Raw genomic sequence first — 57,025 nt, forward strand, 5'->3', positions numbered from 1 at the left:
CCCGGTCTTGGGAAAACCACGCTTGCAAAAATTGTGGCTCATGAGATGGCTGTTCCTTTTTATCAGACGAGTGGACCCTCGATTGATAAGCCTGGTGACCTGGCCGGTATCCTGGCTGGTGTGGAACCGGGTGGAGTTCTTTTCATTGATGAGATTCACAGGCTGCCGATCACGGTGGAGGAGATTCTCTATTCGGCGATGGAAGACTTCTGCATCGACATCCTTGTGGGGCAAGGACCGACGGCACGCACCGTGCGGATGCCGATCAATCCTTTCACCCTGATTGGTGCGACAACGCGTGTCGCCAGTCTTTCCGCGCCGTTCCTGAGCCGCTTTGGAATTCAGGAGCACCTTGAATTTTATGATGCCGCATCGCTTGCGAAGATTCTGCAGCGCAGCGCTGGCCTTTGGGGTGTGGAACTGGCAGAAGAGGGCGCGTTCGAACTGGCCCGACGTTCCCGTGGTACGCCGCGGATTGCCAACCGACTTTTGCGTCGGGTTCGGGATTTTGCTGACTTTCATGGTGTAGAACGTTTGGATAAGGACATTGTTGATTTAACGCTAACACGCCTTAACATTGACCTTGCTGGCCTTGATCGCATGGATCGCCGTATATTGCGTGTGCTTCAGGAGCGTTACAATGGGGGGCCGGCAGGCATTGAAGCCCTGGCGTCAACGATTGGTGAAGAACGGACAACCATCGAGGATGTGTATGAACCTTTTCTTACGCATCAGGGCTTTATTCGCCGTGGACCGCGTGGCCGCGAGTTGACGCCGCAAGCTTTGATACACCTCGAAGCTGTCAGTCAGTTGGTTTAACCGCGCAGCCAGACTTTGATTGAGCTTGAAGTTTCGCGCCGGCCGTGGCTATGATGGGCCACCTTTTTATCCTTACCAGGAGGTTCTCTGTGAAAGTCTCTCACGTTTCCTTGAGTTTGGCTGGCCTCGCTTTGGCTTCCAGTGTTCATGCAGCTCCTGAAATTGAAGTTGGTGCGGAATATCAAGTCAACGTTTTGAATACCAACGATGGCTTGAACGAAGAAGCCAAGCAGACCAAGACCACCAGCTTCAATTTGAAAGGTGCGAAAGTCATCTTCCGTGGAAAGCTTTCGGATCAGATTTCCTGGACTGTGCTTTACAAGGCCAAGGAAAGCGAACTTGAGCGCTACTATCTGACGAACCGCGTGACGGAGAACCTTGAAGTCACTATCGGCAAGCAAAAAATCAAGACCTACGGTCTGCACCGTAAATTGACCAGCGGCGTGACAACGCCTGTTACCGGCGCCTACCTCGACTGGAACCCACTGAAAGATAGAGTGGCCCTTGATATCACCTATAAGCTCGCCGGAGCGCTCTCGCTCCAGTTGGTCGATGACTACAGCAAGTGCTCGGATAAGACGACCTATACCAACAATCCTACGACCAACGCTGTGACCGCCAGCACATCCTCCAGCTGCACCAGCTGGAACAGTGGAAGTTCGGCCGGTATCGTGACCAATAGCAAAGAGACCCAGACGTCTCAGAAGCAGCCCGCTGTTGCACTGGAATGGTACGGTAACTTCGGTGAGTTTTCTCCGCTCCTGCAGTATGCGGTCTATGATCTGGGCAAGAGCAGCACAGCTTCCGCTGGTCTACGCTACAAAACTGAAAGCATGGACGCTTACTTCGACTACACCATGGATACGCGCAATAACAAAGGCCTGGATCCTGCGGACCCAAGCAACACCAAGTTTATTGAAGAGAAGAACACCTACACAGGGATGGTGGCCTATGCTGAATTCAAAGCTGGCAGCTACACACCCTTCGTTCATCTCTCCACACTGGCCACCGATCCTTACAGCGCTCCTGGCGCGACCGATGCGGCTGTTACAGCTCTGGAAGCCAATGCAGGCGGTAAGCTGGATAAAAATGAGATGACAGTTGCGGTTGGTACACACTTTGAGCAGTGGGGAGCATTCTACCGTCCGTTTGTGGATGTGACGCTTTCCCGCGGCGAATTTGTGGATCCCAGCGACGCCACCAAAAAAGAAGACCGTTCGAAAACCGACCTTGTCGCGGGTTTGATCGGCAAATTCTAAAAGAAATACAAAATTTCTGTTAAGCTGAAGCCCGTGACAACATCACGGGCTTTTTTACGTTAAGGAGACATCCAGGATGGAGCTGTGGCATTCCGTCGTTCTTGGGATCATTCAGGGTCTGGCAGAATTTCTTCCGATTTCGAGTTCGGGGCATTTGATTATCGTCTCGACCATGCTCCAAGGCCAGCCCTTGCCCATGAGCCTCGAAGTGGCCTTGCACGTCGGCACCATGGTGGCGCTCCTTATTTATTTCTGGCGCGACTGGCTGGATCTTCTACAGGGGTCACTGCAGACGGTGAAGGAAAAGAAACTGAACCCGCGGAGTCAGCTCCTGATCAATATCGTGGTCGGAACAATACCGGCTGCGGTGATCGGGCTCGCCTTCGAACATCAGATCGAACACTTCTTTACAGCCCATCCTTACCTCGTCTGCTTTCCGCTGGTGATCGTCGGAATTTTGCTCTGGTGGATTGATAGGAAGGCACCCGTTCACAGAAAGATGCTGGACTTCGGGCCGAAGCAGGGCTTTTTAGTCGGCGTCGCTCAGGCCTGCGCTCTGTTTCCGGGAACATCGCGCTCCGGTGCGACCATCATCGCCTCCCGGCTTTTGGGCCTGGATCGCAGCGATGCCGCCCGCTTTTCCTTTCTTCTGGGAACGCCCGCCATGGCTGGTGCGGCTGTTTTGAAGGCCGATGAAATCATCGCCAGTATTCACCTTCCCGAATTTTATGTGGGCATGATAGTGTCAGCGGTCACGGGCTGGCTGGTGATTGGCTTTTTGATGCGTTATCTGCGTACATATGGCTTTGGAGTCTTTGCCATTTATCGCATACTCCTGGCCCTCGTGAGCATCGGTATTCTGATGTCCCATTGAGGCATTGAAGGATGAAATCCTACTTACGACGTTCCCTCTTTACCAAGGCTGTGGCCCTTGGTTTTATCGTGATGATCCTGCTGGGCAATGCCTGGCTGGTTCTCTTCCTTACGGGCCAAAGCGGAGCTGCCTGGCTGACTTATTCCTTTGCGGCTTGCATGGGATGGACAATTTTGGCTGGTTTCGGTATGGGTTTAAGGATGATTCAGCACCAATTCCAGAAGGCACCTGATGACGACCCTGCAGTATGAGCTTGGAACCCTGCTCCTGGACGGCGCTCTCGGCGATATCGGTCAGGAATGGCCAGGCTTTCGCTTTGACAGTCGCACCAAACAGTGGCGGGCCCCGGGATTTTGTTATCGCGATGTGGTGCTGAAGGCGATCGAGGATAAAAAACCTCTCGTCGATCGCGCGCGTTCGTACCAGGCCCTGGAATTGAAACTGAAAGAGCCCATTATCCCACGGCCGCACCAGTCGGGTGCTCTGGCCGCATGGCAGCAGCAGGGTTCGCGCGGAGTCGTGGCCCTTCCCACGGGCGCGGGCAAAACCATACTCGCGGTGCTGGCGATGGTGGCCAAACAGCGGCCCACGCTGGTGGTTGTGCCCACGATTGATCTACTTCTGCAGTGGCAGAACGTTCTCAAGAAATTTTTTGGAACCGAGATAGGGGCACTGGGCGGCGGCTGGAAGGAAATCCGGCCGGTGACGGTCGCGACCTACGATTCAGCTTATTTGAGTATTGAAACCATCGGCAATCGCTTTGGTCTGATCATCTTTGACGAATGCCATCATCTGCCTTCCACTCAATATCAAATGATCGCAAGAGCTTCGATCGCTCCCTTCCGTCTTGGGCTTTCAGCTACCGTGGAGCGGGCTGATGGCAAAGAGGAGATGATCTATGAGCTGCTCGGGGATCTTTGCTATGAAGGGCAGATTCGCGAGATGGTGGAGACCGTGCTCGCGCCCTATGATGTCGTGAGCGTCGAAGTTCCACTGACGGCCGAGGAAAAAGACGCCTATCAGAAGGCGCGTGGCATCTACACAGCCTTTGTCAAAAATCATCGCATCAACTTCTCGGGGCCGGAAGGCTGGCAGGATTTTATTAAAAAGTCTGCGACTCTTCCCGGTGGCAAAGCCGCGATGGAAGCCTGGCGTGAACAAAAACGCCTGGCTCAGGCCGCAACGGGCAAGATGGATGAGCTGTGGAATATCCTCATGAAGCATCGCGGTGATCGCATCATCGTCTTCACGCAGGACAATGCCATGGCCTATCAGATCGGAAAGAATTTTGTTCTGCCCGTCCTTACGCATCAAACGCGGCCCAAGGAAAGAAAGCAGATGCTCGAATATTTCCGCCAGGGCCGCATTGATGTGCTGGTCACATCCAAGGTCCTGAATGAAGGCGTGGATGTTCCGGAAGCCAGCATCGGGGTTGTGATTTCAGGAAGCGGGGCCGTGCGTGAACACGTGCAGAGGCTGGGCCGTATCCTCCGGCATCAGGAAGGCAAGCGGGCCGTGCTCTATGAAGTGATTTCCAAGGATACCAATGAATTCTATGTGAACAAGCGGCGCAGGAACCATCATGCTTACCAAAGACCTTCTCAAGTATACAAGGCGTGAAAGCCGCGTCCATCCCAAGTATCTGAAGCCGACGGACAAGGATCTGATTCAGCTCGGAGATGAGCTGGCCGGACTTTATCGTGCGCATGTCGGGCAAAGCTGGAAGGAGCTGAACGATCAGCTGAAGGCGCATCCCGAGTCATCGGATGCCGTGTTCCAGGGCTTTGGCAAGCTGCTTGAGGACCGCTGCACTTTTGGTGAAGCCGATGAAGCCTTCGAAGGTCAGCGCTGGCAGTGGTTTGAATGGAGCCGTGCGCTGCGGGCGGAAGGCCTGCCCAGTCGTGCCGCTTTCGAAGAGGAAATGACCAAAAAAAGCGGGCGCAGCTTCGGGGTCATGCAGGATCAACTCTATGCCGACCTGCCGGAGTTTCGCAGTATCCAGACATTCGAAGAAATCTCGGGTGAGGCTCTGGTTCACCGTTACAACGCGGCCCAGATTCAGGGACTGCTTTTGCGGGCGCAGAAGATTCGTTTTTCCATATTTGAAAAAGACCTCGTTACCCGTCGACGATTGTTGCAGAAACTAAGATTCTGTCGACTCCTGGCCGAATTTGTTGAAAATCCAGAAGGTGCCTTGGTGCTGGAAATTTCCGGACCACTTTCGATGTTTGATCAGGTGCAAAGCTATGGCATGCGACTTTGCCAATTTTTTCCCTATGTTCTTCTGATGCCGAAATGGGAGTTGGAAGCCACGGTGAAGCTTGGTGAAAACTATTACGACCTCAAAATAGATAGTTCCAAGCCGATCCGCAGTCATTACCGTAGCTTTAGCGGGTATATTCCTGAGGAATTTCAGGCGTTTATGAAGGCTTTTAACGCTCTTCCTACGGCAGAACGAAAAGATTGGAAGGTGGAAGAAGGGCAGGAGCATCTGAATCTGGGTCAGCAGTGCTATAGTTTCCCTGACCTTACGCTGCGTCATGGAACGGGAGTTGTCAGACATCTCGAACTGTTCCATAAGTGGCATGAAGGGGAACTTCGCAAGCGCATTTCCGTTCTGAGTGAAGTCAAAGAAGCCCCACTGATGCTTGGCATCAGTCAGGATTTGGCGAAGGAATCAAGTGTGGAAGGACTGCTTGCGCGCGCCAAGGAAACTGGCATAAGTATTTTCACCTTTCGGCAGTTCCCGACGGTCAAGGCAATATTGACCTACCTGCCCAAGGTGAAAAGCGGGACCGCGGTGGTATAATGAAAGAGCCGCGATCCAATGCGGACGTGCAGACTTTAAAGAGGGCCGGACCCAGGCGAGCACGTGAAAGGAGTAAGCCCTTTGTCGACAATGGATACGCGATTCAAGGAAAAAGAGGCTGAGTTGATCAGTCTCAAAAAGAAAGTCAAAGCTCAGAAGGAACTCAGCGGTGGTGACACCGATCTGATGGAAGCTGAAGCGAATGGCTCCGACACCGTGCGCGTGGAAAAGAAGACGAAGACTCAGGAACTGATCGAAACCCTTGAGAAGGCGCGTGGCAAACGCCTTTTGATCTGTATCAAGGGCTACCCGGATCCTGATAACATCGCAACGTCTCTTGCCCTCGCTTACATGAGTTCCCAGTTCGACATCCAGTCCACCATCCTTCACTTCGAGCAAATCTCCCATCACGAGAATCGCGCGCTGGTGAAAAAGCTGGATCTGGATATTGAAGAGTACAACGATCAGTTCGATTACTCTTCTTACGATTACTATGCCGTGAACGACTCGCAGAATACCGAGCTGCCCATCAAGCTGCCGGAAACCTGTGAGCTGCTTGTGTTTGTGGATCACCACAGAAAGCTTGGAACCATCAAAGGCCACTTCCTCGATATTCGGGAAAATGTCGGTTCCACCTCGGCGATCTATGGTGAGTATCTCTGCGACCCGCGCTTCGGTTTCAAGGGCGACACGCTGGAAGAAGCGAAGATCGCCACGGCCCTGATGCACGGCGTGCGCACGGATACCGATAACTTTGTGAATGCAACGCCCGCGGATTACAAGGCCTCGGAATTTTTGTCCCGTTATGTGGACAAGGACCTCCTGGCTCTGATCTCGCGGCAGTCGATCCCTGCCAAGACCATGGACCTGACCCAGATCGCCCTGCAAAGGAAGGATATCCGCGGTACGTTCATGTTCTCGGGTGTGGGTTACGTGCGGGAAGAGGACCGTGATGGCATCGGCCAGTGCGCGGATTACCTTCTGAACCGCGAGGGTATTGATACGGTGGTTGTCTACGGCGTCGTCGGCGGTGAATTCGTCGATGGTTCCCTGCGCACCAAGTCGCATACCCTGGATCCCGACAAGTGGATCAAGGACGTCTTCGGCCAGGACCAGCATGGTGTTTACTATGGTGGCGGTCGCAAGGATAAGGGTGGTTTTCAGATTCCGCTCGGAGTCTTCGGCAAATGTTCTGACAAGGAACTTCTGTGGATTCTGATCAAGAAGACCATCGACGAACTGTTCTACAACAAGATCGGTGTCGATGACAGCGAGTCCAACAACGATTAAGAGCAGCGTTCAAAGATAACCAGACCCGAAGGCCCACAAGGCTTTCGGGTTTTGGTGTTTTTAGGGCTATGATTAAAGAGTTTCGGGTTTGGGTTCGGTTTTGAGCGAATCATGCACCCATTTCGAATAAGCGGGGTTCACCGCTTCAATTTTCCATTCGATAATGCAGGGGCAGCTGTAGCTATGAAGCTCCTCGATCCTTTGCATCACGCGGCCTCGATATTCCGGACTGGTTTTGACCAGGAGGATGCTTTCCTGGGTCTGCTCCAGCATGCCTTCCCACATGTAAAGGGAATCGGCGGCTGGGATGATGTTCGCGCAGGCGATAAGCTGCTCTTCAATCAGCTTATGACTGATGCTTTCGGCCTCGTCGCGATTGCCACAGGGGACGTAAAGTACGCTGATCATTGTCGGCTCCTTAGTTGGGAAGATCCATGATAATGGTCACCGGTCCGTCGTTCACTGCGCTGACTTCCATATGGGCCTGAAAAACTCCTGCTTCCACCCGAACGCCTTTACCTGCCGCGCATTCCAGGAACTGTTCATAAAGCGCACGCGCCTTGTCCGGTGGTGCCGCATCCTGAAAGTTCGGCCGTCGTCCTTTGCGACAATCACCGTAAAGAGTGAATTGACTGACAATCAAAAGGCTGCCGCCCACATCCAGCACCGACCGATCAAAGCGTCCCTCATCATTCGGAAAGATGCGAAGGTTCACGATCTTGTCGGCCATCAGCGGCACGAGCTCCGGCCCATCGCTGTGATGCAGGCCTAGATACACCAGAAGGCCAGCCTCGATACTGCCTACAACTTTGTCTTCAACTTTGACATCAGCGCGGCTGACTCTTTGAATCACGGCTCTCATGCGATATGGTTATTTTCCTCGGGAAAAAGCTTTTTTCTTGGGGCCCTATCGGCTACTGTCAGCACGTTGCCCACCTTAAACGCAGGGAGTTGGTCGTGTCAAAAGCAAAGCGTAAAGTTCTCGTCGTCGTGATGGATGGTGTGGGTGTACGGGCCAGCTCCTACGGCAATGCTGTGAAGCTCGCTCATACACCGCAGCTCCGTCAGTTGGAAAAAACCGGGCTTTATCGAACACTGAAGGCCCACGGCACCTATGTGGGATTGCCCAGTGATTCTGACATTGGCAACAGCGAAGTTGGTCACAATGCCTTGGGTGCCGGTCGGGTTTTCGATCAAGGCGCCAAGCTCGTGCAAAACGCCATTGATGATGGCAGCTTATTTCGCGGCGAAACCTGGCAGGACCTTGTGCGGTCGGTGAAGAGCCAGGAGTCCACGCTGCATCTGATCGGTCTTCTTTCGGATGGCAATGTGCATTCGCATGATGGTCATCTGCATGCGCTCCTGCGTCAGGCGAAGAAGGCCGGCCTGAAACGCGTGCGGGTTCATGCGTTGATTGATGGAAGAGATGTCGGGGAAAAGACCGCCGAGATTTATGTCGAGCGGCTGGAAAAGGTCATGAGCGAGCTGCAAAGCTCGGACTTTGATGTGAAAGTCGCGTCGGGCGGCGGCCGCATGACAACGACCATGGATCGCTATGAAGCCGACTGGTCGATGGTGGAGCGGGGATGGAAGGCCCATGTTTTGGGTGAAGCTCCCAATCGATTCCCCAGTCTGCGTTCTGCCATTATAGGTTTCCGTCAGGATCCCAAGCTGATTGATCAGTATTTGCCGCCTTTTGTGATCGTCGAAAATGAAAAACCCGTTGGAACCATTGAAGATGGTGATGGCGTCGTGCTCTTCAATTTCCGTGGGGATCGGGCAATCGAGATCTGCCGCGCATTCAATGAAGAGGATTTCAAGGTCTTCGATCGCGTGCGGTGGCCCAAGGTTTTCTTCGCCGGCATGATGGAATACGACGGTGACCTTCATATTCCGGCGCGTTACCTCGTCTCGCCTCCGGCCATTGATGATACTCTGACGGAACACCTTGTCAAACAAGGGCTTCGGCAGTTCGCCTGTTCCGAAACGCAGAAGTATGGGCACGTGACTTATTTCTGGAACGGCAATAAATCGGGTCTTTTCGATGAAAAATTGGAAGACTACGTGGAAATTCCAAGCGATGTGATTCAGTTCGATCTGAAGCCTTGGATGAAGTGCTATGAAATTACCGAGGCCACCATTGCCCGCATGCGGAGTGGCAGCTTTGATTTCGCCAGGATCAACTATCCGAACGGGGATATGGTGGGGCATACCGGCAATCTGGAGGCGACCATTACCTCGATGTCGGCGCTGGACCTCTGCATTGGACGCCTCGTGCAGGCGGCCAAGGAGACCGATACGGTTCTGATCATCACCGCCGATCATGGCAACGCCGATGAGATGTTTGATACCAACCAGGAAGGGCCAGCCGATTGGCTGGATCTGCCGTTCAGCTGGCGTCCAAAGCCCAAGACCTCGCATACCCTGAATCCGGTTCCCTTTTACCTCTATGATCCCCGCGGACCGAATGGCTATCGCCTTGTGCCCGGAATCGATAAGGCCAGTATTGCCAACATCGCAGCGACTGTGATTACAGTGTTGGGTGTGCCGAAGAAGGATAATTATCTGCCTTCGCTGGTGGAACTGATCTGAACTGGATTTTTATGACGCATGATGACAAGGCCTGGGAAAAAGAACTGGAAGAGCGCGCCGCGGCAGCGGGTCAGATTTTTTCTGACTTTGTGAAGACCGTGGCCATGCTGCGGCACCCTGTTCGCGGCTGTCCCTGGGATCTGGAGCAGGATCATAAGAGCCTCCGACGCTTTATGCTGGAGGAGGCTTATGAGGCGGCTGAAGCCATGTTCGGGACGGATGAGGCGCATCTGATCGAAGAGCTGGGTGATGTTCTTTTGCAGGTCGTTCTGAATGCGCAGCTGGCCCATGATCATGGCAAGGGTGACATCCGGGATGTTGCGGCAGCGATCAACAGCAAGATGATCCGCCGGCATCCGCATGTCTTTGGTGATCTGGCGGGGCAGGGGATAGACCGGGCCGAGATCAAGAGCAACTGGGAAAAGATCAAGGCCAAGGAAAAGGCGGCTGCTCTGCATAAGGTCGGTTACTTTGCAGATTGTGTCAAAGTGATACCGGCTCTCACGCAGGCCTATAAAATAGGCAAAAGGGCTCATACCATCCATTTCGATTGGGATACCCCGGCTGATGTTTTGAAGCAGTGCCAGGCCGAACTCACGGAACTTGAAAATGAAGTGGCCGGGGCGGATCGGGATCGGCTCTATGACGAGCTGGGCGACGTCTTCTTTAGCCTCGCGCAGCTCAGTCGGCATCTGGGTGTCGATCCCGAGGTCGCGGCTCAGCAGGGCAATGCGAAGTTTCTAAGACGATTTGCGGCGATGGAGGATATCTGCGCCGTAAGAGGACAGGACGTCACGAAGTTATCAAGGGATGAATTGGAAGTCCTGTGGAAGGAAGCCAAGTCCCAGGAAGGCTAAGAGCCCCAAGACGCACAAAAAGCCCGGTATCCTGCGATCCGGGCTTTTGTATGTTCCGCAAGCGGATCAGCCTCAATTAGGCCTGAACCTTGGTCCGCACGAAAGCTGTCAAACGAGCAACTTTACGGGAAGCGGTGTTGCGGTGAATCAGACCGCGCGAAGCCGCTTTGTGCAGAAGAGATTGAGCTTGCTCAAGCAGGCCAGCCACGTCAGCAGTTTGACCTTTTTCAATCGCATTACGGACTTTTTTAACAGCGGTGCGAACGCTGGAAATATAAGCTTGGTTTTGGCTTCTTTTCTTAGCGTTAACAAGGATACGCTTTTTTGCGGATTTATGCTGTGCCACTGTGTCGTTCCTCTTTCCTCTTCGATTTCAGAGAGTATGTCGAATAACAAGCCGGACGCCATTCGTCAAGCTTTATACTTCGTCGTAACCGGCATTCAAGCCGCTCGCGTCGCGGAGTGCGGTCGCCTGTTTTCGGGCTTCCTGATCCACGCGTTCATTATCTTCATGGCCGTTATGGCCCCTTACCCACACCCATTTGACTCGATGACGCTTGACCTGGCGTTCCAGTTCCTCCCAGAGGTCCTGGTTCTTGACCGGTTTGTTGCCGGCTGTCTTCCAGCCATTGGCCTTCCAATTGGCGAGCCAGCCCTTGTCAAAGCCATCGAGCACGTAGCGGCTATCGGCCAGCAGAGTGACTTCACAGCTTTCTTTCAGGGCCTCGAGTCCCTTGATAACCGCCATCAGTTCCATGCGGTTATTGGTGGTGCCAGCTTCGGATCCGGAGACCATCTTCTCATGCTGACCAAACCTCAAGAGCGCCGCCCATCCTCCCGGTCCGGGATTCTCAAGGCAGGCCCCATCGGTGATCACAGTCACTCGTTTCAAGCTGTCCCCTTGAAAACAAAGAGCGCTCCTTTACGGGAACGCTCGCTGTCATGGCTTGTGCGTTTAAGGCACTGGTAAGCCTTATTTCGAAGCTTTAGCAGCTTCAATCTTACGCTTGATGCGCGCCTTCAGTTTCCGGCGAGCTTTGTGGCGTCTGACTTTAGGAGTTCTACGATTATCACCGCGACCCATGGTATTATTCCTTACTTCAGTTTGATGCCGTTTTTACGAGCGAACACATCCAGACCGACTTTGTCGATAGTACGGATGGTGGACGTTGCCACTTTCAAGGTCACGAACTTGTTCAGTTCAGTCGACCAGAAACGTTTGGTCTGAAGGTTCGGCAGGAAGCGGTGTTTCGACTTGATGTTCGAGTGCGAAACGCGGTGGCCTACCTGAACGCCTTTGCCTGTGAGTTCACAGCGACGAGACATTATTCTTCTCCTGCGTCACGAGGTGGACGTTTATCATCATCCGAACGAGGACCACGTGGGCCGCCGCGGCTGGAAGTGCCCATGGCTGATGTTGCAATAGCCGACATCTCGGTTGCAAAGTTGCGCTCCTGGCGGTGGCCAAGGCTGTAAGGCAACAGAGCGAGGTAACGTGCGCGTTTCACAGCGTTACAGATAGCGCGTTGTTGCTTGGCAGTTGCGCCGGAAATCCGACGAGGAATGATCTTGCCGCGATCAGTGATGAAACGGCGCAGTACGTCGGGATTTTTGTAATCGATGATGATGCTAGGATCCAACGTCCGTTTCCGACGGAACATCAGACGTCTTTTCTTTCTCGAGTTAGCCATGCAGCCTCCGAATTATCCAGTGTACTCTTCGCCTGGGAAGAGAACTTTTAAATCATCGCAACACTCTTCCTGTCTGCGTTTGGGACGAGGGAAGAAGGCACGTAAAAACCACCTTGGTGGGTCTTCACCCTAAAGGGTGTTGAAAATTAACCTAAGCGCAAGCTATACGCAAGTAAATAGATTTCCGAACCCAGCGTGGTGAGAAGGATCCCGGTGCAACACTTTCATCTCGACATATCAATGCCGGTGGCCCTGGATCAGAGTTTTACTTACCTTGCCACCGAGAAGATTCCAAGCGGTTGTCGCGTGACCGTCCCTTTTGGCGAGCGGAATCGTCAGACCGTGGGTGTCGTTCTTGGCCTCAGCCAAAAAGCGCCTGATCCAGCTTATCGAATGAAGTCCATTTTGGCGAGACTCGACGAGGTTCCGATCTATAGCCCAGTCCTGCTCGATTTGGCGCGTTGGATGAGTTCTTACTATATGCACCCGCTGGGTGAAGTTTTGCGCACGATGCTGCCGGCCTCACGGGTGAAGAAGAAAACGTCCAAGGTTATTTTGACTGAGTCGGGAAAACTCCTGTGGAAGGATCAGACCGATCCGCGCGGAGCCCTGTTTCGCATGATCTGGAAGAAGGCCTCGGGCAGCTGCTCCCTTAAGGTATTTAAAGAGCGCATGGAGGAGGCGATCGCGGCCGGTCTTCCCAAAGTTACTTTGGCGCGGCTGCAGAAAGAGGGTCTCGTCCTTAAGGAAGAAAAGACCGAAACCAAAGCCCGTGGCAAAGCGGCACCTCAAATCGAATTGGAGAGCGAAGCGCCTCTCCTCGCGACTGATGCGCAGAACCTGACCGCAGAACAAAAAGGCGTTTTTGAGCGGCTGGTCCTTGAGGGCATTACGCAGACTCAATCCAAGCCATTTTTGCTGCACGGCGTCACAGGCGCGGGCAAGACCGAAGTTTATTTGCATCTGATTGCGCGGGTTCTGGAGCAGGATCCCAAGAATCAGATCCTTGTGATGGTGCCTGAAATCGCCCTGACCCCGCAGATGACCCGAATTTTTACTGCGCGTTTCCCCGGGCAGGTTTCAGTTGTTCATTCCGCCATGGCCGATACCGAGCGCTGGTCGCAGATGGAAGCCATTCGCAGCGGGGAAAGGCAGATCCTCATCGGACCACGTTCTGCAGTTTTCGCTGCCTTTGTGCAGCTGAAACTTCTGATCGTCGATGAAGAGCATGATAGCAGCTATAAGCAGACGACAGGTCTAACCTACAATGGACGCGATGTTGCCGTGATGCGTGGCTACCTCGAAAAAGCCACGGTTCTGCTCGGCAGTGCCACGCCATCACTCGAATCCTATGCCAATGCCCAGCAGGGAAAATACCAACTCCTGGAATTGCCGAATCGCGTGCATGGCCGTGGACTCCCTGATGTGCAGCTGATTGAGGCTGATATCCATCAGGCCTTCGCCCGAAAATTGACGCCGCGGGGACAGGTTCAGCGCCTGACGGAATTGCCGATTGATCCGCGGATCGTGGAAGCTTTGCGCGAGAATCATGCGCGCGGCATGCAGTCGATGGTGATCGTCAACCGCCGGGGCTTTGCTTACTTCCTTTTCTCGATGCGGGAAAGGAAGGCTGTGAGCTGCCCGCAGTGCAGCATTTCCATGACGGTCCACAAAAATTCAAGCATCCTGCGCTGCCATTACTGTGATTTTTCACAGAGGGTCGATGATGTCGTCCCCGTTGACGAACGTGATGCCTATGTAATGGTGGGCTACGGTAGCGAGCAAATGGAGCTTTATCTGCGCGAAGCCTTGCCTGGAGCCCGTATTCAGCGCGTGGATTCGGATACGACGAGCAACCGGGAAGCGCTTCCGACCATGCTCACCGATTTTCGTGAGGGCCGCATCGATGTCCTTGTGGGAACGCAGATGCTGGCCAAAGGTCATGATTTTGCGCGCGTGACTCTGATTTGCATTTTGGAAGTGGACCAGGTGCTGAATCTTCCCGATTTCCGCGCCGGTGAGAGGGCCTTTCAACTCATGGTCCAGGCCTCGGGTCGTGCGGGACGCGGGGAACATAGTGGTTGTGTGATGGTCCAAACCCAAAAACCGGATCATCCGATTCTGCAGGCGGGCCTTCAGCATAACTTCCAGGCTTTCTGGCTCGATCAGGAACCTTTCCGCCGCCAACATGGTTATCCACCTTTTGGGCGAATGATCCTGTTTGAATACTCCGGTACCCGTAAAGATCAGCTGGATGATCTTGTGCGATCCATCGACCGCTGGGTCAGCGAGAGTTTGAAACGTTCGGCCGCCTCCCTTCAGGCTCTGCAGGTATTAGGGCCGGCTGTTCCACCGATCGAGATGATTCGTGGCCGGCTCAGACGCACGCTGCTCCTGGTCAGTGCGGATCGGAAGATTCTTGCCTGGTTCGCTCAGCAGCTCCGAACAGCCTTTGCTGAGCTGAAAGGCGACCTCAGGCTCAGGATTGATGTGGATCCACAAAGCCTTATGTGAAAAGCGATTTGCATTTGCCCATCCCACGACTATAAAATACAGGGTATTCGCATCACCCGATGCCTGAGTACAAACCTTTTCGCCAGCACGAAGGAGCTAGCATGAATATGAGCGGAATGGACCTTGAGCAGTTGGCAGGTCAGGCAAGTGAAACCAAGTTGCTGGAAAAGCGCATTATCTTCGTCTCGGAAGCCATCAACTCCACGGTGGCCAAGCGCGTGGTCAGCCAACTTCTGGCGCTGGATGCTCAGGAATCCAACCAGCCTATCTACATGTATTTGAATAGTCCTGGCGGGGAAGTGAATAGTGGCTTTGCAATTTATGACACGATGCGTTTTCTGAGTTCGGAAGTGCGCGTGGTTTGCACGGGCCTTACCGCCAGTATTGCAACGGTCATGCTGCTGGGTGCTCCCAAGAAGCATCGTTACAGCATGCCCAACACTCGCTTCCTGATTCACCAGCCACTCATTGGTGGAAATATCCAGGGTCAGGCCTCTGATTTGGAAATTACGGCAAAAGAGATCATCAAGACACGGTCAAAAATTAACCAGATGCTCGCCAAAGAATGCGGCCAACCCCTTGAAAAGGTTGAAGAAGATACGACTCGTGACTACTGGATGAATGCGCAGGAAGCGTTAGAATACGGTTTGATTACAAAAATCGTTGGCAACCTGAAAGAGATTGTGTAAAAGGATTTTCTCCATCTCCATAGAGAGAAAACGCGAAGGTGGTGGAATTGGTAGACACGCTAGTCTCAGAAGCTAGTGCCTAACGGTGTGGGGGTTCAAGTCCCCCCCTTCGCACCAAAGATTCTCAGGATCCCGAGACAATCCACTTCGAGTTTAGTTTGGTATACCGATACCTGCAGCGCCGGTTGACCTCTCTCGTCATTGCTACTTTATGTACCTTTGCCTTGGGAATCGTATCGGCGCTTACGTTTGCGCTCGTGGGACCTGCGTGGCAGGTCCTGACCCAACCTAAAAGCGATGCGATCATTACCATGGATCAGCTGTTCAATGAGCGGCTGGGTTCCATGGTTTCTTACGTTCTGGGTCGCGATGGTTTTCCCGCGCAGGAACTTTGGGCCGTTCTTCCCCTGCTGATTGCCGGCGCCGCCGCCGTGCGGGCCCTTCTGACTTTCATTCAATGGTTTCTGTGGGAACGCAGCAGTGAACTGGTCGCTCGTGAAATGCGCCAGGACCTTGTGGAAACCTTCATGGACCTGCACCCGGAAGCCCGACGCGATTCCATGTCCAGCATTGATGCCGAGCTGGCGGCGAACATCGGAACTGATATCCGCATGGTCCGCGAGTACCTCGTGCATTTTTTCGGGGGCTTTCCCCGTGAACTGGTGCAGTGCCTCCTTTATCTTGTGACCCTTTTTATGCTGGAACCCAGGCTGGCGGCTTTTTTCCTTTTGGGCCTTGGTCCGGCCGGGCTTTTGCTGTCAAAGCTCGGCAAGAAACTGCGCAAGCGCTCGCAGAAGGTCCTGAGTAATGTCAGCCAGCTTTCCGAATGGCTCCAGCAGCGTTTGTCCGGTCTGGAAACGATCAAGCAGTTCCGCACGGAAACGAGCGAAGTCGTCCATATGGAGCAGCTCTCCAAATCCCTCTTTAGAAATTTTGTTCAGGCGGCCCGGGTGAAAGCCAGGACCTCGCCCCTCCTCGAAGTTGTGGCCGTCGGCGCCATGATGGTGGTGATGGGCTATGGCATCAAGGCCATTGATCGCGGGGACCTCAACAGCAGCATTCTGATGTCCTTTTTTTCCCTGCTTGGGATTCTTTTGCAGTCGGCTTCCAAACTCGGCCGTTATTTCAATAGCAATAAGGAAGGCGAGGCCGCTTTGCATCGCCTCGAACATACCATGAAGTCGATGAAGGCCGGGGCGAGCCCGACCTGGCAGACCCGCTTTGCAGGTGATTCCACAGATCCTTTGACCCTCAATAGTCTCAGCTATAGATACCCTGGCACAGCCGAGCCGGCTCTGGCTGATCTCTCCTTTGCCTTTAAACGCGGGCGTATCTATGCGATCGCGGGACCGTCCGGTTCCGGGAAAAGCACCCTACTGAAACTGATCCTTGGTCTTTGGCGTGCTCCGCAGGGTGCACTGCTCTATGGAGTAAAAGGCCCCGAGGACATCGGCTATCTGCCGCAAACCATCCAGCTGATGCCGGCCTCCATTGCCGCGAATATTACCTATCCCGATAAAAATGTAGATGAAGCCCGACTGAAACAGGCCCTTCAGGAAGTGCGCATGCTCGATTTTGTCGCGCAGCTGCCGCAGGGCTGGAATTCTGAAGTCGGTGATGGAGCGCTGACAGTATCCGGCGGCCAGGCGCAAAGGCTCCAGCTTGCGCGACTTTTCTATCACCGCTTTCCGCTGATCATCATCGACGAGGGAACATCGGCCCTGGATCCTGAAACGGAAGCTTTGATCTTTTCCGTTCTTAAGGCCATGGTGCAAAACGGATCGACCATTCTGATGGTCGCCCATCGTCTTTCCGCGCTGAAAATCGCTGATGAGCTGATCGTTCTGCGGCGCGGTCGCCTTCATTATCAAGGTCCGCCGCAAACCGTTCTGCAGGGTGAAGAATGGCGCGAACTTTTTGATGGTGAGACTTAAAAATAAAAAAGGCTCGATGACAAACATCGAGCCTTCTTTTTAGCGGGAAAAAGGAATTAACCTTTCAGCTCTTTCAGAGCCTTGGTCATCGCAGGCATCACCTGGAACAGGTCACCGACGATACCGTAGTTGGCGATCTTGAAGATCGGCGCTTCGGGATCGGTGTTGACGGCCACGATCACTTTCGAGGAACGCATACCAGCCATGTGCTGGATCGAACCGCTGATACCGGCTGCGATATAAAGAGTTGGGTTCACAGTTTTACCTGTCTGACCAACCTGCATATCGTGAGCGGCGTAACCAGCATCCACAGCGGCGCGCGAGGCACCAACCGTTGCACCGATCACATCAGCTGTTTCCTGCAGAATCTTGAAGGCATCAGCCGAACCCAGGGCGCGACCGCCCGAGACGATCATCGTCGCTTCGGTCAAGTCCACCTTGTTGCTCTTGCCGGCGCGGATTTCAACAGTCTGAAGAGCGGCAGCAGGTGCAGCCACATCCAGCTTGCTGACAGTCGCAGCGCCGTCACCGCTGGTCTCGCCTTTGAAGACGTTCGGACGCAGCGTGACGAATTGCAGTTCGGTGTTCTGCAGAGTCAGCTCAGCAAACACTTTACCGGAATACATGGGCTTGAGACCCGAGATGAAATCACCGTTGGCTTTGATTTCAATCAGGTCCGTCGCGATACCGGCATCAAAGCGGGCCGCGAGACGGGGGAAGAGATCGCGACCCATGGGGCTCGCAATACCCAGCACCAGTTTCGGGGCGAAGGTTTTGATCGCCTGCTCGGTCGCGGCCGCATAAGCCATGACGTTGTACTTGTCAAAAGCCGCGCCGTTCACAACGTAAACGGTGTCAGCGCCGTAGTTCTTCAATTCGCCAGCCAGACCTTCGACGCTGCCGCCGACGACCAGAGCCGCGACCTTGGAAGCCGAACCAGCCAGTTTACGCGCCGCAGCGAGGGCTTCGAAGGCGCTCTTTTTCAGTTTATTGTCACGTTGTTCAACGAAAACCAAAATTTTCATGTGGCCTCTCCTTACAGCACTTTCGCTTCTTCGCGCAGCAATTTGACAACTTTAGCGACCATGGCATCCACGGGCTCGCCCTTGAAGACCTGACCAGCTGCCTTTTGTGGTGGGTATTGATAGGATTTGATCGCAACCTTCACCTTGCCTTGCAGCTGGGCGTTATCCAGACCGAAGTCAGCAGGTTTTTTCACGTCGAAGGGCTTTTTCTTGGCTTTCATGATGCCAGGAAGTGCCGCATAGCGTGGTGTGTTCAGAGACTTGTTCGCGCCGATCACAGCGGGCAGTGGGAATTTGTAGACTTCCACCAGTCCGCCTTCCGCTTCGCGTTCCGCGGTGGCGTTCTTGCCGTCGAGAGTCAGCTTGTTCACGACGTTGACATGAGGCCAGCTGAGGAGTTCAGCGACCATGGGGCCGACGTGCATGTTATCGTCGTCGATAGCTTGCTTGCCGACGAGAACCAAATCAGGATTCTCTTTCTTCACAGCGGCGGCCAAAACTTTTGCGACCGTCAGAGAATCAGCGTCCTGCAGACCTTCATTGCTGATAAGAAGGCCGCGGTCACCACCCATCGCCAGACCCTTGATGATCAATTCACGAATGCTTTCGTCACCGAAGCTGGCGATAACCACTTCCGTTCCGGCATTCTTTTCCTTGATTTGGATCGCTTCTTCGATGGCGTATTCATCATATGGGTTGATGATGAATTTCACATCGTTGTTGTCGATGGCAGCGTTATTGCTGGTGAGCTGAATCTTGGTCTCGGTATCAGGTGTCTTTTTCAGAAAAACCAAAATTTTCATAGAAAAACCTCGATCTGCCTAATCTTCTAGGGTTTGTCGAAAAAATGACTGTAGCAGGCAGTCCTGGCCTTGGCAACTGCTCGTCCAGGGGTCCTGCAGATTGCATGCTTTAAGACCTTACGCCAGTGTCCGCATCGCCGCAGCCGTTCCAGAGCCGAGCGCATGGCTGTAGCCCAGATTATGTAAGCCCATTTCAAAGGCGGAAATCGCGCTGATGAGGTCGAGATGATCGACCAGACCCAGATGGGCTATGCGAATTATTTTGCCTTTTAATTGATCCTGACCACCGGCGAAAATCGCTCCGTATTTTTCACGACAGATTTTCACAAGGGCGGAACCATCCATGGAATCCGGCAGGCGCACAGCCGTCAGCGCCTGAGACGGATGACTTTGAGCCAGCAAAGGCAGCCCTATCGCCTCAGCAGCATTGCGGCAGGCTTTCGCCATTCGTGCGTGATACTCATCGCAGCCTTTCGGCCCGACCGCGCTCAGAGCCTCCAGTGCAGGCTTCAAAGAAAGAATCAACGTCGTCGCAGGCGTCCAGGCCGTTTCGCCTTTGTCCTGTCCGGATTTTTCCTTGGCCAGATCAAAGTAAAATTTCGGACGTTTGGAAATCCGCGTCCAGGCGCGCTTGGATAGACTCACGAAACTGAGTCCGGGAGGAATTCCAAAGCCCTTTTGACTGCCGGCTACGACTGCATCCAAGCTCCAGTTATCCATCTCGATAAGTTGAGCTACTAATGAAGAAACAGCATCGACCACAATGAAGGCATCCGAGACCGAGCGGATCGCGGCGGCCAGTTCCTTCACAGGATAGGCTACGCCCGTCGATGTTTCATTCGCTTGAAGGAAAACCGCTTTGCAGTCGGGATTGTCTTTCAGATGTTTTTTCAGAACGTCAGCGTCGGGCGCCGTGCCCCAGGGAATGGTGTAGCTGACGACTTTGCATTGATAGGCCTGGCCTAATTTTTCCCAGCGTTCACCGAACTTGCCGCCGTTGATCACCAGGATTTTATCGCCAACATCCGTGAGGTTGACGAGAGCCGATTCCAGGGCGCCGGTTCCGGAACTGCTTAGAATCAAGGGGGCATCAGCACTGCCGAAGAAGGGCTGCAGCATGCGCCGACATTCCAGGACGATCTGCCGAAAGGCATCCGTGCGGTGATAGACATTGGTCTCTAGGGCAGCCGTGCTGATTTCCAAAGGGACCGGGGTAGGCCCCGGGCAAAACAGCCTTGGTTTGACAAAAGGGTTTTCGCGCATGGAGTCCTCACAACGTGGGTTGGATGCTCCACCGTTATACGCATGAAATTTGGGCTCGTCCTGCCTTTTTCAAACAGTGAGGAAGGCGTTTACAACATTCCCGTCATGATCGCAGGGACGGGTACGGCGATCGTGCGTCCCGGCTTCAAGCGCTGGGGCTGCAGATCGGGATTCATCTGGATCAGGTCTTTGACGCTGATGCGGTAGCGTTTGGCAATATTATCGAGAGTTTCACCCTTTTGAATCCTGTGCATCTGAACATCCTGCACGGTCAGCTGCTGAAGATCGGACTGGATCGTGGCGAACTGATCGGCCAGGGGTTTCGGCAGACGCAGCTGATAAGCGACCGGCTGCAGACGGCGGGGTGGTGGGGTGATGCCCCGCATGATTTCGGGATTCCAACGCTGCAGAGCGCGCGCGGGAATTTCCAGCTTTTCGGCGATTTCCGTCAGACTGTAGGGATGATCCAGAGTGATGGTCGTCATCGGTGTCGTGTTGCGAATGTCCTGAGCTACATCAAAGCCATAGTTTTCCGGGTGACTGGCAATGATGAGAGCAGCGAGGAGCTTGGGCACATAGTTTTTGGTTTCAGGCAAAAGATAGGGTGATTTGCTGAGCGTCCAGTAGTCGCGACTTTGCGTTGCCTGCATCGCCCGCATGACCTTGCCAGGACCTGCGTTGTATGCGGCCACGGCGAGATACCAATCCCGCAGCTGCTTATGCAGATCTTTGAGATAGCGTGCGGCAGCGATCGTGGATTTCAAGGGATCGCGGCGTTCATCGACCCAGTAATTGATCTGCAGTCCATAGTGTTTCGCGGTCGGCTTCATGAACTGCCAGGTTCCTGACGCTGCCGAGCGACTGAAGGCGGTGTTGCTGAATCCTGACTCAATCATCGCCAGGAAAAAGAGTTCCTGCGGTAAACCCTCTTTTTCCAGCATGGGAACGACCAGCGGGCGGAACGATTCACTGCGCACCATCCACTGCAAAAACTCCATGCGGCCGCGACCTGTGAAATATTGAATCCACGCATACACGCGCGGCGTCGCTTCCACCGGCATCCCGCCGAAGAAGAGCGGCAGATGCTGATTCAGCTTTTTATAAGCTTCCAGGTTGGCTTCCTGCTTCAGGCGGCGGGCGTTTTTATCTTTTTTTGAAGGCTCATAACTAAATTGATCGAGATAGCTTTCTTTTATATAAAGACTGTATATATCATCCTGACAAAAGCGCCTGGAATAGGAAGCATCGTCATCATCCGCAAGCGCGGACGCATCCGCAGAGCTTTCTGCAGTTTGTGCGGTCCCCTGAAGAACGGCTGTGTCTGGAGTTTTTTCCGGATCCTGTGCTGTCTGACATGCTGCCGCGAGACAGCAGACAAGGTAAACTGGTAAATAGCGGATCTTCATGCAGCAGTCCCCTCCCGGCATGCCATGCTTCTCGACAGGAGGCGGGAGGGACTTGAGCTTTTAGGCGAATCAGAGCGCGATGCCGTCCGCTTTCTTCTTCAACTCATCCGCTTTCGCCTTGAGTTCGCTCGATGACATGGATTTGAAATAAATATTCGCATCGCTTTGTTCGTCTTTTGATTTGGTCTTGGACATTTCTTCAAAGGCCACAGCCGCTTTGCTGTAAGCTTTCTTGCTGAGATCCTTGAATTGTGGGTACTGCTCGGCCAGCTGCAGATAACGATACGCACAGGCGTGATAAATTTCCTGTTTGCAGTAGAATTTGGCGATAAATTCGGAGTGCTCGGCCACGCGGCGACGGCCTTGCTGCAGAAGCTCCTGAGCTTTGCTGAGCTGGGAACTTTGCGGATAATTCTTCACGAGTTTTTCCCATTCCGTGATCGCTTTGATGGTATAGTCCTGTTCACGGTCGATGGAATCCGGGGCCTCGGCCCAATAGGATTCACCAACGCGAAACTGGGCAAAATCTGCCTTCTCATGTCGCGGGTGCAAACGAACAAACTGTTCATAGGCGCTGGCCGCTTCACTGAAATGGCCCAATTGATAGTGGGCATCGGCAACCATTAATTCCGCCTCGGGGGCGTGCTTGGAATACGGAAAACGTGACTTGAACTCACCAAGCTTTTGGATGGCGATTTCATACATCTCATCATCATACGATTCACGCGCGCGCACAAAAGCAGCGGCAGGGTCGTTCGGATCCACATCTTTTTCGACGCAAGCTGTGGAGAAGAGCGCGGAAATAATCAATAGCTGAAGAATGTTGCAGATTTTTTTGCTTAATCGCATGCCTGGCCCTTCAAGTGCTTGAACTTTTACCGATAAACTAACATAAGGTCAGAGAAGCTGGGTCAACCCTGGGCTAACTGATGAATAGTTTTAGGTGTTGTATTCAGTATTTGACAAGCTTTTTAGGGGCCATGGCCACGAACAGTTGATAAGGGCCGGACATGAATAGGGAAAGCCAAAAAGAGGGACTGTTCTTCGGCCTGCCACGCCAGGGCTGGTTCTGGCTGGTCGTGACGGTCGTCTTCTCTGCACTTATCCATTTGATTTCATTGGTGAATTTGGACAAATTACCCAAACGATCCTCCATGCCTCTTCCGCGCACCAAGAGCGGTCCTTCGAAAGTAACGGTAAAAATCACGCAAAAGCCGAAGCTGACGGAAAAAGTCGAAGACGAGAAGGATCAGGAGAACCAGAAGAAAATCGTCGAAACGCCCATGGCCCCCACCGAGGCGCCCAAGAATTCGCGTTTCGATGGCGCTCAGGATCACAAGACGGAAAAGGAAACGCGTGTTTCCAATAATCTTCCCCGCCCCAAAGCCGCCGATCCCGGTGCAGCCGGGTCCGACACAAAAACCGCGAAAGAGCAGGCCAGGACTGCGCCGCAGACTCAGGCCCAACCTTTGCAACAGCAGAAGATGACAGTGACGCCGGAGCGTCTTGCGCCGAAGAAGAAAACGGAACTGCTTTTATCACCGAACGGCAGCGTAAGCGTGGCAAAACCCGATCGCAAGCCACGCAACGTTTACGAATCGTTGATGCCGCAGGCCGAAGAAATGCGCAAGCAGGTGGCGGCGGGCTATCAGGATTATGTTGATGACAATGTTGAAGTTGGTGAGCGCGTTGATCTGAATACGAGCAACTTCCGTTATCTGGCTTATTTCACCTCGATTCGCAAAGCATTTGAATTGGTGTGGACCTATCCTTCAGAAGCTGTCCAGCGCGGACTACAGGGTGAAGTCAAAGTTGAGTTCACTATTCTGAAAGACGGAACGGTCGCGCGGGTGAAAGTGCTCGATGGATCGGGACACCGTATTCTGGATGATGCAGTGGTGGAGGCAATTCGCCTGGCTGCTCCCTTTACACCACTCCCCGTGGGCATGAAGAAGGAGAGGCTGACAGTTGTTGGCTCATTCCGCTATGTTCTCACCAACTATGCAGGCGCCATGTAAGAGGTTGTCAAAATTTTGACACTGGGGCTTTTTCTGATTCCGTGTAAGACATCATAATGCTTAGGAATGATTGATCTATACGGAAATTTCAGAATCCCTGAAACCTGGAACGCGCCTTGCTTTAAGGACTAGTGAAGATGGGGGATGATCTCACGAAATGCTGTGACGTTCCCGTTGTACTCCTGCTGTTACGTGTTCCCATACCCTTGCGAGATACCCCTGGAGTTCATTTGCCCATCTTGTTTTTTCAACTGCCCTGATCTTGGCCCCCACTCATCTCCTGTGATACAACTGATCCTTAGCGATCAGGGAATTTTCGACGACATTTATAACCGAATTGGACTGACGGGAATTCTCTCGATCGGGGCAGACCAGTGAACCAAAGGGGGTAACTATGGATCTTAATGCCAGGAAATCAAAAGTTGTCCGGCACAAGGAAGTGAAAGTGTCCCAGGAGGATGGGATGACGGCGGTTCCTACGGGACCGGCGGTTGCTGTGGATACCAGCCTTTTGGAAATGCTGCGAAGTATTCAGGAAGCCAGTGGTAACCAGAGTTTTTCTGATTTGCTATCCACGAATGTGCAAAAACTCGGCTACGATTTGCGATTAGCGCAGCATTTGGTTTTGCAAGGCGACCAAAGAGGGCTTGATCAATGCGCACAAGCCCTGACCCAGAACGCGCTGAAGATCGGCGCCGTTCGCATGCTGACCGGAGCCATTGAAATGCAGGCCTTGGCCCGCATCGGTGATTTCGCAGGCGTGGCGCAACTGGTCACTGGATTGGAAGAGGAACTCCGGACTGTTGAAAAACAGCTGGTGTGATCGTTTTCCAGGAGCAATTTCCAGTGCCTGCCGATGCTGAGTCGGCAGGTTTTTTTAAGCCCAATTCTTAATGAAGCTTTCGTAACAGCGGCGCCATTCGTCATCGCTCACTGTTATGGTGTAGCGGCCTTTATCGGAAAGCGGGGTGCCCCAGTCTTTCAGAAGGACCCATTCGCTCGCATGAGGGTCCATGTTTTTCTTGTCCTGCTTGATGCCCACCAAAAGTTCATGCATGAGTTCGGCGCTTAAAAGATCGTCGGTCCCGAGGAAGCGTTTCAGCGCGTCCGGTCCGGACACGATGCGCGAGGCCTTGAGCTGGCTCGTCATCTCCTGCCAGGCTTTGTCGTTTAAATGTCCGAGCGTGTGACTCATCTCGATACAGAAGAGAAGACCGATCCCAACCGCTTCACCGTGAAGGATGGAATTCCGCGGATTTTTATCCTGACTGATGCGCTCGATCGCATGAGCGAGGGTATGCCCAAGGTTCAAGGCTGCACGCAGTCCCTGTTCGGTGGGATCCTGCGCGACGATTTCTGATTTTACGGCGACCAGATCCCGAAGATAAAGGTGCAGGTCCTGAGGCCTTCGATCGAGTTGGGCGACCTTTTCAGCGAGTCCCGAGTCGCCTTTCAGCACAGCATGTTTCCAGCCTTCGGCAAGGCCTGCAAGGTATTCACGCGGGGGCAGGGTCGTGAGCCAGTCGAGGGCGATCAGAACTTCCTGGGGGAAAGCGAAGAGGCCCACCTGGTTTTTTCCAAAGGGCGCATAGTTCACCCCGGTTTTGCCGCCAATGCAGGCGTCGACCATGGCCAGGAGCGTGGTGGGAACGAGGCGAAAACTTTGGCCGTGAAGCGCGGCAGCAAACGCGGCTGTATCAGCAAGGATGCCACCGCCGATGATGTTCCACGTCGTGTTGAGGCCGGTTTTTTTCACGAGCTGGTGGAGTTCGCCGACGCTGTCCAGAGTTTTTTTATGTTCATCCAGGCGAATGAAAACGCGGTTGGGCCTAGGTTTCAGATCATGCGCTTCCGCCACATTCTGATCTATGATGCAGATCTGGTTATGCGGCAGGAGTTCGTTCCAGTTCAGTGCCTTGATGAAGCGGATCGGGTACTGGCCCGCTTTCATCTCGATCTTTTGATCCTTCAGGGCCACGCCGCGTCTGAAAACTTTGGCGGCCGTTTGGAAGGAAGCCTGGCGCGACTTGGGAGATATTTCCCAGCCGACCTTGCGGGTGAGCTGCCGTTCGAAGGCCTCATCCAAAACCCGGAGCGTCCCGGCCGGCCAGCCGAGCTTTTGTTCCACGGGTGTGGCCTCGCCTAAAGGCAAATCAGGCCATTTGAAATATTCCTTGGCCGGCATAGGTGGATCAGGCATGGCCCAGCTGACGCTGAGTGGCGCTATCTGGTAAGGAGCGGACATACGAGGAAAGTCCCCCTATCTTTTGCGGATGATACCAAAGGGCAGAGTCATACCTGCCGCTCAGGTTTCATAACAGAATGTCGAGGAGGGAGAAAGGATGTCTTACCGGTGCCAACGCGATGATGCAGCCAGGCATCGCCCAGGAAGGGATGGAGTGAGAAACGCATGAGCGGTCCACGTTTTGGTTCAAAAGGTGAATCATCGCTACGACGTCAGATCGAAGCGATTCAGCGCAAACGTATGGTCCGCGAGCAGGTCGTGGATTTGAACGACTTCCGGAACCTGCGCAAAGAGCTTCAGGCCCCGACGATCCTTGTCGTTGATGACGAAGAGATCATGCGGAATGCCATGAAGCGGATCCTGGAAAATGAAGGTTATAAAGTCATTTTGGCGGAAGATGCCATGGCCCTGTCCAAGGTTCTGGAGCATACCCAGTTGGATCTGATCCTTCTGGATATCAATCTGCCTTGGGTTGACGGTATCGAGCTCTGCACGATGCTGAAGCGTCATCCCGTCCTCAGACTGGTTCCTCTGATCCTCTGCTCCGGCCGCCGGGGGAAAGAGGACGTGGAGCGGGGGTTTGAAGCCGGCTGTGATGACTACATCACCAAGCCATTCGAACTGGAGAGCATGTCTCACGCCGTCTCGAAGGCGCTGAAGCGCGAGCAGGCCTGAAGTTTTCTCTCGTTTTCCCTCTTCGAGGGTTGACAGCCCGAAGCAACGCGTGTAGTTACATAAGCCTAGCAAGTTCCTCAGTAGCTCAGTTGGTAGAGCAGGTGACTGTTAATCACCTGGTCGGCGGTTCGAGCCCGTCCTGAGGAGCCATGCTCCTTTCTTGCTTTCCTTCCGCAAAAAAAGAAATCCGATAAAACCGATGTTAGATATGTGCCCGCTTCGCGGTCCCATGGGTTTGTTTTGAGCCCGCTGGTGCGGGCTGGAAGACGCTTTGTACCCTGCGAAAGCTGCCTGGTTCGCGTCCTGGGAACAATTGGCTATTCTGATTTCATTGCCCGTCTGAATTTCATTAACCGTAGGAAATTCTCGGAATTCGATCGAATACCCGATGGCGCATTTTTTCGTGGGCAGTCCCTATAGTTCCTAAATTATCCAAATAAATGTAAAATAAAAATATCTACATAATATCTATAGGCAATATTATTTCATTGAATTCAATATGATATTGTACTAGTGGTGAAGAAATTTATTTAAATAAATAAGATTCTGGATTATCTAAACCTAGGACAATCATGCCGTTGCAATTTTCTGAAATCCTGAAAATTCTAGAGGACTCCCTCTTCGATATCGCCCGGTTCAAAAATACACGCGACGGATTTTCAATCCGGACCCAAAGTAAAAACAAGATTTCCCTTCAATACATCCGCCAGTCCGAATTGAGTGAAGTCATTGAAGGCGTCATAAGATCAAATAGGAACGAAAATTTTGGGGTAATTGTTGACTCTCTTAGTTCGAATGCAAAGAGAAAACTCGAAGCAGAGAACATAAGCTACATCACGCAGGACGGAGAAATCTGCCTCTACCTGGAACAAAAAGTGATCAGAGTTTCAAATCTGAAGCCTGCAAAATCAAAGAAGGCGCTTTTCAAAAGCGATACTGTATCCATGCTACCTGCTCCAACAGATTTCATAAGTCCGTATGGGCTTGAGATTCTGGATGCGATTTTCAGACTTCCTAACAACAAAATTTCCGACACGACGCCGTATGCTTTTTGTAGAAAATTTAACCTCAACCATGCCCGTCTCTTCAAGATGCTAACAAGCATAGGTGAAAAAGATATAATTGGCTTCAAATCTGCAGTTCGCAAGTTACCGAGTGAATGGTGGAAAGACGCATTCACATATCCCCGCACAAATCAGAGACTTTTATCATTTCGGAAGCGGGCTGAAAGCTATGTGTCGCCATTAAATGCCGATTTCGGAGGTACATATCAAGCAGTTGATGAAGTGCGCAATAAACACGGTGAAAGCGCAATCATAATGGGTCCAAACGAGACATTAAAAAGCCTTGGTTACATCACAAGCGATGACCTTCACTTCTGGGTCGTTACAGACGATGCACTTAAAACTATAAAACGCGCTCTTAAGCTGACTCCAGCAATCTCCGGGGTTAAAGGGGTGAACGTTGCCATCGCCAAAATCAGGGATGAAGATGAACTTAAAAGACAGTCCATACTGAGTCATGTTCCTGATTATGGGGAACTGAACAGTGAAACTCGCGAGATAAACTATTTTAGAGCGATTTGGGACAGCTGCAATGCTGACTCTCGACTGCAATCTGCTGCCATTGACATGCTGAATGAGAGAGTGCTGAAATGATGTACGACCAAAAAATTGCTGAACAGACTCTTAACAGCATGTTGACGAGTTTTCCCTATCTGAAAGAATCCTTACGCCATGTGAAAGGCGAAGCGAAACCTTAGCGTGTTCGCCTTGACCTCCCCATAAATGAAGAGGATTGCGGCGAACCATGTTCAAACATGAACCTGTGTCTATTCAAGAGCATCAAGGAATTCTCTAACTATTTCGTTCATAGTTCCATCAACCTCGGAATCAGTATACCCTCGCATGAGAAACTCTTGCCGTGCTCGACTCAGATCCCACTCCATATTTTCGGGATCTGCCAAACCTCTGAGCATTGATTTTGTGAACTTGTGCCCCATCGGCGGTGAACGCATTGCCTTCACGCACATTCAGGTAGTGGAGGAAACCTTTCTGATCAAACACTTCAATGGAATCCAGGCCCCACCCGTTTTTGTAGTTATAGGCCAGACCCTCTATCTTCACACCATACTGCTCATGACCCCTCGAATCGATATCCATTATCAAACGTTCTGACGATCGGCTGCGGATATGAAATTCCACTGCCAGACGGTAGAGTTCCTGATTCAAACGCTGCAATTGAAATCCGGAAAATTTGCGCAGATAATCGCCATATGTTGTCGAGCCGACAAGAGTCCCATTGACCTCGCGAAACATAGGGTCCGTACGAAGATTGTCCATATCCTCCAGACATTCCGCTCCGCTCAAAAAGCCCAGCAAAAGAGCCCGAAATTTATCATATCCTGAAGCACCAGATGCTATCCGTTGGCGAGGCAGCGCCTCGCCAACACGCTCATGGAGCCGGCTGCCCACAAGCAGCTCCTTGAACAAAAGCAAACCACCGAGCGACGACAAATTCCTGTTCTGAAAAATCACGCGATCCATCATGTCAGCATCCTGCCTGAAGCAGCCCCTTCCGTGGGGCATGCTGCTGAACGATTGACGCTCCTTTGGCCTGACTGTAAATCCGGCAAATTGAAGAATTTTACCCGAGGGTGAAACGGGATCTACGCTTGCACCATAATACAGACCTGGATTTCGTCATGACGACAGGGAAGAGTTTCGGGGATCTAGGTTCCATCTTCTCACCAGGACGACAGGGGGAAGTTTCGGGGATTTAGGCCTTGACTCTTGTAACAGTTCAAAAATATTACATTATTTGTATGTAAAGTTTTAAGTTTACATTTCCGATAAGGTACTCTATGCTCGGCCTTGGTCGAAGGACTGACCGGCAGTAGGAGAAGGCCAATTGAGTCGAGTCTATCAAGCGGGAAATATTGTGATTGATATCTGGCCTAGGGATCATCGACCGGTTCATTGTCACGTGACCGTCAACAACGATTCGGAGTATCGGATTTTTCTTCCTGAGTTGAGCTTTGAATATGTTGAAGGAAAACCTCTTACATCAAGTGTGCTAAAGCACATCCAGCAAATTGTATGGGACCAACGTTTCCCTATTGGAAAAGAATGGAGAAGATTGCATGGAAATTAAAAAAACGGAAAAAGGTTGGGAATACGGAGGTATTCTCTTTAAAGATGAGAGATCGGCACAGCTCTCGAAGCAAGCTGATGAAGCTGCTTCGGGGACTTCTGCTAGAGCCGAGGCCTTGCCTCCCGCTGAAAATTTTCAACTTGTTTATGACGGATCTCAGGAAAAATCATTCGGTAAATTTGTTGAAAAGGTTCTGAAAGAAAAAGATATAAGCATTTCAAGGCTTGCGAAGGAACTGTGTGTAAGTCGGCCCACTCTTTATGCTTGGATGTCAGGTGCAAGTATTCCGACCGAGTTGAACTTGGATAAAATCTATGTGTTCACGAAAGCAAATCCAGAAGAAATATTTATGGCTTTAACCGATAATTTTGAGGGGCAAAAAGAAAGCATCCGTCAAAAAATTTTTGCACTTCCAAAGGTAAGCGGGCATTAAATTGCAAAACCCAAATCCCCGAAGGTTCCGGCTGTCGCATTCCCATTACCAGCGCAATCTTGTGGTCTGAGACGGAAGAATGCATCCTTGCGTCTAGAATCCGGGCTGCACAATCCTCCTTATGGACCAGCGTTTACTCGCGGATCAGCTGTCCATCACGCGCAAGCTGAACTCATGGTGCACCTCGGCCCGCAGGATTCAACGCTATTTCCATTTGTCCAGTAGCTCTGTTGGCCCGAATCTATTTGGTCGTCAAAGCTCAAGGTATCCTCGGAGTTCTGGGTCACGGTAGAGGTCTAGGATTTCCGCAGCTCCATTGACTCTCCGCCCCTCAGCAATCGGGCTACAGCATTTTCCCGAAACCGAACCGCCGTCATTTCCCTTTCAAATTGAGCAAGAGCCACGAGAACCACCACCATCATTCTGCCGAAAGGATTTGATGAATCAAGGTCTAGCCCAATGATGAAGAGATCGACTTTGTTGGCTTCGCAGTGTGCGACGAAAGCCAGAAAATCGACTAAGGACCGGCTGAGGCGGCTCAGCTCTGCGGCTACACAGAAATCTATTTTCTGCCCACTGATGAGATCCCAGAGTTTCTGGTAGCCGGGTCGATTGGTATCCTTAACTTTGATGGTATCACTGAGATGCTTGAGGCTGTCTTTTAAGTATTTGATACACAGTTGATCGATCCCATTTGGCTGACTTGGATTTGGTTCTGATTCGATAAATTAGGTGACTTTCACCGTATATTTCCCTGGCCTGTAGGAGAATTCCAGCGTAAATGATGGGTCGCAGCTCGATACATTCCGCCCAAGCCTTGAGGCCGCTATGGAAATTCAGGACTTACAGTATCTTCGCGAAGGTCATGCGGGCTTTCGCCTGTTTCGCTCGCAGCATTTTGCCTTTACCGCTAGCCTTTTCTGGAAGCGATTTGTACGTGCCAATCAGCGAGCTCTTGACGAAGTGACTCTGCTCGAAGCGATTGAAGATCATCTTTACCAATCCCCCCATGAGGTTTGCCCACAGACTCCTGCTCGTGACATTCTGAAACATTGGGTGGAGGCGCAGTACCTACGTCAATATTATTCCGAGCGGGACGACGTCGCACGCTATGAGTTGACGGTTTCGATCGAAAAGGCGCTGGACTGGGTGTATAGCCTACGCCCTCGCTCATTTGTGGGGACTGAGTCCCGCCTCCGGACTATTTACGAACTTCTCCTGCAAATTCGCGAACAAACGGAGAAGGATACCCAAATGCGTGTCAATCTGCTGATGGCGGAACGGCAGAAGATTACCGATGAAATAGACCGGGTCCTGCGCGGTGAGCTGAGTTTTCTGACCGATGTTCAAGTCAAAGAGCGCTTCGCGCAACTTGGAGACATGGCGCGGCAGCTTCTGCGGGATTTTACAGAGGTTGAGCAGAATTTTCGCCAGCTGGACCGGCAGGTTCGTCGCCGTATTACTCAGCTCGACGGGCATAAGTCCACGGTTCTGGAATCGGTCTTTCGTGAAAGTGACATCATCAAGGAATCGGAGCAAGGTCGCAGCTTTCAGGCTTTCTTTGAATTCCTGCTGTCGCCGGGCCGTCAGGAGGAAATGGAAACGCTCCTGAATCATGTTTATAGTCTTGAGGCCATACGCATGGGCGAACCCGATCTCTTTCTCAGCAGTGTGCAGTCACGTCTTATCGATGCGACTGACAAGGTTCAGTCAACCCAAAACCAGCTCGCCGCTCAGCTACGACGATTTCTTGACGATCGCCAGCGGCTTCAGAACACCAGAATCTCGCAGCTGATTGACAGGATCGAACAGGGTCTTCTGAATTCGGATTTCGCTGAGGCCACCGATTCGGCTTGGTCTTATCTTGACGAGCAGGCCCCGCACATTGAGATCCCGACCCGGAGCCTCTACAGGATACCACTTAAGTTTGAAGCAGACACAGCAGTCGAGGTGGCCGACCATCAAAAAGTGTCAGCAGCTGCTCTCTTCAGTCTGGATGTGATTGACGAGCGGCAGCTTCTGCTCCGGATCAGACGCTGTCTGGATATAACCGATCCCGTATCACTGAAGGAAGTCCTTGACCATTATCCGCTGGAAAAAGGCATTGCTGAACTGGTGACCTATATCAAACTTGCCTTGCGAGATCCCCACGGCACAGTCAGCAGCGACAGCACATTTGACCTTATTATCACGAGTCGACATGGTGAACGCAAGGTCGCCGTGCCTCACACATGGTTTAGCAGGTGAAGCAATGCAAACAGATCAGCTGTCAGCGCCGTCTGTCCCGCGTCCAGAATTCTCGGCCGTGCTCATTCATCTTTTGCGAGGGCCACTTTATAGTCAGGAAAGGCCCCAACTGTGGAACAGCCTTCTGACCATGCAGGTGGAGGTCAAGACGTACTTTCAAGTGATCCAACTCGCACTCTATCTTGATGAGGCCGAAGGCTATGCGTTTCTCAGGCAGATGGAGCCAGATCTGAATGATGACTCCGTGCCGCGTCTTATCCGCCGCCGACCACTTGGTCTTGCGATGAGTGTTCTCTGTCTTTTGCTTCGCAAGTGGCTTGTCGAGCATGACACGAAAGGGGGTGAACCGCGGGTCATCATGGATCGGAAAACCATTCATGCGGAACTTGGCCTCTATTTGAAGGATGACCGCAGCGAGGCGAAAAAGGCTGATAAGATGGATAAGTACATCCAACAGGCAGTGGACTGGGGTCTCGTGCGAGAGCTCAAGGGTGACAGCGAAAAATTGGAAATCCTGAGAATTACCAAAGCTCTGATCAATGCCGAATGGCTTGGCAACCTTGAGGAAAGACTCCGCCAGTACCAGCAGCAAACGGAAACTCCAGCTGAGGATCAGGACAATGTATGAACGGGTCGAAGGGTATCGATTAAATCGGTTTGAGCTTTTGAATTGGGGCACCTTTCACAAAAGCATTTGGAAAATCGAACCTCGCAATCACAATGCCCTGCTCACCGGCGATATCGGGTCAGGGAAATCCACGCTGGTGGATGCCTTGACCATACTCCTCGTGCCCCGCCCATCCAATCAAATCGTTTTTAACAAGGCGGCGGGCGCTCAGGCTCAGGAACGCACTCTGCGATCCTATATTTTGGGCGAATACAAAAACGAGGTCGATTCGGATAGTCAAAAAGCCCGCGCGGTTATGCTACGAAACCATGGCAGCTATAGCGTTTTGCTTGGCTACTTCTATAACCAGACAAGCCTTCATGGTGTTTCTCTGGCGCAAATTTTCTTTTTCCGCGAAAAGGGCGGGCAGCCTGAGCGCCTCTTCGTCGTGTATGAAGGCGATTTGACTATTCATGGCGATTTTCGTGGCATTGATGATGTCCACCAGCTGAAAATGCGTCTTAAAGCCAAAGGAGCCAAGGTCGGTGATGGTCTGGCGGCCTACGCTTCGCAATTCCGTCGTCTAATGGGCATCACGAGCGATCGGGCTCTCGAGCTCTTTTATCAAACGCTGTCGATGAAGTCAGTCGCTGATCTCACCGATTTTGTACGTGATCATATGCTCGAAGTGGACGACACTCGTGAGCGTGTGGATATTCTTTGCCGCAGTTTCGATGATCTTGATAGAGCTCATAAGGCAGTGGTCAAAGCCCGTCGGCAGATCGAGCTTCTTGATCCTTTGGTGCAGGCGGGGATCGAGTTTGCTGCACTCGAGAAGCGGTCCTCACTGCATCGGCAGCAACGCGATCTTTTGGAAGTCTGGCGGGCTCAAAACGTTCTTCGGATGGAGCAGGATAGAAAGCTGCAGCTCGAACAGGAACTGCAAAAGACCCGGCAGAAAATTCAGCTAGCCGACCAGGAGGAAGAGCGCCTCCGGTCAGAAGAGGACGGTATAAGGCAGGCGATTGCCGCCAATGGTGGCGCGCGCCTTCAGGAGCTGGAGCGGGAGCAAAAACGCCAGGATGCGCTTTATGGGCAGGCGCAAAGCTCCCGCGAGAACTTTCACCGGAGGGTGACCAGCCTTGACATGCCTCTGCCTCAAAATTTGGAGCAGTTTGTTGATCTGGGTCAAAAAATAGTAGCGCGACGGCATGAACTTATTGAAGCCGAACGCGACTTCGACAATCATCGAATGGAGGTCCGACATTCGTTTAAAGAACTTAACGAACGGATTCTGCAGCTGGCAGGAGAAATAAAATCTCTGGAGGGCCGGCCAAACAATATTCCCAGGCATCTTTTGGAATTACGTCAGCAGATCTGCGAGAGCTTGCAACTGCCTGAGATCCAGCTTCCTTTCGTGGGAGAACTGCTCCAGGTGCTTCCGACCGCCCAGCTTTGGGAAGGTGCCATCGAGCGAGTCTTGCACGGGTTTGCCCTGAGTCTTCTGGTTGATGATAAGAACTATGCTCTGGTGTCCAACTGGGTGGATCAGACGCGACTGAAGGGTCGACTGGTCTATTACCGCTGGGGAAAACCTCAGCGAACCGTGGACCTGACTAGCTTGCAGTCTCAAAGTCTGCTTTTGAAAATTGCCATCAAAGAGGACTCCGCTGCCTATGACTGGCTCCTCAATCAGCTGCAGCAAAGATTTGATTATCGCTGCTGCGAAACCCTCGATGATTTCCGCCGAAGTTCATATGCCTTGACCCGGCAAGGCCAGATCAAGAGCGGTGGAGATCGGCATGAAAAGGATGATCGTAGCGCGCTCGGCGATCGTTCCCGCTATGTTCTTGGCTGGAATAATAAGGCCAAGCTCGATACCCTCCGCCAGCAGCGGGAGGCATTTGAGCAAAAGGCGCAGCTTGTGGCCCAGGAACTTTCTCAGCTGGAAGCGAAACGCGAGTCATTTCGCGAGCTGATTGAAACGCTTAGGCTGCTGGAGGAAGTCAGAACCTATGAGCAGATTGATGTGGAATCTCCGCTCAAGCTTTTGGCTCAGATCCGCCAGGAGCGGGAGCTCATTGAAGGTCAGTCAGGCAAGCTGCGCGAACTGCAGGAAAGGTTGCGAACGCTGAAGGCAAAGCTTGAAGAGCAACGTCTGCAGCGAAATGAACTAAGCGATAAAAGGGCCAAGGACGAGTCGCGGATTGAGTCCAGTCTGAATGAGCAGGAGCGCGCCAGGGATATACTTAAGCAGATGGACGCGTTACAGCTTGCCGACGTACTTCCAACTATCGAACCCCTTTATAGGGACATGTACCAGGACCCTCCAAACCTCAACACGATCCTAGCGAGGGAAAGGGCTATACGGGAAAAGCTGCAGACTGAAATTGCTAATTTGCAAAAACGAATTGATCGGCTCCGCGATTCCATCATCAAGAATATGCAGAGCTATCGCGCTGAGTTCACGGTCGAAACCAGTGAGGTTGACGCCAGCCTGGAGGCTTTTGCTGATTATCAAAGGATGTTGAAAGAGTTGCAGGATGATGGTCTGCCGTCTTACGAGTCGCGATTCAAAGAGGAACTTAATGAAAAGACGATCCAGTCCGTGGTCCAGTTTCAGAGCCGCCTTGAACGATCGAAAAGGGATATCCACGAGCGTATTACGCAGATTAACTTGTCGCTGCACACCATAGATTATAATGATGGAACCTATATCGAGCTGAAGGCCATACCCTCGTCTGACGCCGATATCCGGCAATTCCAGCAGGATCTCCGGAGTTGTCTGGAAGGGAGTTTAAGCGGCAAGCTCTACGATGAGCAGCGGTTCCTTAAAGTCAAAGCCTTGATCGAGCGCTTTCGTGGCCGCGAAGGTAGCGTCGAGACGGATAGGCGGTGGACGCAGCGGGTAACCGACGTTCGTCACTGGTTTGAGTTTGCTGCAGCTGAGATTTGGCGAAATGACTCTACGGTGCGGGAGTACTATGAATCGGGCAGTGGAAAATCCGGCGGGCAGAAGGAAAAATTAGCTTATACGGTTCTGGCCTCGGCTCTGGCCTATCAGTATGGACTTCATGAGAAGCAGAGTTTGGACCGGTCTTTCCGCTTCGTCTGCATTGACGAGGCCTTTGGCAAGGGGTCGGATGAAAGTACCCGCTATGGCTTGGAACTCTTTCAGAAACTGGGGCTCCAGCTCCTGGTTGTCACACCCCTGCAAAAAATTAAGGTTATCGAAGACTATGTGCAAGCCGTGCACTTCGTGCACAATGATGGCGGGAAGAATTCCATGCTGCGGAATATGTCCATCGAGGAGTACCGGAAGGACCGCGACAAATATCGAGAGGTCGCTGAATCCCTAAGCCCGAACCCCATAAAGGTCCCAAGCAATGTTGTCACCTGAGACTTTGGAAAAGAGGGCCCAGCGGGCATGGCCCAGTCTGCTCAAAGGGGAGCTGGCTTTTCCCTGGGCGATCCCTCTGGGATCGCCCAGAGGTCGTGAGCTTCTGGAGTCATTCGATAGCGTGCTGGCCTGGGCTGGCGGCATAAGACGGTTGGCTATGCGGCACGGGCTTCGGCTGGTCGAGATACTTGTGAGGCATCGGCAGCTGGGCGAGCAGAGTCTTCCCCAAACTCTTATAGTCGAGGACTTGGCAGCTTATTTGCGCTGGCAGAAGAAGGAACAGCTTTATAGGCAATGGACCCAGGCGCGGGAGCTGACACTGGTCGAATTTCCTATGTTGAGCGATTGGATTCATAAACGCACCGATGTACTGGAAGATCGGCTAGATGTTTGGCCGCAGTGCCTCTCCGTTCTCCGCTATTTTCTAAAGCACCCTCGTCCCGACCGCTATGTTCGAGAGCTCGATATCCCTGGAATCGACAGCAAATTCATTGAAACCCACCGTCCGCTGCTTGATCAACTTCTGCAACTTGTTCTTCGGCTTGAGCCAAGCGGTGAGCTCGTAGACTCCCTCAGGTCCTTTTGCCGAAAGTATCGACTCCGGTTTGACCCCCTCCTCATCCGATTCCGCTGGCTTGATCCTCGTCTGGCTGCGCAGACCCTGGGTTTGAGCGACCTGAGCGTTATGTTAGAAGAATTTCAGCAGCTCAACCCTCCGGTCTCGAAGGTGTTCATTTCTGAAAACAAGACTAACGTGCTTTCTTTTCCGCTGGTCAGGGACTCTCTCGTTATTTTTGGGCAGGGCGGTGGCGTAGGTGCATTGGCAGGCGTTCCCTGGCTGAGAACGAAAGACATTTATTACTGGGGGGATATTGATACCCACGGGTTTGCCATTCTTGCCCAGTTCCGGGTGCATTTTCCCAAAGTTCGCTCGTTCCTTATGGACTCTCGTATACTTGAAGACTGTCGTGAACTCTGGGTCCAGGAGGAACGGCCCCGGGCTACCGCCTTTCCCCGCGATCTCCTCCATGAAAACGAGGCCGAACTCTATCAAAAATTGGAATCCGGGTCTTGGGGGACCAACATCAGGCTCGAGCAGGAGCGTATTCCTTTTCACCATGTTCTAGCTGCTCTGGAGGACGTGGGCAGGTGAACGGATGGGGGCACCAGGAGTCCAGCAAGTCTGAAACCATCGACTTCTGCTCGAATATGAAAGAGGTGTACGCAACCTGAAATTTTTCTTTTGAGTATTCATGACGGTCGTACCATGCCACTTCCTTCTGTGCTTGGTTGGTATACCCAGCAGCGATTTTGTGGAATATGAACCCACGACGACGTAGTTTAGCCATTTTGGAGAGGTTTTCACCTCCCGGTGGTGGTCCATCTCGTGGCGCTGGACTATCTTCTCGCCATACGCTGATTGGCCCTTGTTCGTTTTGTGTGCAACATCGACTGGCCGAAAAGTTATATTGAAGCCCTTCAAAGCTTGGCTCATCGTCGATCTTACGGAAAAAGTCCCCTTCGCGATTTCTCGGGTTGAGAGTCCCTCGACGAGATATTTCTGCCGTAAAAATCCTACATTTTTATAAAGTCGATTCAATAAAAATTCAATAATTATAATAGGTTCAAGGTACGGAGAAATTTGTTCAAGTGGTCTGGGTGATGGTGAGCCATGCTCCTTTCTTGCTTTCCTGAATAAAAAATCCAAAACAAAAATCAAAATAGATGTGGGCCCGCTTCGCGGTTCCATGGGCTTGTTTTGAGCCCGCTATTGCGGGCTGGAAATCCTCATCACATCCTCATGCGCTTGCGATCCTGCTTAGAATAGAAAAATTTTCTGGTGATCTAGGATCCAAGAATCTTTTCCAGCTCGTGAACTTGGGCCAAACGCTTGGCAACTTCCATTTGGTCCAGGTTATGGATGCGCCACCTCACAGAAGGGTAGTTCTGCACCTCAGGGCGCGCATATAGGCCCCAGTCGGGTGTACCCTTGGCAATCCCGAGTAAAAATTTCCTGTCCTGCTCAGTTAGCTCATTGCGAAGCGTTCGGATTAGATGCAACCTTACCTCTTCCAGTGTTTCAAGCTGCACATTATCTTCGGTCATTCCTGAGAACTCCGTGTGAAATTCTCCTTCCAGCGGCTTCAGGTTCGGGTTGAGTAACTCGTGAAACGGTCGATTATGTGAGATGAGATAAAACAGGAAGGCTTCGATGACTTTGTGGCTAAAGCCGCCAGTTTCAAAGAAGACCTTTATATCGAAGAGGTCCCTTGGGTGCTGTCGATCAAGGGCCGCACAGATTTTGCCACCGTAAAGATCCGCTCGGCTTAAGCATGGTACGTCTACCTCATGGCCAAAGGTTTTCGTACATCGCGCTGAGAGTGCCATCTGTTCCACCGGAAAAAATGCACCTCGTATCGTAAAGTTTGGTTCAATCTTAATGTCCACTCCGTTTCGTGCCACGAGCAGCTTTGCTTCTTTTTTACCATCGAGCTTTTGAGAGGCGGAAACCGTGCACCCAATGTTCCGCTCCAGGTCCGTTTTGATCTGCTTGAGAATTGCATGAACATTCGCAAAGGTAACCGGGCGATCCTCGATTGGCAGGTAGGTAATATCTATGTCAACCGACAACCTGGGCATATCGTGCACAAACAGATTCAGCGCTGTACCACCTTTCAAAGCTACGCGCTTATCGCTGAAGACAAAGGGAAGACAATCCAGCAAGAGCTCTACCTGACGTCCATAGATCAAAACGAACTCCCTTCGTCTTCGCGAGGCACTGTAATCTGATACTTTCCGTCCCTGTGTCCGCCTTTTATTACCTCGCGAAACCCTCGACCTAAATCTATTCGGCTGGTGTCGAGCTTTCGAAGATAGGGCATGTCGAGCTTTTCCGACATATAGAGGAAAATCCGCTTTACCTTTGACGATCGACATCCTTCGAGCAGGCTTTGAAGATGATCCGAGCGCATTGTGCGAAGTCCCAGCATCAAATTCTCAAGCGACTCAAAAGAAGTTTTATAGTTGCTTTCGTCAATATGCTCGAAGATAGCCAATTCACGGCTAGATACTGCCAGATGAAAGCCGGCCTCTCTATGCTCCATCAGGAACACGTCACCCAAAAAGAGCCGGGAGCGATGAAGGTTAAAATTCACACCCCAGTCGTTCGAACGAACCCACTTAGGGAGATTCCACTTTTGGTAAGTGACCAATTGCACTTCCCGGCGCGATTGCCGAATGAAATGGCTGGAACCTATGAGTTCCAACGCGCTAAGACCACCAACATGCACAGGGTATTGAAACTCTGTCTGCATGGCTTCCACCGCTGCTGCCCAGTGCAGGTCATCCGATGGACGCATAAACGCGCCTTCTCCTAAACGGCGTAGCTCGCCTGCCTTGCAGCTACGGTGCACTTGGACTCGGTTCATGCCTCGGGCCGATAACCACCCTAGACCGTGGATAACCCCCCGATCCCATATGGATAATGCCTCCAGTATTGGCTTCAGATATTCCCCCTCTGAAATATTTTCATGACTGTATGTTACATTAAAGGTGTAACGTTAAATAATGATTTTGTCGCTGTTTGGAATTTTTTTATCATCATATGTTTCATATATGATGTAACATATGATGATGATTTTGTTTCTGTCATGTTTGTCGGCATTCGGCCGGACAACCTGCAGAGGAGCGAAGGCCGCCAAGATGCACTGCTTAGGGTCAATCCCAATAAAAGAGAATTCTTTAATGATTTAGAAAGATTAAACAGGCTTTGGCGCAAGGAAAACCTCAACCTTGGATTTTTATGAAATTCGAAAGTAGAGGCTTTTGATCAAAATCCAAGAAAAATTAGAAGGTTGCCCATCTGGCTGTGATCAATGCATCCATGCACAGGCATGGGAAAAAATGGTGAGCGTTGAGAAGGTGATTATTAATCACTTGGTCGGCGGTTCGAGCGCGTCCTGAGGAGCCATGCTCCTTTCTTGCTTTCCTGAATAAAAAATCCCAAGTCAAAATCCAAAATAGATATGTGCCAGCTTCGGGGTCCCATGGGTTTGTGTTTGGGCCCGCTATTGCGGACTGGAAATCCTCATGCCCATGCAATCCCAATCAGAGTGACGTCCTCACCGACTAAACGCTGATCGCGTTATAGTCGGCGCTTCCCTTGGGAGAAAATGAAACCGCTTCCTCCCTCAGCGTTCCACGCCCGGAACGGAGAACCCGAATCCCCGAAACTTTTCGTCAGTCCCGTTCCTCGTTCCCGTCACCAGCGCAATCCTGCGGTCTGAGACGGAAGAATGGATCCTTGCGCCTAAAATTTAAGCTGCGCAACCCTCCTTATGGACCTGCTTGGCATCGCGGATTCGCCGTCCATCACCCGCCAGCTGAATTCAGGGCGCACAAAGGCCCTCCGGATTCAGCACCGGCTCCAATTGTCCCATAGCTCAGTTGGGCAAGGATCTATTCGGTTGTCAAAGATCAAGGTGGTTTTCCTCGCGGGACCTGTAACCCATAACCCAACGTGAGTCTTATGTTCATAAGACAACGCTTCACCTCCTTTTCATATCGCCTGGGAAATATAAAAACAGTCCGCCTTGCCCTTCGCACCACCTGACAGGCAAGGTTGACCAGAGCAAATCGAATTCGCTTTGAAAACATCGGCTTCGTCGGGCTCATGACCAGCCCCACAAAGCCCATGAAATTATACGCGAACGCAGCAATCAAACCATAGGCGCGATTGGCCTTCAACTTCTGACAGGGAAAATGATGAAGATCGAAACCATTCTTCAGTTCGCGGATAAAATTCTCCGCGTTTCCGCGCTGGCGGTATAGCTCAACAGCATCCTCGGCTGACAGCTCCGAACTGCTTTCCGTGGTGACATAGGCCTGATAAGTCCAGTGCCAGTCGGCGAAGATCTCGCGCTCACCTGTGCGTGGCCTTCGGATGAAGATCACCCGAAAAACCTTCTCGCACATTTTTGAATAGTAGAGCGACTCGCCAACCTCGGCCTCCTCCTTCTCCAGCTCCGCGCCCTTTGCCTTTCGCCATTTAATGCGTCGACGCAAAAGTGGGCTGTAAAGATTCTCCCGCATCGCCACCAAAAACCCAAAGCCGTTTTCCTCACACGCCTTGAACACGGCGTTGTTGCAGTAGCCGGAATACGCGCGCAGCAAAGGCTGCTGGCGCGCTGCATGGCGCGGCAGATGGCGCGACACCTCACTGATCACAAACGGGGCATCATCAGCGGTGAAAGCATTGCCCTCCCGGACGTTCATGTAATAGAGAAAACCCTTCTGATCAAAAACTTCAATTGAGTCAAGGCCCCACTCCTTCTTGTAGTTATAGGCCAGCCCCTCCATCTTTTCGCCATGCTGCTCGTGGCCCGTCGAATCAATATCCAGGATCAAACGTTCTGCGGAACGGCTGCGAATATGGAATTCCCCGGCCAAACGACAAAGCTCCTGATTCAAACGCTGCAGATGAAATCCCGAAAACTTGCGCAGATAATCGCCATAACTCGTCGAGCCGACAAGCGTGCCGTTGACCTCGCGGAACATCGGATCACTGCGAAGCCTGTCCATATCCTCCAGACATTCCGCTCCGCTCGAAAAGCCCAGCAAAAGAGCACGAAACTTATCAACCCCTGAAGCCCCCGAGGCTATCCGCTGGCGAGGCAGGGCCTCGCCGCAAGCAGATCCTTGAACAAAAGCAAACCACCGGGCGAAGACAAATTCCGGTCCTGAAAAACCACGCGATCCATCATGTCAGCATCCTGCCTGAAGCAACCCCTTCCGTGGGGCTGGTGCTGAACGATTTACGCTCCTTTGGTCTGACTGTAAATCCGGCAAATTGAAGAATTTTACCCGAGGGTGAAACAGGGCCTGTGGCTATACACCAAGGCAGATGGAAGTTTCATCAGGACGACAGGGAAGAGTTCCTGGGATCTAGGTATTCCTTCTTCCACTCAGCAATGCCCAGTTGTAGGAAAAGCGGGCCTTACCGGCAGCGCGAGCAAAGCACGTTCTCTGCTTGGTGTTTGCGTTGATTTCAATGCGATGGGCGGTGTTCATTCCGCCATCCTTTTATTATTCTGATGGGAGTGCTTTCCATAAAGACGACTGGAAAAAACAGTCATCTGGCTATCAGCGGCTGTGACTAAAAGTGGCGGAAACGGTGGGCTATGCCGCGCGCGAAGTCCTCATCCAAGCCTGCGGTGTGCGCTTGTTTCTCGAAATTCTGGGCAGCTTCCTGCACATCGTTCAGGATCTTGCTGATCTTGCGGCGGTGCATGCCGAATTTCTTGCTCACCTGCACGAAGTCCTCGCGGGTGAAATCATCGTCCTTTCCGGAGAAACGCATCTGATGCGTGGATGCCATGCCCTGCCCATAGACGTAGTTGAGATCGAAGGCAGGGGCGAGGTGCCATAAGCCCTGGGGACTCATGCAAAAGCCGAAATTCTTCGTATGATCATCCTGGTTGCGAAAGATGATATTGAAGGCGGCGCGCCGAAAGGCTTCTTCCAGCTGTGATGCATCGCGTGTCAACTGCTGGACCAAACCGAAATAAGTTTCATAGTCACAGCTGTGCTTCTGCCGGAAATCGCGCAGGAGCAAGCCGCAGAGGCTGGCGCAGTGAACGGTCTTCTCCTTCTGCAGAGAGCGATCGTAGCGTTCGATGATGAAATGCGCTGCCGGCCCATATTCCAGATCATCCTCCAGGAGCCACACGCGGGGTACTTGAATTCCGCATCGTTCCGCCAGGCGGGTGTAAACATATTCCAAACGGCCATAGAAATTGGGTTCATCGCCATCCCGAATGCCATCGAACTTGATGATGCAGGGGATGAAATCGGCCCGCGGCTCTTCCAGGCCGGAACGGAGTTCCTGAGTTCGCGGATTAAAATCCACCAGAGCCTTGGCCTGTCGCCCACCGGCGGAAGCACTGATTTTCAGAAGATCGGGCAGGACATCGTGGGCTTTTCCCTGTAAGGTCTTGCGCGCGGCATCCACCAGCCTTTGTATCTCCAGATGTTCGTGCTGCGGGGCTTGCGACGCCACTGTCGGTTCGAATTCCAAAGCGCCGATCGAGCGGTTACCGATGTAGGCGAGATAATCGAGGGCCGTGATGGATGCCGGGAGCCAACCGAATTCCTTCTGATAGAACCCTTCGATCACCGCCTTTCCGTAGCTGTCGGGCAGGCAATCGGCGATGATTCCCGGCAGGTTTTGGAACGTGGAGCTAGTTTCAGGGGATTTATAGATCCCGGTTGTATTCAGTGGCAGTTCAAAGGGGGAAATCTCCCAGCCCGATTCCTTGAAGGCTTTCTCATACTCGAAGACAACCACGCTTCTGTCCGGCATTGCGAGATAGCCGACGGTTCGCCCCCAGAGATTGACGCGGATGCTTTTATGGTGTTGCACGACGCACTCGTTTCTTTTTTTTCGGCTGCTTTTCCAAAAAAATGGATTTCGGTGAAACGATCAATTCAGGGACCAGGTTTTCCACCCGATGCAATTCACCGAGAGCCCGCATGATTTTGATCAGGGTCATGAGATTGACCGATTTGCCGAGTTCAAAACCCTTGATGGTAGCGATAGATAGTCCGGACTTCTGAGCCAGGTCCGTCTGCTTCATCTCCAGGGCGATGCGCTTCTGACGGCAGCCTTCGATGATCTGCTGGCATATATCGTCATCCGTGGCGAAGGAGATGGGCATAGGTAACTCATAAAGTATAAATTTTTGCACTTTGAGTGCATGGGTGAGGCATAAAGTTTAAAAAGTTATTCTTTATTGGATAATAAGGGGAAGCGATTAAAGTGTCAACGTTGGGAATTAAAGTATATAAAAATATACTTAAATAGACTTTTATCTAGTTAAAGTATTAAAATATATACTTTAATGTCGTGTGCGCTTTGCGTTGGCTGGGCTCGGCCATGCTCCTCAACCGGAGGAAACAGTTTCGGCGACTATTTGCCTGATTGAAAGCCTCCCATCGAGGTATTTCAATCGGAGGAAAGTGCCTTGTAGAAAGAGAGGAATCACATTAAATTCAATGAAATTTGATACTTGAATTGGAGGAAAATCGGTTCTGCCTAACCCTGTCTCAGGGAGCCATTCAGAGTTGTGTGCCCAGCTTAGGATTCCAAGGGGTAGGCGAGGTGGAGACCGGGAAGATGTCCTTACTTTCAATTTCGCGGTAAAATTTCCTCCGAAATCTTTCAAGCAGCTCATTCTAGTGAATTCTTATTCCAATAAAAACAATATATTGAACAATATAGTGGTAATTATTTCACAAAATATATTATATTCATAATATGTGAACACGGGAAGTTTTATGAATATTGAGAAAAGTATCAAGAAATCCCTGAACGACTTCGCTAAGCAGACTGGTCTAGGAATTAGGATCCAAAGCTATTGGATACTCGCATCCGTTGACCAAGCCTTTGATGCCTCAATCATCATCGAAGTCGGAGGACTCGAGTATCCTTTTTGGGTGAATTATAACCAGCAAGGGAAACGAAAAACCAAAGCAGAAAAAATAGAAAATGTTCTCGAAATGGGAAACTTGACTAGAGAAGAGAAGACGAAGTTTTTGGAGACCAAAAAGCCTTTTCTAGCAAATAATGGTGAATTTTCAATTCCTCTTACGATCTCAAACATCAAATCCCACGAAGCAAGAATAAGCAAGACGCCGGGGAAAATCGAATCCCGGGCCGCAGAGAACACGCTGCCGTCATCTGAATCCCTGGCTAAATTTATTCATCTGCTTGCCGCAACATCTCAATCTGCGAAGAGAACTCAAAAGATTATGGCCGATGAAGTTGGAATCTCCGTTGCCGCAGTTAATAAGTATCTGAAGGAATTGGAGGCATCGAATTATATCGTCAACGATAGAGCTAGAATTCGCTTCGTCGATCCGGGCAAGTTTTTGGACCTTTGGGCAGTGGAATATATCAAAAAGCTTCGTCCTGGAATTAGCAAGATTACCTTTGATCATTATGACGAGAAGCAATACCGGGAATTTAGAGCGGGCTCCGTTATGCTCAAGAATGGCTATTGGAGCGCTGCGAAGGCTGCCGATGTCGTGATGAAATCAGAGCTTCCAGAGAGGTTCATCATATATAGTGATAAACCTCAGGAAGTCGTGAAGGATCTTCGCTTGCGCCCTTCAGAAGCAGGAAAAATCGAAATTCGGAAAAAATTCTGGGATTTTGACTGGAAGGAAAAGACGCAAGGAATAGTCGATCTTCCATTGATTTATGCTGACCTCATCGATAGTGGTGATCCAAGGGACTTGAAAACAGCAAGGGAAATACGTGAAATATGGATCCGAAGCCTATAATCATACTTGATGCCGACGTACTGGAAGGCCTAGGCTACTTAAGCAAAATATGCGGAGACCACTTCTTTATAGTCGGAGCGGCCGCTAGAGATATTCTCATGCAACATCATAAATTACGGCTTTCAAGAGCTACAAGAGATGCCGATCTTGCTGTGCGGGTTGGCAGTTGGGTGAATTATGAGAAAATCCGGGTTCAACTCATGGGCAGCGGTTTTTTAGAGCAGACTGCGATGTATAATTTTCGCTACAAAACAGCAATATTTGACATCATACCCTTCGGCGAAATATTGAATGGCAAAAGTGAGATTCTATGGCCCCAAGACGGCAAGATCATGAATATGCTTGGCTTTGAAGATGCATTCCGTACGGCTCATAAATTCAGAACCAGTACCGGCATTGAAGTTCGAATTGCATCTCTATCATGCCTTGTGATGTTAAAGGTTATTGCCTGGAATGACCGCCCGCGGGAAAGACCTCAGGATCCAGTCGATATAGACTCAATCATAGCGAACTACCTGGATGCAGGCAATTTCGATAGGCTTTATGATGAGCATTCGGATTTGGTAGACATGGATCCCTATACGATCGACAGAGCTGGTGCAGCCTTGATTGGCCGAGACTTGCGGGTACTGTGTTCTCATGCCGCTCGTATGGAGATGGAGCAGATACTTAAAAGAGAGTTGTCATATTCGGAAGGCTCTGTTTTCTTCCAACAGATGGCCGGTTTCAGAAAAATCGACCCATATAGAGACAGAATATCGCTTATGCTATCGCAAATGGGTTAATCTCTCAGCCCTGCGATAAAGGCGTGCAGATCTCTCGCGCTTGCGAACGCAGAACGAATCCACCTCAACCAGGACCCACCCGTATCTGAGGAAGACTGCCTCCATGCGTGCATTCCATCACCCGTCGAATATCCTCGCGCATGCTTTCCATCCGCTCCTTGCCCGTGATGGCGGCCCATTCGGTTTCGATGTCTCTATAAATGTCTTCCACCAAAGCCAAAAAATTTCGTCCTTTTCGTGTCAGCGCCACCAGAGATGCCCTGCCGTCATCGGGATGCTCAAGGCGCTTTACATAGCCATCGTGCTCCATGGCTTCGATGATTTTTGAAGCGGCCTGCTTGGTGACGCCCAGATTCTTCGCAAGGTCACGAGACGTGGCAGGGGCCTCACGTATAGCCACGAGCACATAGCCAAAGGTAGGGGGAATGTCCCGGTAGCCATGCTGAGCCAGACGCTCGTGCAGCTGGTCAATCAAGTAACGAAAGGCCATCGCCATCAGTCTTGCCAAGGGTATGGGATTGGATTCCCCCATATTTAAAGCGCCCAGGGTGGGATGAAGGTTGTCCCGTCCTTGAGACGAGCTTCACCGCCAACAGGAAGACAGCAGAGAGCCTGCAAAGGCTCGCTTCCGTGACAGGAGACTTCGAAGCTGGTATGAGGGGGCACAACGATAACGTCACCAGCTTTGGCGAGTGCAGTTTCATCCGCAATTCTCACCTGAGCTGAACCAGCGAGAATTACAAAAATTTCCTCGCGGGTCACCTGATGAGCCGTCGGAACCGTACCAGGCTGGATCTCCACTTTCCAGAGACTGTTGCAGACCGTGCCACGGGTTGGCGTTGCGAGGGATGTGAAAGTTGTTCCAGGCAGGGCATGAGTTGGGCCAGAAGGCGCGGATAAGACAGGCATAAATAAAGACCTCGTGTTTATAGTCAACGGGGTTGACTAAATAAACATAGTGAAGTTTAAGAGCTTAGTCAACTGGATTGACTAATTCTGGTCGTTGCGTGATCTTAATGAAAGAGTATTTAATCCGCAGGCTCTTCATATTCCGGCATGTTGGAAGCAGGGACCCAGGTCTGAAGTATTTTGCGGAAAGTTCCATCATCTTTCATGGCTTGAAAGCCGGCCTGCCACTTTTTTACGATGGCCTCGGAGGTTTTCTTGCTTAGTGCGACATACATCTTCACGTTCTTAACGTTCAGGATGACTTCGAACTCATCAGGATTCAGGTTCTCGGCCCTGAGTACGGATCTGTAGGTGAGATCTGTGCTGAGCATCGCCTGCACCCGCCCTGAATTCAGCATCCTGGCGTTGGAGCTGTGTGAAGTGGCAATGTGCAGATTCTTGAAATCTTTCTGCTCCATATATTCGGTCCAGGCATAGCCCCGCACGACACCGATCGACTTAAGGGTCATGGCATCTTCCAGGGATTTGATATGAATCTTCGAATCCTTCCTGGCTATGATCACCCAATTGTTTTCCAGGATCGGACCTACCCAATAAAAGAGCGGATCACGGGCTTTGGTGCGGGACATCGTGAACACGACGACATTGGGTCGCTTTTGAATGTTGAGGTAGGCGCGTGCCCAAGGCACGACGTGAATGGGGTCGGTATTTCCGATGCGCTTTTGAATTTCCTTGACGATCTCAACCCCGGCGCCGCTTACTGTGCCGTCCGGTTGAATAAAGCTATAGGGAGGATCTTCTTCGGTCAGAATTTCAAGAGTCTGGGCCCTGCAAGGAAGGGTCGGCAGCAGGCCAAGAATGGCAACAAGAAGCACCTTCAGCACGAGACACCCCCTCCTTCTGAGCTCAAAAAGATGGCTTCTGACAATAGAGTCTCAACAAGGAATGTCTCATTTTTAAAATGATTTGGCGAGAAACTTGGTAATTTCACTAGGTTTGCCACAGACAGAGACTTGCATGCCAGGGGTGGGAGGTCGACTCGATTGCAGAAGTTTCGGTCGACGAGTGGAGCGATTTGAATATAAGGGCGAACTCGAAAATTCCGAGTTCGTTGCCGATCGGAGCAGACTCCACAGTGGTGAGATAATCGACATCCATCCACCGAAGACATAAGCCCGGCCGCTGAGGGCGATGACACTCAGGCGATTCCTCGCGGATTTGAGACCGAGAGATGCAATGCCGATCACTCACAACGACTGACGCATGATAGCCATCGTTTGCTCTGCATGCACGGAAATGTGAGATTCGTCGTTCTGCCTAAGCCGACTGGCTTAATCCGATGAATTGGCCGTCTTGGGAATGGTGAAATGAAAGATTCCGCCACGCCCCTGGCTACTTTCCGACCAGATTCTGCCGCCCAGACGCTTGATGAATTCGGCGCAAAGGTAAAGTCCAAGGCCGGAATGATTTTCCTTGTTGAGGTCGAAGATTTTTTCCTCAAGCTCAGGCACAATGCCATGACCGGAATCCAGAACAGAGACCTGGAGAGACTCGTTCTGATCCTGGATTCTGATTTCAATCCTGCCATTCTCGGGAGTAAATTTGATAGAGTTGGCCAGAAGGTTACGAATCACAGTCTGAACCAGGTTCCAGTCGGAGGCAATGGGCTGCCGGGTCTTGGAAGCCAGGGATACATGGATGTTCTTATCGACGATCGCCGGCTGCAGAAAGGCCAGGGTTTCCTCAATAAGGGTCTCCACCTCGAAGTTCCGCCGTGATATCTGGAGCACTCCGAGTTCTGATTTGGACCAGATCAGGAGCTGGTCGATCAGCCCCACGCAGCTGCGGGCGCTGAAGTGCATCGTCTCCAAAAGAGCGCTCAGATCCTGGGGATGATAGCACTCAATCTTTCCCGCGAGGTTTTCGGCAGTCAAAGCCAGACCGGATAGGGAGCCTTGCAGATCATGCCCCATGACGGCCAAAAGCTTTGTTTTCATCTGATTGATTTCTTTTAACTCCAACTCCACCTTCTTTTGCAGCGAGACATTCTTGAAGATGATAAGAAACCCGGTGCGACCAACAAGCCCATCCTGCAGGGGTCTTTGAATGATGTCATAGAACTCATGATCTTTCTGCCAGTGCAGTTCACAAGGGTCCTCGGACCGAATGCGATCGGAAAGCCCAGGTTCGCGGCCGAAGACCTGATCCCAGGGAGCACCCATAATGCCAGGAGGGAGTCCAAAGACGGTTTGCGCTGGAACGTTGAAGTCAACGAGGTGGCGCTTGAAGTCAAAGACGAAGTAAAGATCGGGCGTATGATCGAGGATCTGGCTCCTCGCAAAAGGTATCACGTCCAGGATATTTCGCCGGAAGATCGCATAGGCCATCATAAACGCGGATGCTGCGAGGAGGGCCGGCGTCAGCTGCAGGAAGCGGAGATTTTCATAGTAGATGACAGCCAGGCTGTCGATCAGAAAAGGCGCGAATATAGCCAGATTGATAAGCCAGGTCTTCAGCCGGTGGTAGGGACTCAGATGGCGTTTGGCTGTGAGTATAAGAAAAATGGAAAGGATCGTGACAATTCTGGCCTGGATATTATGGATTATAAACCAGGGTCCATTCGAGAAAGCCAGGAGGTCCACACCCCGGTAGTGAAGCAGTCGATAGTTGCCAATAAACTGCTCATGCAGAGGACTGATGATAAGAGCAAGGCCGATCAGCGGAGTCGCTGAAAACAGAGCCCAGACCCATCTGGGCCAAGGGGATCCGCCGTGCAGAGTATGGGCGATCACGATAATGCTGAGAGGAAGGAGAGTCGGGGATAGCATTTTCATGCGATTCAAAAGGATTTTGCTTCCGAAATCGTCCACATGCGGAATCAGGGCAGCAAAAAAGGACCAAACGCCGCATAGGATGAAAAAGACCAGGAGGGCTCCCGCCGGAGGCAGGCTGCGGAACTTCAGACTATAAAAGGCCAAACCCAGCATCAGAAAGGCCGATAACCATTGAATCAGGTTGAGAATCACATAATCAAAAGGCATGCTGTATTCCAAAAGCGGGTTGGTCTTGAACTCTTTAAAGGATAACTCTAGAATTTGAGTATGAAACAAGCAAAAGTTTTTATCGTTGAAGACAACTTGATTTTTCGCATGGGTCTGAAAGAGCTCCTGAGTCAGGACGAACGGTTCCTTTGCATTGGAGAGGCGGATAATGGGCTGAATGCCTTGTCCAGTCTGTCCAGGCTGGAACCTGACATTGTCCTTTTGGATCTGGAAATGCCCCGCTTCGACGGTGTTCAGTTCCTGCGCGAGCTTTGGACTCTGCGTCGGGGCTTACGCGTCCTGATCCTTTCCCAGGATTCTCCAAAGCACCGCATCCAGGAACTTCTGGATCTGGGGATTGATGGGCATATCATGAAGGTCGAAGACAGTTCAGAAATCCTGCGTGGACTGCATGCACTTGCCGAGGGGCAGAAATACTTCAGTGCAAAGATGGGCGAGCGCTATTACGACCTTTTACGTGAGTATCGACTGACTGCCGCAGCCGCGCCATCCACGGAGCATGTTGTGGCTAAACTTTCCCCGCGCGAAAAGCAGATTGCTCTTTTGATAGCCGAGGGCAAAACCAACAAAGATATGGCCAGAATTCTGGAATGTTCCGAGCATACCATCAAGTGTCATAAGGCTAATCTTATGCGCAAGATGGGTGTGCAGAATTCAGCCGAAGTGGTGGCCTGGACGTCTCGCGTCAGGCTTTTGTAAGCGAGTCAGGGAAGAATGGGAAGCAGCTTGCGGCAGGATTCGCGAATATAAGATTTCCGTTTGCTTACTCTTTGCCACTGTCCGTCAATGAAAAGCCGCGACATTCCATGCACAGAGGCCCAGGCTAGATTTGCCATATGATTTTTTTCCTCGTCTGTCGCATCAAGCGGAAGACAGGCTGCGGCTGTCTGTTTCAAATGGCCGAAGGATTTTGAGGATAGCTGCTTGACCTCCTGAAAGCGTTCATCCTGAAAAAACCGAGGATCAAACATCAGTCGATAATGGGCTGGGTTTTCCAAAGCAAAGTTCACATAAGCCACGCCCAGTTCCAGGAAGCGGTCCTTGGTGCTTAAGGTCGCGTCTTCAGTCACAGCCTCCAGCGCTTCAAGAAATTTTTCATAGCCATCCGCGGCAACCACCGCAAGAAGATGCTCGACACTTTCAAAATGCCGATAGGGAGCTGTGCGCGAAACATCCAGTCGCCGCGCCAGCTCACGAAAGCCGATCAAAGCCACCTCGTCCTTCCGAAGCATGTCCAATGTCTCAGCAATCAGAGCCTCTCTGAGATCCCCGTGATGATAATTTTTTGTCATAAGCGCGGAACCATCTCCTGATGTTGACGGTGACAACATTTCTAGAGTATCCAGGGAATTGAAGTCAACAGAGGAGTCGTAAACCATGACCGTAGGAACGCTGCTGCGCCGTGCAACACTTGATAATCATTATGATAGTATAGTCATTGGCTCGGGGATCGGTGGCCTTACGACCGCTATTTGTCTGGCCAAGACGGGCCAGAAAGTGCTGGTGCTCGAACGGCATTATACCGCGGGTGGGTTCACGCATACCTATGAACGCAAAGGCTACGAGTGGGATGTCGGTGTTCATTATATCGGGGATGTGCATAGGGAAGGCTCGACCTTAAGGCGGGTGTTTGACTATATCGGAGACGGGGACATCCATTGGGCCGAGATGAGTCCGGTCTATGACCGTATCCATGTCGGGAGTGAAGCCTTTGATTATGTGAAGGGCGAAGACGCTTTTCGCGAGCGGATGATTGCGTATTTCCCCGAGGAAAAAGCAGCGATCACGGACTACATTAAGCTCATAAAAAAGGTGAATCGAAGCTCGTCCTCTTACTTCATGGAGCACGCTTTACCCCCGTGGTTGGCGAGGATTCTTTATAAGCGGCTCACAAGCCCCTTCCTTGAGTTTGCCAGGCAGACCACTGAAGAGGTTCTGCTGCGGCTCACAAAGAATCGCAAACTCATCGCGGTCCTGACTGGTCAGTGGGGTGATTATGGGCTTCCGCCGAGTCAATCCAGTTTCGCCATGCATGCCCTCGTGGCGAAACATTATCTGAATGGAGCCGGCTATCCTGTCGGTGGGTCTGCATCCATAGCCCGCGCTGCTGAAGCTGTTTTGAATAAACACGGCGGGCAATTGATCACGAGCGCAGCTGTCGAGGAAATCATCATAGATGGGAGGAAAGCCACAGGAGTCAGGCTACAGGATGGACGTACGATTACAGCCAGGAATATCATAAGCGCTGCCGGCGTCATCAACACCTTTCAAAAACTTCTGCCGGATACCTGTCCCGTGAAAAAGGAGTATCTTCGGAATCTGCAGCGAGTCACGCCTTCCTTTGCTCATATGTGCCTTTACATCGGCATCAAGGGTGATCTGAGAGAACTGAAGGTCCCGAGCACGAACCTTTGGATCTATCCCAACGAGGATTACGATGCGAACCTTCAGAAGTTCACTCCCAAGCCGACCTTTGATTTCCCGGTCGTCTACATTTCCTTCCCGTCAAGCAAAGACCCCGACTGGGATAAAAAGCGTCCCGGTAAAAGCACGATAGAAATCGTGGTCCCGGCGCCTTATGCGTGGTTCGCGAAATGGAAAGACACTCCCTGGCAAAAGCGTGGGCCCGAGTATGCCCAGCTGAAAAAAGACATGACCAACCATCTTCTGGACATTCTTCTTGCGAAGTATCCCCAGCTTGAAGGTGTAATTCACTACACTGAACTGTCGAGCCCGCTGTCCACCGCTCACTTCAGCAACTATGAACACGGCGAAATTTATGGCATCAACCATGACCCGCAGCGGTTTCAGGAACGCTGGCTACGGACCGACACTCCTGTCCGGAATTTGTATCTCACCGGTCAGGACATCGTGACCTGCGGGATTGGAGGCGCCCTGAGTGCGGGTGTGCTCACAGCGATCCGGATACTTGGCCCCTTCCGCGCCCGGCATCTGATCGCTCTGATGAAGCCCGGCAAACGTACGGCTTCCGCAGCCCTTTGATGCGCAGTTTGGGCTGGTTCTGGACTTCGGTCCGGAATTTGCAAATTCCTGCTTAGGGTAACGAAGGCTCATCGACAAGGAGACTCTATGTATATTCAGGTTAATGCTCACAATTCACTCACGGCTCCAGCCAGACTTCAATCCTGGGCATCGGACGAGCTGGAGAGGGCTCTGAGTCGTTTCAGTGCGAAGCTCTCCCGTATCGAAGTTTATCTGAGCGATGAAAATAAGGACAAAGAAGGCGCAAACGATAAACGCTGCGCTATAGAAGCGAAACTGGATGGTTTTCCCATGATGGCCGTCGCGCATCAAGGCGATACGATTGGCGAAGCGCTGTTGGGAGCAACGGAAAAACTGGAGCGGATTCTGGATAAGAAAATCGGCAAGCTCCAGCATCATAAAGGTCACACACCTGTCGGCGGTGAGCCATTCGCGGATCTGAATCCAAGCCGCGATGAAGAGGACGTGGACCAGGAGTTTGAAACCCTTTAACGGGTTCACGGTTTGATGCCGCGGGCTCATGCCCTTGATGCTCTGCGGTGTCACCTCCGATTTTTCTTCTGCATTTTTCCGCCAGTGTCTTTCATCCCCAGCATTATGTACCCGCTTTCATTTACATGGATTCCCAAGCTTGACAAGCCCGCTGGCCGTTCTAATCTGCAGGCAGATAGACGATAGAATTCTCAAACCATGCAACACACCGGGAGAATTTGTTATGGCCAATACACCTGATCTGTGGCGTGATATGGATCGTTCGTTCTCGGGTTTCGGAACCTGGCGCCCGCTGCTCAGACAGCTCGATGATATCTTCAATGAAGCGATGGACACGCGCTTCGACAGCGGCCGCATGATGGTTCCGCAATGCGACATGGAGGAATCCGCGGACCACTTCCTTCTGAGTTTTGATATGCCGGGGCTGGACAAGGACAATATTGATATCGAAATGCAGGGTAACAATCTGATCGTGACAGGGGAACGCAAGCAGGAAAGCGAAAGAGGCGAAGGCCGCTCGCGCTTTGTCGAACGCCGTTACGGACGTTTTGAGCGTTCCATTCGTTTGCCGCAAAACGTAAAAGCCGATGGCATCGAAGCGGAATACATGAACGGTGTTTTGAAAGTCGCCGTTCCCAAGTCCGCTGAGTCGTCCCGGCACAAGATCAAGATTGGCAGTGGCAGCAGCAGCGGCATTTTCAGCAAAATTGCGCACAAACTGTCCGGTAGCGACGCGTCGGTTGGCGTCAAAGGCGGGGAAAGCGCTCAGCAGAAGAGCGAAATGAAACACTGACGGCAGGGGTGGTGCCGCCCCCTTGGCATTGGGACGGCACAGCCTTGCGCCTGCGTGGGAGCGCCTGAGTGGCGATTCTCCCAAGGAAGTGAATTCGCCACGGATTTGCGTGAATGCTTAGGATTTTCCTAGTCGTGACCGCTTCAAAAACTGCTTGTTTCTATGTACTTTCTCTGCCCCTGCTAGCAAGCATGAAGGTTTTTTTCAATCCTTTGTTGCCTCGAAAAGATTTCTTTAACGGGCCGCGTTTCGTTGCACCTGTGCAGGGGAGCGGTATAATTTTTTTATATCCTCCCGTCCAGTGTGTGCAAATGTCTTGCACGTATGGCAACACTTTAATTTGCTCAGCAGCAATGTGGAGAAGGGTTTGGAAATTTCCTTATACTCCGATTATTCGTTTCGTGTGCTCATGTACCTTGCCCTGCATGGTCAGAAACTGGTGCAGATCAAGACGATCAGTGATGCCTATCGCGTCTCGGAGAATCACCTGGTGAAGGTCGTGCAGCATCTGGTGCGCCTTGGGTATGTGGCGTCGGTGCGGGGCCGGAGTGGTGGGATTCGATTGGCCAAGGCTCCCGAGGACATCGGCCTTGGTGACGTTTTCCGAAAGACCGAGCCAAGCCTGAAGCTCCTGGCCTGTTTTGAGCCTGAGCATACCGGCTGCCCGATCGTCAGCGTCTGTGACTTGAATCTGACATTTCAGAAGGCCATGAAATGTTTTCTGGATGAGCTGGACCGGCAAACGCTGGCGAATCTGGTCGTTCGTCGGCAGTCGATGCTGGGGGCCTTGAACATCCAGCCTTACGTCGTGGAAAAGCAGCAGCAGACGAGTTGATGCCTACTGATTGCAGAAATCGCGGAGAGCCTGGCTGATGCCATCCGCTGTGGGACAATTGCTGGCGGTCTTGTTTTCCGCTATGGGATTGTTTTTCAGATCCAGCACCATCAAAGCGGAAAGGTCGCTCAAGGGATTGACGTCCTTGATCTGGTTGCCGGACAGATTCAAAATATAAAGTTTTTTCAAAGCGCCGATCGCTTCGACATTGGTGACTTTATTCCGACCCACATAGAGCTCCTGGAGCGTGACCAGATCACGCAGAGGGCTGACGTCGGTGATCTGGTTGTTATCCAGTACAAGGTCCTTGAGCTTCGACAGACGCTTGAGCGGACCCAGATCCTCGATCCGATTTCCATAAAGGTGCAGCCACTGGAGCTGATCCAGATCGCCGATCGGCGTCAGATCCTTGATGTCTTTTTCATTGAGCACAAGGAAAGTCATGCCCCGAAGTTTCGATTCCGCATCCCGGCAGTTCTGAGTGCCGGTCATTTCCAGAAGGACCTTATAGGTTTTCGCGGCTTCCGAGGCTGGATCCGTCTGTTCGCAGCGGGTGGCAAAAGTCTCGCTCGGTGGAATGGCCTCTTTCACGGGTTCCCTTGCAGCTTTACAGGCGGAAACGCAGACGAGCAAACTGAGCACAAGCGAAGCTTTTCCCATGCGGGCACCTTTGGAATGCTGTGGCGAATTAGATTTCCAGCATAGCATGACGCCTTCCTTTGTCCAATGACCTGAGCCGGCGATTCCCCTGGGGAATAACGTGCCGGCTGTATGTTTTTTTGACAGTTTCCAGAATATTCAGCGCCATACTTACTGATTTCCTTGGGGAATTCCCAGGCAGGGCTTTTGCAATATATACGCCGGGAACAGGTTGTCCCGCTGATGTTGTGTTCCGCCCTGCTGCTGTGAGGTGCCCTGTGAAATATCCTGATTCCTATTGCATCAAGTGTAAAAAGCATACCGATACCCTTGGCAAACATACGATCATGCTCGTCAATAATCGTCGCGCTTTGAAGGGTATTTGTCCTGTCTGCGCCACGGAAACCTACCGTTTCATGCCGAAGAAAGACGATGTTCGCGTCACGCCGCCTCTTTCCGTAATCTCGTCGATTCAACCCCGCAATGCTCCGGTCTCGGCCGTGCTTCCGACTACGGCTGCCAAACGGCTGGATCGTTATGGAAGGACTTCGGCGGCGCAGGA

At 51.8% G+C, this 57,025-nt stretch carries 56 protein-coding genes, 2 tRNA genes and 1 pseudogene (2 of these 59 cut by a window edge); 33 read left to right on the forward strand and 26 right to left on the reverse strand.

Translation table 11 applies throughout. The annotated features are described in order from the left end of the window. The 7 genes from ruvB to VFO10_RS20000 all read left to right on the forward strand — a co-directional run. Positions 1–819 carry the 3' portion of a Holliday junction branch migration DNA helicase RuvB gene (ruvB, locus tag VFO10_RS19970; protein ID WP_349259379.1) on the forward strand. Its footprint begins 153 nt before the window's first position, so the window shows 819 of its 972 coding nt (coding positions 154–972); its start codon lies beyond the left edge, outside the window; it ends in the stop codon at positions 817–819. An 89-nt stretch (positions 820–908) separates the two neighbouring features. After that, on the forward strand, positions 909–2,078 hold the full coding sequence (locus VFO10_RS19975; protein ID WP_325143468.1) for a hypothetical protein: 1,170 nt from the start codon (positions 909–911) through the stop codon (positions 2,076–2,078). A 76-nt stretch (positions 2,079–2,154) separates the two neighbouring features. After that, positions 2,155–2,952 (forward strand): undecaprenyl-diphosphatase UppP, encoded by a 798-nt coding sequence (uppP, locus tag VFO10_RS19980; protein ID WP_325143470.1) that lies wholly within the window; start codon positions 2,155–2,157, stop codon positions 2,950–2,952. Between the two features lie 11 nt (positions 2,953–2,963). Next, positions 2,964–3,203: a hypothetical protein gene (locus VFO10_RS19985; protein ID WP_325143472.1), complete on the forward strand. Its 240-nt coding sequence runs from the start codon at positions 2,964–2,966 to the stop codon at positions 3,201–3,203. Then, on the forward strand, positions 3,184–4,572 hold the full coding sequence (locus VFO10_RS19990; protein WP_325143474.1) for a DEAD/DEAH box helicase family protein: 1,389 nt from the start codon (positions 3,184–3,186) through the stop codon (positions 4,570–4,572). Before VFO10_RS19985 ends, VFO10_RS19990 begins: the two co-directional genes overlap by 20 nt. Then, positions 4,535–5,761, forward strand: coding sequence for a DUF790 family protein (locus VFO10_RS19995; protein WP_325143476.1), 1,227 nt, complete (start codon positions 4,535–4,537; stop codon positions 5,759–5,761). Before VFO10_RS19990 ends, VFO10_RS19995 begins: the two co-directional genes overlap by 38 nt. An 81-nt stretch (positions 5,762–5,842) precedes the next feature. Then, complete coding sequence (locus VFO10_RS20000) at positions 5,843–7,051, forward strand: hypothetical protein (protein WP_325143478.1); 1,209 nt, start codon at positions 5,843–5,845, stop codon at positions 7,049–7,051. 72 nt (positions 7,052–7,123) lie between these two features. Here the strand turns inward: VFO10_RS20000 and cutA are convergent, their stop codons facing one another. Next, positions 7,124–7,459, reverse strand: a complete 336-nt coding sequence (gene cutA / locus VFO10_RS20005; protein WP_325143480.1) for a divalent-cation tolerance protein CutA — start codon at positions 7,457–7,459, stop codon at positions 7,124–7,126. A 10-nt stretch (positions 7,460–7,469) separates the two neighbouring features. After that, on the reverse strand, positions 7,470–7,913 hold the full coding sequence (gene dtd, locus VFO10_RS20010) for a D-aminoacyl-tRNA deacylase (protein WP_325143483.1): 444 nt from the start codon (positions 7,911–7,913) through the stop codon (positions 7,470–7,472). A 95-nt stretch (positions 7,914–8,008) separates the two neighbouring features. Between dtd and gpmI the strand changes: the two genes are divergently transcribed. Together gpmI and mazG are read left to right on the forward strand one after the other, a co-directional pair. Then, the gene (gpmI, locus tag VFO10_RS20015) at positions 8,009–9,643 is read left to right on the forward strand and encodes a 2,3-bisphosphoglycerate-independent phosphoglycerate mutase (RefSeq protein ID WP_325143486.1); all 1,635 of its coding nucleotides are present in this window, start codon (positions 8,009–8,011) and stop codon (positions 9,641–9,643) included. An 11-nt stretch (positions 9,644–9,654) separates the two neighbouring features. Next, on the forward strand, positions 9,655–10,500 hold the full coding sequence (gene mazG / locus VFO10_RS20020) for a nucleoside triphosphate pyrophosphohydrolase (protein ID WP_325143488.1): 846 nt from the start codon (positions 9,655–9,657) through the stop codon (positions 10,498–10,500). Positions 10,501–10,576: 76 nt separating this feature from the next. Here the strand turns inward: mazG and rpsT are convergent, their stop codons facing one another. The 4 genes and pseudogenes from rpsT to rpsR form a co-directional block, all read right to left on the reverse strand. Then, a complete protein-coding gene (gene rpsT, locus VFO10_RS20025) occupies positions 10,577–10,846 on the reverse strand; it encodes a 30S ribosomal protein S20 (RefSeq protein ID WP_325143490.1) in 270 nt (89 codons plus the stop codon). Between the two features lie 72 nt (positions 10,847–10,918). Next, complete coding sequence (gene rnhA / locus VFO10_RS20030) at positions 10,919–11,392, reverse strand: ribonuclease HI (protein WP_349259377.1); 474 nt, start codon at positions 11,390–11,392, stop codon at positions 10,919–10,921. A 203-nt stretch (positions 11,393–11,595) separates the two neighbouring features. Next, positions 11,596–11,826, reverse strand: a complete 231-nt coding sequence (rpmB, locus tag VFO10_RS20035) for a 50S ribosomal protein L28 (RefSeq protein ID WP_325143492.1) — start codon at positions 11,824–11,826, stop codon at positions 11,596–11,598. Between the two features lie 146 nt (positions 11,827–11,972). Then, positions 11,973–12,164 (reverse strand): annotated as a pseudogene (gene rpsR, locus VFO10_RS31325) (30S ribosomal protein S18); the annotation flags it as partial. Positions 12,165–12,404: 240 nt separating this feature from the next. Here rpsR and priA point away from each other — a divergent pair. The 4 genes from priA (at position 12,405) to VFO10_RS20060 (ending at position 17,328) form a co-directional block, all read left to right on the forward strand. Beyond that, complete coding sequence (priA, locus tag VFO10_RS20045) at positions 12,405–14,705, forward strand: replication restart helicase PriA (RefSeq protein WP_325143496.1); 2,301 nt, start codon at positions 12,405–12,407, stop codon at positions 14,703–14,705. 101 nt (positions 14,706–14,806) lie between these two features. Further along, complete coding sequence (locus tag VFO10_RS20050) at positions 14,807–15,394, forward strand: ATP-dependent Clp protease proteolytic subunit (RefSeq protein WP_325143498.1); 588 nt, start codon at positions 14,807–14,809, stop codon at positions 15,392–15,394. Positions 15,395–15,426: 32 nt separating this feature from the next. Continuing rightward, positions 15,427–15,511: transfer RNA gene (locus tag VFO10_RS20055), tRNA-Leu, on the forward strand. A 41-nt stretch (positions 15,512–15,552) separates the two neighbouring features. Continuing rightward, entirely contained in the window at positions 15,553–17,328 is a 1,776-nt protein-coding gene (locus VFO10_RS20060) for an ABC transporter ATP-binding protein (protein ID WP_325143500.1), read from the forward strand. 56 nt (positions 17,329–17,384) lie between these two features. On the opposite strand, the gene VFO10_RS20065 is transcribed toward VFO10_RS20060, so the two are convergent. The 5 genes from VFO10_RS20065 to VFO10_RS20085 all read right to left on the reverse strand — a co-directional run bounded on the left by VFO10_RS20065 (position 17,385) and on the right by VFO10_RS20085 (position 22,674). Beyond that, positions 17,385–18,353, reverse strand: coding sequence for an electron transfer flavoprotein subunit alpha/FixB family protein (locus tag VFO10_RS20065; RefSeq protein ID WP_325143502.1), 969 nt, complete (start codon positions 18,351–18,353; stop codon positions 17,385–17,387). Between the two features lie 11 nt (positions 18,354–18,364). Then, the gene (locus tag VFO10_RS20070) at positions 18,365–19,156 is read right to left on the reverse strand and encodes an electron transfer flavoprotein subunit beta/FixA family protein (protein WP_325143505.1); all 792 of its coding nucleotides are present in this window, start codon (positions 19,154–19,156) and stop codon (positions 18,365–18,367) included. A gap of 117 nt (positions 19,157–19,273) precedes the next feature. Then, positions 19,274–20,419 carry an alanine--glyoxylate aminotransferase family protein gene (locus VFO10_RS20075; RefSeq protein WP_325143507.1) on the reverse strand — a complete coding sequence of 382 codons (1,146 nt, stop codon included), beginning with the start codon at positions 20,417–20,419 and terminating at the stop codon, positions 19,274–19,276. 89 nt (positions 20,420–20,508) lie between these two features. Then, positions 20,509–21,825, reverse strand: a complete 1,317-nt coding sequence (locus tag VFO10_RS20080; protein ID WP_325143509.1) for a lytic transglycosylase domain-containing protein — start codon at positions 21,823–21,825, stop codon at positions 20,509–20,511. Positions 21,826–21,894: 69 nt separating this feature from the next. Further along, on the reverse strand, positions 21,895–22,674 hold the full coding sequence (locus VFO10_RS20085) for an outer membrane protein assembly factor BamD (RefSeq protein ID WP_325143513.1): 780 nt from the start codon (positions 22,672–22,674) through the stop codon (positions 21,895–21,897). Between the two features lie 161 nt (positions 22,675–22,835). Between VFO10_RS20085 and VFO10_RS20090 the strand changes: the two genes are divergently transcribed. Both VFO10_RS20090 and VFO10_RS20095 read left to right on the forward strand, forming a co-directional pair. Next, complete coding sequence (locus VFO10_RS20090) at positions 22,836–23,843, forward strand: energy transducer TonB (protein ID WP_325143515.1); 1,008 nt, start codon at positions 22,836–22,838, stop codon at positions 23,841–23,843. A gap of 463 nt (positions 23,844–24,306) precedes the next feature. Continuing rightward, the gene (locus VFO10_RS20095) at positions 24,307–24,666 is read left to right on the forward strand and encodes a hypothetical protein (RefSeq protein WP_325143517.1); all 360 of its coding nucleotides are present in this window, start codon (positions 24,307–24,309) and stop codon (positions 24,664–24,666) included. 54 nt (positions 24,667–24,720) lie between these two features. Here the strand turns inward: VFO10_RS20095 and VFO10_RS20100 are convergent, their stop codons facing one another. Then, entirely contained in the window at positions 24,721–26,088 is a 1,368-nt protein-coding gene (locus tag VFO10_RS20100) for a 3-dehydroquinate synthase family protein (protein ID WP_325143519.1), read from the reverse strand. A 165-nt stretch (positions 26,089–26,253) separates the two neighbouring features. Between VFO10_RS20100 and VFO10_RS20105 the strand changes: the two genes are divergently transcribed. The 3 genes from VFO10_RS20105 to VFO10_RS20115 all read left to right on the forward strand — a co-directional run bounded on the left by VFO10_RS20105 (position 26,254) and on the right by VFO10_RS20115 (position 28,421). Continuing rightward, on the forward strand, positions 26,254–26,763 hold the full coding sequence (locus tag VFO10_RS20105) for a response regulator (protein WP_325143521.1): 510 nt from the start codon (positions 26,254–26,256) through the stop codon (positions 26,761–26,763). Positions 26,764–26,837: 74 nt separating this feature from the next. Then, a tRNA-Asn gene (locus tag VFO10_RS20110) sits at positions 26,838–26,913 on the forward strand. A gap of 422 nt (positions 26,914–27,335) precedes the next feature. Then, on the forward strand, positions 27,336–28,421 hold the full coding sequence (locus tag VFO10_RS20115; RefSeq protein ID WP_325143523.1) for a hypothetical protein: 1,086 nt from the start codon (positions 27,336–27,338) through the stop codon (positions 28,419–28,421). 234 nt (positions 28,422–28,655) lie between these two features. Here VFO10_RS20115 and VFO10_RS20120 read toward each other — a convergent pair whose 3' ends face one another. After that, positions 28,656–29,312 carry a transposase gene (locus tag VFO10_RS20120; RefSeq protein ID WP_325143525.1) on the reverse strand — a complete coding sequence of 219 codons (657 nt, stop codon included), beginning with the start codon at positions 29,310–29,312 and terminating at the stop codon, positions 28,656–28,658. A 391-nt stretch (positions 29,313–29,703) separates the two neighbouring features. On the opposite strand from VFO10_RS20120, the gene VFO10_RS31490 reads away from it, so the two are divergent. Continuing rightward, the gene (locus tag VFO10_RS31490) at positions 29,704–29,916 is read left to right on the forward strand and encodes a DUF4160 domain-containing protein (protein ID WP_414697043.1); all 213 of its coding nucleotides are present in this window, start codon (positions 29,704–29,706) and stop codon (positions 29,914–29,916) included. After that, on the forward strand, positions 29,906–30,349 hold the full coding sequence (locus VFO10_RS20125; protein ID WP_325143527.1) for a helix-turn-helix transcriptional regulator: 444 nt from the start codon (positions 29,906–29,908) through the stop codon (positions 30,347–30,349). Before VFO10_RS31490 ends, VFO10_RS20125 begins: the two co-directional genes overlap by 11 nt. A gap of 296 nt (positions 30,350–30,645) precedes the next feature. On the opposite strand, the gene VFO10_RS31495 is transcribed toward VFO10_RS20125, so the two are convergent. Beyond that, on the reverse strand, positions 30,646–31,074 hold the full coding sequence (locus VFO10_RS31495) for a recombinase family protein (RefSeq protein WP_414697044.1): 429 nt from the start codon (positions 31,072–31,074) through the stop codon (positions 30,646–30,648). Between the two features lie 103 nt (positions 31,075–31,177). On the opposite strand from VFO10_RS31495, the gene VFO10_RS20130 reads away from it, so the two are divergent. The 4 genes from VFO10_RS20130 to VFO10_RS20145 are packed head-to-tail and all read left to right on the forward strand — an operon-like array spanning position 31,178 to position 37,756. Next, positions 31,178–32,596 carry a DUF3375 domain-containing protein gene (locus VFO10_RS20130; protein ID WP_325143529.1) on the forward strand — a complete coding sequence of 473 codons (1,419 nt, stop codon included), beginning with the start codon at positions 31,178–31,180 and terminating at the stop codon, positions 32,594–32,596. Positions 32,597–32,600: 4 nt separating this feature from the next. Beyond that, complete coding sequence (locus VFO10_RS20135; RefSeq protein ID WP_325143531.1) at positions 32,601–33,224, forward strand: DUF4194 domain-containing protein; 624 nt, start codon at positions 32,601–32,603, stop codon at positions 33,222–33,224. Further along, positions 33,217–36,603: an ATP-binding protein gene (locus tag VFO10_RS20140; RefSeq protein WP_325143533.1), complete on the forward strand. Its 3,387-nt coding sequence runs from the start codon at positions 33,217–33,219 to the stop codon at positions 36,601–36,603. The genes VFO10_RS20135 and VFO10_RS20140 overlap by 8 nt, the downstream gene beginning before the upstream one ends. After that, positions 36,590–37,756: a Wadjet anti-phage system protein JetD domain-containing protein gene (locus VFO10_RS20145; RefSeq protein WP_325143535.1), complete on the forward strand. Its 1,167-nt coding sequence runs from the start codon at positions 36,590–36,592 to the stop codon at positions 37,754–37,756. Before VFO10_RS20140 ends, VFO10_RS20145 begins: the two co-directional genes overlap by 14 nt. 692 nt (positions 37,757–38,448) lie before the next feature. On the opposite strand, the gene VFO10_RS20150 is transcribed toward VFO10_RS20145, so the two are convergent. Further along, positions 38,449–39,354 (reverse strand): nucleotidyl transferase AbiEii/AbiGii toxin family protein, encoded by a 906-nt coding sequence (locus VFO10_RS20150; RefSeq protein WP_325143537.1) that lies wholly within the window; start codon positions 39,352–39,354, stop codon positions 38,449–38,451. After that, a complete protein-coding gene (locus tag VFO10_RS20155) occupies positions 39,351–40,127 on the reverse strand; it encodes a type IV toxin-antitoxin system AbiEi family antitoxin domain-containing protein (protein ID WP_325143610.1) in 777 nt (258 codons plus the stop codon). The genes VFO10_RS20150 and VFO10_RS20155 overlap by 4 nt, the downstream gene beginning before the upstream one ends. 6 nt (positions 40,128–40,133) lie before the next feature. On the opposite strand from VFO10_RS20155, the gene VFO10_RS20160 reads away from it, so the two are divergent. Then, entirely contained in the window at positions 40,134–40,409 is a 276-nt protein-coding gene (locus VFO10_RS20160) for a hypothetical protein (RefSeq protein WP_325143539.1), read from the forward strand. A gap of 670 nt (positions 40,410–41,079) precedes the next feature. On the opposite strand, the gene VFO10_RS20165 is transcribed toward VFO10_RS20160, so the two are convergent. From VFO10_RS20165 to VFO10_RS20175, 4 genes are all read right to left on the reverse strand, one after another. Then, positions 41,080–42,279, reverse strand: a complete 1,200-nt coding sequence (locus VFO10_RS20165; RefSeq protein WP_325143612.1) for an IS1380 family transposase — start codon at positions 42,277–42,279, stop codon at positions 41,080–41,082. Between the two features lie 267 nt (positions 42,280–42,546). Then, positions 42,547–42,672, reverse strand: a complete 126-nt coding sequence (locus VFO10_RS31330; protein WP_349259378.1) for a helix-turn-helix domain-containing protein — start codon at positions 42,670–42,672, stop codon at positions 42,547–42,549. An 85-nt stretch (positions 42,673–42,757) separates the two neighbouring features. Then, positions 42,758–44,023 carry a type II toxin-antitoxin system HipA family toxin gene (locus VFO10_RS20170; RefSeq protein ID WP_325143541.1) on the reverse strand — a complete coding sequence of 422 codons (1,266 nt, stop codon included), beginning with the start codon at positions 44,021–44,023 and terminating at the stop codon, positions 42,758–42,760. After that, a complete protein-coding gene (locus VFO10_RS20175; protein WP_325143544.1) occupies positions 44,010–44,318 on the reverse strand; it encodes a helix-turn-helix transcriptional regulator in 309 nt (102 codons plus the stop codon). Before VFO10_RS20175 ends, VFO10_RS20170 begins: the two co-directional genes overlap by 14 nt. A 619-nt stretch (positions 44,319–44,937) precedes the next feature. Here VFO10_RS20175 and VFO10_RS20180 point away from each other — a divergent pair. Both VFO10_RS20180 and VFO10_RS20185 read left to right on the forward strand, forming a co-directional pair. Next, the gene (locus tag VFO10_RS20180; protein WP_325143546.1) at positions 44,938–45,945 is read left to right on the forward strand and encodes a type IV toxin-antitoxin system AbiEi family antitoxin; all 1,008 of its coding nucleotides are present in this window, start codon (positions 44,938–44,940) and stop codon (positions 45,943–45,945) included. A gap of 98 nt (positions 45,946–46,043) precedes the next feature. Beyond that, positions 46,044–46,730, forward strand: a complete 687-nt coding sequence (locus VFO10_RS20185; RefSeq protein ID WP_325143547.1) for a hypothetical protein — start codon at positions 46,044–46,046, stop codon at positions 46,728–46,730. Between the two features lie 64 nt (positions 46,731–46,794). Here VFO10_RS20185 and VFO10_RS20190 read toward each other — a convergent pair whose 3' ends face one another. The 4 genes from VFO10_RS20190 to VFO10_RS20205 form a co-directional block, all read right to left on the reverse strand. Then, positions 46,795–47,262 (reverse strand): MarR family winged helix-turn-helix transcriptional regulator, encoded by a 468-nt coding sequence (locus VFO10_RS20190; RefSeq protein WP_325143549.1) that lies wholly within the window; start codon positions 47,260–47,262, stop codon positions 46,795–46,797. A gap of 2 nt (positions 47,263–47,264) precedes the next feature. Beyond that, positions 47,265–47,639, reverse strand: a complete 375-nt coding sequence (locus VFO10_RS20195) for a cupin domain-containing protein (protein WP_325143552.1) — start codon at positions 47,637–47,639, stop codon at positions 47,265–47,267. Between the two features lie 119 nt (positions 47,640–47,758). Then, positions 47,759–48,523, reverse strand: coding sequence for an ABC transporter substrate-binding protein (locus VFO10_RS20200; protein ID WP_325143554.1), 765 nt, complete (start codon positions 48,521–48,523; stop codon positions 47,759–47,761). 447 nt (positions 48,524–48,970) lie between these two features. After that, positions 48,971–50,680, reverse strand: a complete 1,710-nt coding sequence (locus VFO10_RS20205; protein WP_325143556.1) for a sensor histidine kinase — start codon at positions 50,678–50,680, stop codon at positions 48,971–48,973. Between the two features lie 60 nt (positions 50,681–50,740). Here VFO10_RS20205 and VFO10_RS20210 point away from each other — a divergent pair, with 60 nt between their 5' ends. After that, positions 50,741–51,400 carry a response regulator transcription factor gene (locus VFO10_RS20210; RefSeq protein ID WP_325143557.1) on the forward strand — a complete coding sequence of 220 codons (660 nt, stop codon included), beginning with the start codon at positions 50,741–50,743 and terminating at the stop codon, positions 51,398–51,400. A gap of 5 nt (positions 51,401–51,405) precedes the next feature. Here the strand turns inward: VFO10_RS20210 and VFO10_RS20215 are convergent, their stop codons facing one another. Further along, a complete protein-coding gene (locus tag VFO10_RS20215; RefSeq protein ID WP_325143559.1) occupies positions 51,406–51,993 on the reverse strand; it encodes a TetR-like C-terminal domain-containing protein in 588 nt (195 codons plus the stop codon). 85 nt (positions 51,994–52,078) lie between these two features. Here VFO10_RS20215 and VFO10_RS20220 point away from each other — a divergent pair, with 85 nt between their 5' ends. The 4 genes from VFO10_RS20220 (at position 52,079) to VFO10_RS20235 (ending at position 55,824) form a co-directional block, all read left to right on the forward strand. After that, positions 52,079–53,704: an NAD(P)/FAD-dependent oxidoreductase gene (locus VFO10_RS20220; protein WP_325143561.1), complete on the forward strand. Its 1,626-nt coding sequence runs from the start codon at positions 52,079–52,081 to the stop codon at positions 53,702–53,704. An 87-nt stretch (positions 53,705–53,791) separates the two neighbouring features. Next, positions 53,792–54,196, forward strand: a complete 405-nt coding sequence (locus VFO10_RS20225; RefSeq protein WP_325143563.1) for an HPF/RaiA family ribosome-associated protein — start codon at positions 53,792–53,794, stop codon at positions 54,194–54,196. Between the two features lie 223 nt (positions 54,197–54,419). Beyond that, entirely contained in the window at positions 54,420–54,989 is a 570-nt protein-coding gene (locus VFO10_RS20230; protein ID WP_325143565.1) for an Hsp20/alpha crystallin family protein, read from the forward strand. A gap of 367 nt (positions 54,990–55,356) precedes the next feature. After that, positions 55,357–55,824: an Rrf2 family transcriptional regulator gene (locus VFO10_RS20235; RefSeq protein WP_325143567.1), complete on the forward strand. Its 468-nt coding sequence runs from the start codon at positions 55,357–55,359 to the stop codon at positions 55,822–55,824. A gap of 3 nt (positions 55,825–55,827) precedes the next feature. On the opposite strand, the gene VFO10_RS20240 is transcribed toward VFO10_RS20235, so the two are convergent. Further along, a complete protein-coding gene (locus tag VFO10_RS20240; protein WP_325143569.1) occupies positions 55,828–56,484 on the reverse strand; it encodes a leucine-rich repeat domain-containing protein in 657 nt (218 codons plus the stop codon). A gap of 257 nt (positions 56,485–56,741) precedes the next feature. Here VFO10_RS20240 and VFO10_RS20245 point away from each other — a divergent pair, with 257 nt between their 5' ends. Further along, positions 56,742–57,025, forward strand: the 5' portion of a protein-coding gene (locus VFO10_RS20245; protein ID WP_325143572.1) for a DUF5679 domain-containing protein. 82 nt of this gene lie beyond the right edge of the window; only the first 284 of its 366 coding nucleotides appear in the window; the start codon lies at positions 56,742–56,744; its stop codon lies beyond the right edge, outside the window.

The sequence above is a fragment of the Oligoflexus sp. genome (assembly GCF_035712445.1).
Classification (GTDB): domain Bacteria; phylum Bdellovibrionota_B; class Oligoflexia; order Oligoflexales; family Oligoflexaceae; genus Oligoflexus.

Bases quoted from the DNA above. Each gene is read 5' to 3' on its own strand.
- VFO10_RS20125 (WP_325143527.1), top strand. From the start codon at position 29,906: ATGGAAATTAAAAAAACGGAAAAAGGTTGGGAATACGGAGGTATTCTC.
- VFO10_RS20225 (WP_325143563.1), top strand. From the start codon at position 53,792: ATGTATATTCAGGTTAATGCTCACAATTCACTCACGGCTCCAGCCAGA.
- VFO10_RS20115 (WP_325143523.1), top strand. From the start codon at position 27,336: ATGCCGTTGCAATTTTCTGAAATCCTGAAAATTCTAGAGGACTCCCTC.
- VFO10_RS20130 (WP_325143529.1), top strand. From the start codon at position 31,178: ATGGAAATTCAGGACTTACAGTATCTTCGCGAAGGTCATGCGGGCTTT.
- VFO10_RS31330 (WP_349259378.1), bottom strand. From the start codon at position 42,672: ATGAACACCGCCCATCGCATTGAAATCAACGCAAACACCAAGCAGAGA.
- VFO10_RS20095 (WP_325143517.1), top strand. From the start codon at position 24,307: ATGACGGCGGTTCCTACGGGACCGGCGGTTGCTGTGGATACCAGCCTT.
- VFO10_RS20075 (WP_325143507.1), bottom strand. From the start codon at position 20,419: ATGCGCGAAAACCCTTTTGTCAAACCAAGGCTGTTTTGCCCGGGGCCT.
- rpmB (WP_325143492.1), bottom strand. From the start codon at position 11,826: ATGTCTCGTCGCTGTGAACTCACAGGCAAAGGCGTTCAGGTAGGCCAC.
- VFO10_RS20175 (WP_325143544.1), bottom strand. From the start codon at position 44,318: ATGCCCATCTCCTTCGCCACGGATGACGATATATGCCAGCAGATCATC.
- VFO10_RS20065 (WP_325143502.1), bottom strand. From the start codon at position 18,353: ATGAAAATTTTGGTTTTCGTTGAACAACGTGACAATAAACTGAAAAAG.
- cutA (WP_325143480.1), bottom strand. From the start codon at position 7,459: ATGATCAGCGTACTTTACGTCCCCTGTGGCAATCGCGACGAGGCCGAA.
- VFO10_RS20100 (WP_325143519.1), bottom strand. From the start codon at position 26,088: ATGTCCGCTCCTTACCAGATAGCGCCACTCAGCGTCAGCTGGGCCATG.
- VFO10_RS20080 (WP_325143509.1), bottom strand. From the start codon at position 21,825: ATGAAGATCCGCTATTTACCAGTTTACCTTGTCTGCTGTCTCGCGGCA.
- VFO10_RS20140 (WP_325143533.1), top strand. From the start codon at position 33,217: ATGTATGAACGGGTCGAAGGGTATCGATTAAATCGGTTTGAGCTTTTG.
- VFO10_RS20220 (WP_325143561.1), top strand. From the start codon at position 52,079: ATGACCGTAGGAACGCTGCTGCGCCGTGCAACACTTGATAATCATTAT.
- VFO10_RS20050 (WP_325143498.1), top strand. From the start codon at position 14,807: ATGAATATGAGCGGAATGGACCTTGAGCAGTTGGCAGGTCAGGCAAGT.
- VFO10_RS20240 (WP_325143569.1), bottom strand. From the start codon at position 56,484: ATGGGAAAAGCTTCGCTTGTGCTCAGTTTGCTCGTCTGCGTTTCCGCC.
- VFO10_RS20205 (WP_325143556.1), bottom strand. From the start codon at position 50,680: ATGCCTTTTGATTATGTGATTCTCAACCTGATTCAATGGTTATCGGCC.
- VFO10_RS20230 (WP_325143565.1), top strand. From the start codon at position 54,420: ATGGCCAATACACCTGATCTGTGGCGTGATATGGATCGTTCGTTCTCG.
- VFO10_RS20145 (WP_325143535.1), top strand. From the start codon at position 36,590: ATGTTGTCACCTGAGACTTTGGAAAAGAGGGCCCAGCGGGCATGGCCC.
- VFO10_RS20120 (WP_325143525.1), bottom strand. From the start codon at position 29,312: ATGATGGATCGCGTGATTTTTCAGAACAGGAATTTGTCGTCGCTCGGT.
- mazG (WP_325143488.1), top strand. From the start codon at position 9,655: ATGACGCATGATGACAAGGCCTGGGAAAAAGAACTGGAAGAGCGCGCC.
- VFO10_RS20185 (WP_325143547.1), top strand. From the start codon at position 46,044: ATGCAACATCATAAATTACGGCTTTCAAGAGCTACAAGAGATGCCGAT.
- VFO10_RS20070 (WP_325143505.1), bottom strand. From the start codon at position 19,156: ATGAAAATTTTGGTTTTTCTGAAAAAGACACCTGATACCGAGACCAAG.
- VFO10_RS19990 (WP_325143474.1), top strand. From the start codon at position 3,184: ATGACGACCCTGCAGTATGAGCTTGGAACCCTGCTCCTGGACGGCGCT.
- VFO10_RS20090 (WP_325143515.1), top strand. From the start codon at position 22,836: ATGAATAGGGAAAGCCAAAAAGAGGGACTGTTCTTCGGCCTGCCACGC.
- uppP (WP_325143470.1), top strand. From the start codon at position 2,155: ATGGAGCTGTGGCATTCCGTCGTTCTTGGGATCATTCAGGGTCTGGCA.
- dtd (WP_325143483.1), bottom strand. From the start codon at position 7,913: ATGAGAGCCGTGATTCAAAGAGTCAGCCGCGCTGATGTCAAAGTTGAA.
- VFO10_RS20195 (WP_325143552.1), bottom strand. From the start codon at position 47,639: ATGCCTGTCTTATCCGCGCCTTCTGGCCCAACTCATGCCCTGCCTGGA.
- VFO10_RS20160 (WP_325143539.1), top strand. From the start codon at position 40,134: ATGACTGTATGTTACATTAAAGGTGTAACGTTAAATAATGATTTTGTC.
- VFO10_RS19985 (WP_325143472.1), top strand. From the start codon at position 2,964: ATGAAATCCTACTTACGACGTTCCCTCTTTACCAAGGCTGTGGCCCTT.
- VFO10_RS20105 (WP_325143521.1), top strand. From the start codon at position 26,254: ATGAGCGGTCCACGTTTTGGTTCAAAAGGTGAATCATCGCTACGACGT.
- VFO10_RS19995 (WP_325143476.1), top strand. From the start codon at position 4,535: ATGCTTACCAAAGACCTTCTCAAGTATACAAGGCGTGAAAGCCGCGTC.
- VFO10_RS20135 (WP_325143531.1), top strand. From the start codon at position 32,601: ATGCAAACAGATCAGCTGTCAGCGCCGTCTGTCCCGCGTCCAGAATTC.
- VFO10_RS20210 (WP_325143557.1), top strand. From the start codon at position 50,741: ATGAAACAAGCAAAAGTTTTTATCGTTGAAGACAACTTGATTTTTCGC.
- VFO10_RS20190 (WP_325143549.1), bottom strand. From the start codon at position 47,262: ATGGGGGAATCCAATCCCATACCCTTGGCAAGACTGATGGCGATGGCC.
- VFO10_RS20215 (WP_325143559.1), bottom strand. From the start codon at position 51,993: ATGACAAAAAATTATCATCACGGGGATCTCAGAGAGGCTCTGATTGCT.
- VFO10_RS20180 (WP_325143546.1), top strand. From the start codon at position 44,938: ATGAATATTGAGAAAAGTATCAAGAAATCCCTGAACGACTTCGCTAAG.
- VFO10_RS20085 (WP_325143513.1), bottom strand. From the start codon at position 22,674: ATGCGATTAAGCAAAAAAATCTGCAACATTCTTCAGCTATTGATTATT.